38 protein-coding genes and 1 tRNA gene (2 of these 39 running past the window's edge) are annotated in these 57,671 nt (G+C 68.0%); 23 read left to right on the top strand and 16 right to left on the bottom strand.

Translation table 11 applies throughout. From position 1 onward, the window contains the following. Positions 1-890, bottom strand: the 5' portion of a protein-coding gene (locus FK527_RS03145) for an aromatic ring-hydroxylating oxygenase subunit alpha (RefSeq protein WP_186298369.1). Its footprint begins 397 nt before the window's first position; only the first 890 of its 1,287 coding nucleotides appear in the window; the start codon lies at positions 888-890; its stop codon lies beyond the left edge, outside the window. Between the two features lie 339 nt (positions 891-1,229). Here FK527_RS03145 and FK527_RS03150 point away from each other — a divergent pair, with 339 nt between their 5' ends. Continuing rightward, positions 1,230-2,213 carry a quinone oxidoreductase family protein gene (locus FK527_RS03150; RefSeq protein ID WP_144729620.1) on the top strand — a complete coding sequence of 328 codons (984 nt, stop codon included), beginning with the start codon at positions 1,230-1,232 and terminating at the stop codon, positions 2,211-2,213. 30 nt (positions 2,214-2,243) lie between these two features. Here FK527_RS03150 and FK527_RS03155 read toward each other — a convergent pair whose 3' ends face one another. Beyond that, complete coding sequence (locus tag FK527_RS03155) at positions 2,244-3,146, bottom strand: creatininase family protein (protein WP_144729622.1); 903 nt, start codon at positions 3,144-3,146, stop codon at positions 2,244-2,246. Positions 3,147-3,190: 44 nt separating this feature from the next. Then, positions 3,191-3,457, bottom strand: coding sequence for a CCDC90 family protein (locus FK527_RS03160; RefSeq protein WP_144729624.1), 267 nt, complete (start codon positions 3,455-3,457; stop codon positions 3,191-3,193). A gap of 103 nt (positions 3,458-3,560) precedes the next feature. Between FK527_RS03160 and FK527_RS17325 the strand changes: the two genes are divergently transcribed. Together FK527_RS17325 and FK527_RS03165 are read left to right on the top strand one after the other, a co-directional pair. Then, positions 3,561-3,707 carry a hypothetical protein gene (locus tag FK527_RS17325; protein WP_222116125.1) on the top strand — a complete coding sequence of 49 codons (147 nt, stop codon included), beginning with the start codon at positions 3,561-3,563 and terminating at the stop codon, positions 3,705-3,707. A gap of 11 nt (positions 3,708-3,718) precedes the next feature. Further along, positions 3,719-7,867, top strand: coding sequence for a DUF748 domain-containing protein (locus FK527_RS03165; protein WP_144729626.1), 4,149 nt, complete (start codon positions 3,719-3,721; stop codon positions 7,865-7,867). A 580-nt stretch (positions 7,868-8,447) separates the two neighbouring features. Here FK527_RS03165 and FK527_RS03170 read toward each other — a convergent pair. From FK527_RS03170 to serS, 3 genes are all read right to left on the bottom strand, one after another. Beyond that, positions 8,448-8,537: transfer RNA gene (locus FK527_RS03170), tRNA-Ser, on the bottom strand. An 89-nt stretch (positions 8,538-8,626) separates the two neighbouring features. Next, positions 8,627-10,027, bottom strand: a complete 1,401-nt coding sequence (locus FK527_RS03175; RefSeq protein ID WP_144729628.1) for an esterase-like activity of phytase family protein — start codon at positions 10,025-10,027, stop codon at positions 8,627-8,629. 290 nt (positions 10,028-10,317) lie between these two features. Continuing rightward, positions 10,318-11,631: a serine--tRNA ligase gene (gene serS / locus FK527_RS03180; protein ID WP_144729630.1), complete on the bottom strand. Its 1,314-nt coding sequence runs from the start codon at positions 11,629-11,631 to the stop codon at positions 10,318-10,320. Positions 11,632-11,826: 195 nt separating this feature from the next. Here serS and FK527_RS03185 point away from each other — a divergent pair, with 195 nt between their 5' ends. Next, on the top strand, positions 11,827-13,107 hold the full coding sequence (locus tag FK527_RS03185) for a urate hydroxylase PuuD (protein WP_144729632.1): 1,281 nt from the start codon (positions 11,827-11,829) through the stop codon (positions 13,105-13,107). Here FK527_RS03185 and FK527_RS03190 read toward each other — a convergent pair. After that, positions 13,088-13,768 carry a TetR family transcriptional regulator gene (locus tag FK527_RS03190; protein WP_144729634.1) on the bottom strand — a complete coding sequence of 227 codons (681 nt, stop codon included), beginning with the start codon at positions 13,766-13,768 and terminating at the stop codon, positions 13,088-13,090. The genes FK527_RS03185 and FK527_RS03190 overlap by 20 nt on opposite strands. A 219-nt stretch (positions 13,769-13,987) precedes the next feature. On the opposite strand from FK527_RS03190, the gene FK527_RS03195 reads away from it, so the two are divergent. From FK527_RS03195 to FK527_RS03205, 3 genes are read left to right on the top strand one after another with little or no spacing between them, the layout of a single operon-like run. After that, on the top strand, positions 13,988-15,313 hold the full coding sequence (locus FK527_RS03195) for an efflux RND transporter periplasmic adaptor subunit (RefSeq protein WP_144729636.1): 1,326 nt from the start codon (positions 13,988-13,990) through the stop codon (positions 15,311-15,313). Positions 15,314-15,345: 32 nt separating this feature from the next. Next, complete coding sequence (locus FK527_RS03200; protein WP_144729638.1) at positions 15,346-18,492, top strand: efflux RND transporter permease subunit; 3,147 nt, start codon at positions 15,346-15,348, stop codon at positions 18,490-18,492. Positions 18,493-18,495: 3 nt separating this feature from the next. Further along, on the top strand, positions 18,496-19,926 hold the full coding sequence (locus FK527_RS03205) for an efflux transporter outer membrane subunit (RefSeq protein ID WP_144729640.1): 1,431 nt from the start codon (positions 18,496-18,498) through the stop codon (positions 19,924-19,926). Between the two features lie 26 nt (positions 19,927-19,952). Here FK527_RS03205 and FK527_RS03210 read toward each other — a convergent pair whose 3' ends face one another. Next, the gene (locus FK527_RS03210) at positions 19,953-21,824 is read right to left on the bottom strand and encodes an EAL domain-containing protein (RefSeq protein WP_246072648.1); all 1,872 of its coding nucleotides are present in this window, start codon (positions 21,822-21,824) and stop codon (positions 19,953-19,955) included. 209 nt (positions 21,825-22,033) lie between these two features. Here FK527_RS03210 and FK527_RS03215 point away from each other — a divergent pair, with 209 nt between their 5' ends. Beyond that, the gene (locus FK527_RS03215) at positions 22,034-23,383 is read left to right on the top strand and encodes a glycerate kinase type-2 family protein (RefSeq protein WP_144729642.1); all 1,350 of its coding nucleotides are present in this window, start codon (positions 22,034-22,036) and stop codon (positions 23,381-23,383) included. A gap of 34 nt (positions 23,384-23,417) precedes the next feature. On the opposite strand, the gene FK527_RS03220 is transcribed toward FK527_RS03215, so the two are convergent. After that, the gene (locus tag FK527_RS03220; protein WP_144729644.1) at positions 23,418-24,443 is read right to left on the bottom strand and encodes a porin; all 1,026 of its coding nucleotides are present in this window, start codon (positions 24,441-24,443) and stop codon (positions 23,418-23,420) included. A 238-nt stretch (positions 24,444-24,681) separates the two neighbouring features. On the opposite strand from FK527_RS03220, the gene FK527_RS03225 reads away from it, so the two are divergent. Then, positions 24,682-25,305 carry a Crp/Fnr family transcriptional regulator gene (locus FK527_RS03225; protein WP_114484158.1) on the top strand — a complete coding sequence of 208 codons (624 nt, stop codon included), beginning with the start codon at positions 24,682-24,684 and terminating at the stop codon, positions 25,303-25,305. Between the two features lie 239 nt (positions 25,306-25,544). Beyond that, the gene (locus FK527_RS03230) at positions 25,545-27,902 is read left to right on the top strand and encodes a sensor domain-containing diguanylate cyclase (RefSeq protein ID WP_246072649.1); all 2,358 of its coding nucleotides are present in this window, start codon (positions 25,545-25,547) and stop codon (positions 27,900-27,902) included. Positions 27,903-27,944: 42 nt separating this feature from the next. Here FK527_RS03230 and xdhB read toward each other — a convergent pair whose 3' ends face one another. Together xdhB and FK527_RS03240 are read right to left on the bottom strand one after the other, a co-directional pair. Beyond that, a complete protein-coding gene (gene xdhB, locus FK527_RS03235) occupies positions 27,945-30,350 on the bottom strand; it encodes a xanthine dehydrogenase molybdopterin binding subunit (protein WP_144729646.1) in 2,406 nt (801 codons plus the stop codon). After that, positions 30,347-32,122 carry a xanthine dehydrogenase small subunit gene (locus FK527_RS03240; RefSeq protein ID WP_144729648.1) on the bottom strand — a complete coding sequence of 592 codons (1,776 nt, stop codon included), beginning with the start codon at positions 32,120-32,122 and terminating at the stop codon, positions 30,347-30,349. The genes xdhB and FK527_RS03240 overlap by 4 nt, the downstream gene beginning before the upstream one ends. Positions 32,123-32,363: 241 nt before the next feature. On the opposite strand from FK527_RS03240, the gene FK527_RS03245 reads away from it, so the two are divergent. The 4 genes from FK527_RS03245 to FK527_RS03260 are packed head-to-tail and all read left to right on the top strand — an operon-like array spanning position 32,364 to position 37,275. After that, positions 32,364-34,064: an ABC transporter ATP-binding protein gene (locus FK527_RS03245; protein WP_144729650.1), complete on the top strand. Its 1,701-nt coding sequence runs from the start codon at positions 32,364-32,366 to the stop codon at positions 34,062-34,064. Beyond that, on the top strand, positions 34,051-35,130 hold the full coding sequence (locus FK527_RS03250; protein WP_144729652.1) for an ABC transporter permease: 1,080 nt from the start codon (positions 34,051-34,053) through the stop codon (positions 35,128-35,130). The genes FK527_RS03245 and FK527_RS03250 overlap by 14 nt, the downstream gene beginning before the upstream one ends. A 3-nt stretch (positions 35,131-35,133) precedes the next feature. Beyond that, positions 35,134-36,051 (top strand): ABC transporter permease, encoded by a 918-nt coding sequence (locus FK527_RS03255; protein WP_144729654.1) that lies wholly within the window; start codon positions 35,134-35,136, stop codon positions 36,049-36,051. Between the two features lie 57 nt (positions 36,052-36,108). Further along, complete coding sequence (locus FK527_RS03260; RefSeq protein ID WP_144729656.1) at positions 36,109-37,275, top strand: BMP family ABC transporter substrate-binding protein; 1,167 nt, start codon at positions 36,109-36,111, stop codon at positions 37,273-37,275. 17 nt (positions 37,276-37,292) lie between these two features. On the opposite strand, the gene FK527_RS03265 is transcribed toward FK527_RS03260, so the two are convergent. Both FK527_RS03265 and FK527_RS03270 read right to left on the bottom strand, forming a co-directional pair. Further along, positions 37,293-37,850, bottom strand: coding sequence for a hypothetical protein (locus FK527_RS03265; protein ID WP_144729658.1), 558 nt, complete (start codon positions 37,848-37,850; stop codon positions 37,293-37,295). A 54-nt stretch (positions 37,851-37,904) separates the two neighbouring features. Then, positions 37,905-38,324 carry a hypothetical protein gene (locus FK527_RS03270; protein WP_144729660.1) on the bottom strand — a complete coding sequence of 140 codons (420 nt, stop codon included), beginning with the start codon at positions 38,322-38,324 and terminating at the stop codon, positions 37,905-37,907. Positions 38,325-38,444: 120 nt separating this feature from the next. Here FK527_RS03270 and FK527_RS03275 point away from each other — a divergent pair, with 120 nt between their 5' ends. The 7 genes from FK527_RS03275 (at position 38,445) to FK527_RS03305 (ending at position 46,374) form a co-directional block, all read left to right on the top strand. Then, entirely contained in the window at positions 38,445-39,509 is a 1,065-nt protein-coding gene (locus tag FK527_RS03275; RefSeq protein WP_281287815.1) for an adenosine deaminase, read from the top strand. A gap of 166 nt (positions 39,510-39,675) precedes the next feature. Continuing rightward, on the top strand, positions 39,676-40,947 hold the full coding sequence (locus FK527_RS03280) for a YbfB/YjiJ family MFS transporter (protein ID WP_144729662.1): 1,272 nt from the start codon (positions 39,676-39,678) through the stop codon (positions 40,945-40,947). A 248-nt stretch (positions 40,948-41,195) separates the two neighbouring features. Further along, the gene (locus tag FK527_RS03285; protein WP_144730033.1) at positions 41,196-41,951 is read left to right on the top strand and encodes a TetR/AcrR family transcriptional regulator; all 756 of its coding nucleotides are present in this window, start codon (positions 41,196-41,198) and stop codon (positions 41,949-41,951) included. Between the two features lie 5 nt (positions 41,952-41,956). Further along, positions 41,957-43,759 (top strand): acyl-CoA dehydrogenase C-terminal domain-containing protein, encoded by a 1,803-nt coding sequence (locus tag FK527_RS03290; protein ID WP_144729664.1) that lies wholly within the window; start codon positions 41,957-41,959, stop codon positions 43,757-43,759. 187 nt (positions 43,760-43,946) lie between these two features. Further along, positions 43,947-44,777: an acyl-CoA thioesterase gene (locus tag FK527_RS03295; RefSeq protein WP_144730037.1), complete on the top strand. Its 831-nt coding sequence runs from the start codon at positions 43,947-43,949 to the stop codon at positions 44,775-44,777. 54 nt (positions 44,778-44,831) lie between these two features. Continuing rightward, positions 44,832-45,608 (top strand): enoyl-CoA hydratase, encoded by a 777-nt coding sequence (locus FK527_RS03300; RefSeq protein WP_144729666.1) that lies wholly within the window; start codon positions 44,832-44,834, stop codon positions 45,606-45,608. Positions 45,609-45,828: 220 nt separating this feature from the next. Further along, entirely contained in the window at positions 45,829-46,374 is a 546-nt protein-coding gene (locus tag FK527_RS03305) for a bactofilin family protein (RefSeq protein WP_144729668.1), read from the top strand. Positions 46,375-46,651: 277 nt separating this feature from the next. On the opposite strand, the gene FK527_RS03310 is transcribed toward FK527_RS03305, so the two are convergent. Together FK527_RS03310 and glnE are read right to left on the bottom strand one after the other, a co-directional pair. Further along, positions 46,652-47,860 (bottom strand): HD-GYP domain-containing protein, encoded by a 1,209-nt coding sequence (locus FK527_RS03310; protein ID WP_144729670.1) that lies wholly within the window; start codon positions 47,858-47,860, stop codon positions 46,652-46,654. Between the two features lie 200 nt (positions 47,861-48,060). Beyond that, positions 48,061-50,841: a bifunctional [glutamate--ammonia ligase]-adenylyl-L-tyrosine phosphorylase/[glutamate--ammonia-ligase] adenylyltransferase gene (gene glnE / locus FK527_RS03315; RefSeq protein ID WP_144729672.1), complete on the bottom strand. Its 2,781-nt coding sequence runs from the start codon at positions 50,839-50,841 to the stop codon at positions 48,061-48,063. Between the two features lie 146 nt (positions 50,842-50,987). On the opposite strand from glnE, the gene FK527_RS03320 reads away from it, so the two are divergent. Then, a complete protein-coding gene (locus FK527_RS03320; RefSeq protein ID WP_144729673.1) occupies positions 50,988-55,313 on the top strand; it encodes a YhdP family protein in 4,326 nt (1,441 codons plus the stop codon). Beyond that, entirely contained in the window at positions 55,310-56,125 is an 816-nt protein-coding gene (locus FK527_RS03325; protein ID WP_144729675.1) for a carbon-nitrogen hydrolase family protein, read from the top strand. Before FK527_RS03320 ends, FK527_RS03325 begins: the two co-directional genes overlap by 4 nt. A 54-nt stretch (positions 56,126-56,179) precedes the next feature. Here the strand turns inward: FK527_RS03325 and FK527_RS03330 are convergent, their stop codons facing one another. Then, on the bottom strand, positions 56,180-57,671 hold the 3' portion of the coding sequence (locus FK527_RS03330; RefSeq protein WP_144729677.1) for an RNA polymerase factor sigma-54. Its footprint extends 92 nt past the window's final position; the window shows 1,492 of its 1,584 coding nt (coding positions 93-1,584); its start codon lies beyond the right edge, outside the window; the stop codon is at positions 56,180-56,182.

The following is a 57,671-nucleotide window of genomic DNA, read 5'->3' on the forward strand; positions in this document are numbered from 1 at the left end:
AACGCGATGCGCTGCGCGCGTTCGGCGCCAAAGCGTTCCGTGAGGCGCGCGATGATCTTGTCGATGTCGGCCTTGCCCTGCTCGCCCCAGGCCGGAATCCACTGCCCGATCGGGCGGCCCCAGGGCGCGGAGTATTCGATCACGCCGTGGCCGTTGCCCAGGTCGCGCCCCGCGCCTTCGATGCCGACGGCGGCGAGCGCACCTGCCGTGCCCTTGAGGTAGTCGAGGTAGGTGGCGTGCGTGGTGGCGGCGTGGTAGCCGTCTATGCTGTTTTCGACCAGCAGCTTCCAGTTCGCACGCATGCTGTATTCCTGCGTGCCGCCGACGATGGTCATGCCCGCTTCAGACTGGTCGGCCACGAGGTCTATGTATTCGCGCGCCTGGCCCAGGTAGGTGGGCAGATCGACGATGTCCTTGTCGAACGAGACGAAGTGAAAGCCGCGGTACTCCTCGTGGCGCGGCGCGGGCGTCAGGTCGGCGCCGCCTTGCGCGTTGAAGTCCGGCGCATACGAGGCCTGGCCCGGCTGCTCGCGCAGCTTGCCCGTGGAGTGGAACACCCAGCCGTGGTAGAAGCACAAAAAGTTCTTGGCCACACCCGAGCGCTCGCGGCACACCGTGGCGCCGCGGTGCGGGCAGGTGTTCATGAGCGCGTTGATGCGCCCGTCGGTGTCGCGGTTGAAAATCAGGCGCCGGCCCGCCACGGTGCGCGTGACGAACTGCCCAGGTTTGGCAATCTCGGAGGCGTGGCCCAAGTAGAGCCAGCAGCGGTCGAAAATCGCCTGGCGCTCGGCCGCCACGACGTCCGGATCGACGAACGAGGCGCGCGGCACCTTGAAGAGCTGGCGTGCGGGGTCCACCAGCAGCTTGATGCTTTGCGAGAGGTCTTTCATTGGTCTCCTCATTTCTTTTGTGAATGCCCTTGCCCATCCTGAGGATGCAAGCAAGCATCGACTGCGCGCACAAAACAAACAGAACTGACTGTTTTTTGCGCGCAAGCAGGCTTTGGTGAAAGGGCAACCGCAGCGATGCTGTGGTTGCCGGCATTTTTGCAAAATATCGACAGACGGCGCATTAAGGATAACCCTAGGTTTTCTTGAGATTTTCACTGGATGTTTATCGCTGCGCTGCGCACGTCTATGGGCAAACGGCCGCAGCACGCGCAGCCATGCGCCATTTCATGGCACCATGCTGCCCCTGTTTTGCGCCGTTTTTCATAGGAGACACCTGCCATGAGCCTTGCCGTCCAGATCCGCCAGCCCGGCGGTCCCGAAGAACTGCAGATCGTCGATGTGCCCGTGGGCGAGCCCGGGCCCGGCGAAGTGCGCATCCGCCACCACGCCGTGGGGCTGAACTTCATCGACGTTTATCACCGCACCGGCCTGTACCCGCTGCCGCTGCCCGCCACCATAGGCATGGAAGGTGCGGGCGTGGTCGAGGCCGTGGGGCCGGGTGTGACGCACCTCGCCGTGGGCGAGCGCGTGGCCTACGCCGGCCAGCCGCCCGGCAGCTACTGCGAGCGCCGCGTGATGCCGGCGCAGTGCGTGTGCAAGCTGCCCGACGGCATCAGCTTCGAGACCGGCGCGGCCATGATGCTCAAGGGCCTGACGGCGCAATATCTGCTCAAAAAAGTGCGCCCCGTCGAAGGGCTCGCGCCTGGCGACCATGTGTTGTTTCACGCGGCCGCGGGCGGCGTGGGCCTGATCGCGTGCCAGTGGGCCAGGCACCTGGGCCTGCAGCTGATAGGCACGGCGGGCACAGACGCCAAATGCCAGCTCGCGCTCGCCAACGGCGCGGCGCACGCGGTCAACTACAACACCGAGGACTTTGCCGCGCGCGTGCGCGAGATCACCGGCGGCAAGGGTGTGAAGGTGGTGTACGACTCGGTGGGCAAGGACACCTGGGACAAGTCGCTCGACTGCCTGCGCCCTTTCGGCCTGATGGCCAGCTTTGGCAACGCCTCGGGCCCGGTGCCGCCGTTTTCGCCGGCCATTTTGGGCGCCAAAGGCTCGCTTTACGTCACGCGCCAGACGCTGTTCACGCACATCGCCACGCGCGAGAGCACGCAGGCCATGGCCGATGACTTGTTTGCCGTGGTGCAAAGCGGCGCCGTGAAGATCCACATCGAGCAGCGCTACCCGCTCGCCCAAGTGCAGCAGGCGCACCGCGACCTCGAAGCGCGCAAGACCACGGGGTGCACGATTTTGACGCTGTGATTTCCATAGCGTTCCTGGGCGGGCACTGCGCTACGCACCCGCCCCGAAATCCGGCCCCGGCGCCAGCGTGCTGAGCGGCAGCGTATGCAATTCCTGTAGCAGCAAGGCAAGCTGCTGCGCCGCGGCTTCGACTACGGCGCGGCCCTTGGCGGCGCTCGCAGCGGCGGCGTTGCCCACGGCGCCGGCGCGGTGGTAGTCCTGCATCTGCCAGCCGAGCTTGGCGCTTTTGCCGTTACCCAAAATGGCGTAGCGCGCTGCGCGGTCTTGCGCGCTCGAGTGGAAGTGGCGCGCCTCGTGCAGGGCCACGCGCGCGGGCGCGAGGTGCAGCATCATCGAGGTTTCGATCTCGCCCGCGTGGATGCCAAAGCGGTGCTCGGCGGCGCTGAACAGGCCCAGCACTTCGTCCGGCAGCGGCAGGCTGAACCAGCTCGCGCCATACACCAGCAAGTCGCACTGCGCACGCAGCTCGCGCGCGACGATGTCCATCACGCTGACCTGCCCGCCGTGGCCGTTGAAGAGCAGCAGCTTTTTGACGCCCGCGCGTGCCACGCAGTGGCCGATTTCGGTCCACAGCGCGAGCACCGTGGCGGGCGAGAGCGTGAGCGTGCCGGCAAAGCGGCTGTGCTCGGTGCTCAGCCCCAGGTTTTGCGGCGGCAGAAAGAGCACGGGCAAGTCGGCTGGCAGCAGCGGCAGCGCGGCGTCTATCACGCCTTGCAGCAAGGTGGCATCGACCGAGAGCGGCAGGTGCGGCCCGTGCTGCTCGATCGCGGCCACGGGCAGCACGGCCACGGTCTGCGCCGCCAGGCCAGACGCCTGGCGTGCGGCAAACTCGCGCGCGCTCAGCTCGGCCCAAAAGCGCACGGGGGTGGCGGGCGAAGCGGTGGATGGCGAAGCCGAGGCGGGCGAGCCGGGCGGGGGTGCAGCAGCGTTCATGCCCGCGATGGTAGCGGCCGATGCACCACCGGTGGTTGCAGCGTTCAGAGCAACTTGACCAGCGTTGCCACGACCGCGGCCTGCGCGACCAGCATGCCCGCGACCCACTTGATGAGATCGGTCTTGGCGTCCGCGAGGTCGGCCTTGGTGGCCATGCGCCATTCGACCAGATTGGTCTTGGTGGCCAATGGGGTCTGTTCCGTGAGCGCATCCGCCAACGCCTCGGCCTGCTCTTCGGCCAGGCGCGGCTCCATTCCGGCGGCCTTGAGCCGGTTGGCGTATTTGAGGGTATCGAAGGTGATCGCGCTCATGGCGCGCAGTGTAGTAATTCCAGGCACGACAAATCGCAACACCCCCTGCCCAGCATGCGCTACGCTAGGAGTCTGTCGGACTTTGGGCGTCGATAGCGAGAATGTGCCCCAGCGAGACCAGTTTTTGCCGGATTTGCCGTCCCATAGTGGTGCTATGGGGCAAGAAGACGGTAAAAAATGGGCCGCTGCGGCGCATTCGCAGTCGACGATTCCAAAGTCCGACAGGCTCCTAGCTGTGTTTCATCGCTGATTCATAAAACCATGCCCCAAGCCCCCTTGCCTGCCCTCGCGTCCGCCTGGCGCCGCTACCGCTGGCTGCGCGCCGCGGCCTGGGCGCTGTTGGCGCTGGGGCTGTGGTGGCTGCTGGGCTGGATGGTATTGCCGAGCCTGCTGCACCGGCCGCTGGAGCGGATAGCGAGCGCGCAGCTGGGCCGGCAGGTGACGGTCGGCGCGATCGCGTTCAAGCCCTGGACGCTCGAGCTCACGCTGCGCGACCTGAACGTGGCCGGCGCCAGTGCCTCCGGTGCGCCGGGCGCGCCGGCCACGCCGCCGCAGTTGCATATTGCCAGCATTTACGTCGATGCCGAGCTGCAGTCGCTGCTGCGCCTGGGGCCGGTGCTGGACGCGCTGCGCATAGACGCGCCCACGCTGCGCATCACACACCAGGGGCAGGGGCGCTATGACGTGGACGACATCATCGCCAAGCTCACGGCGCCGTCCGAAAAACCGTCTGCGAGTGCTGGCCCGCTGCGCATGGCGCTCCACAATCTGGAGCTGACGCGCGGCAGCATAGACTTTGCCGATCTGCCCGCAGGCACGACGCACCGCGTGCGCGCGCTGCACCTGGGGCTGCCGTTTTTGAGCACCCTGCCCGCGCAACGCACGACCTACGTGACGCCGCAGCTTTCGTTCACCGTCAACGGCAGTCCGTTCGACCTCAAGGCGCAGGCGCAGCCTTTTACGCCCGAGCGTGCCGGCAAGGCCGCGCTGCACTGGAAGGGTGTCGATCTGGCTCCCTATCTGCCCTACCTGCCCGCGAGCCTGCCGGTACGGCTGCAGGGCGCGGTGCTGGACGTGGATTTGCAGCTGAATTTTGCGCGGGCGCCGCGCCCCAGCGTGCAGCTCTCGGGGCAGGTGCGGGCGCGCCAACTGCGCCTGGCTGACCGGCAGGCACAGCCGCTGCTGGCGCTCGAGCAGCTGCGCGTGGACCTGGCCGACGTGCGTCCGCTCGAGCGCGTGGTGAAGCTCGCGCTGGTCGAGCTGAAGGCCCCGCAGGTCTATGCTGCGCGCCGTGCCGATGGGGCATTGAATTGGGCCCAACTTGGCGCCCAGACTGCACATGCAGCTACTGATTCAGATGACGAAGCGAGCCCCAAAAAGGTGGCCCGAACCGGCGCGCAGAACGAAACGAGCAACGAAGCGGCCGTCCGTGGAGCAGCCACTGCCACCACCAAGGCCGCCGTGCAGGGTGCCGACGCTCCCAGCGTCCTAGCGAGCGTCCCAAAGAGCGCCCCCGCAAGCACCTTTGCCGCCACGCCGCCCGCCCCGGCCGACGCGGGCTGGAGCGTCGAGGTGGCGCGCGCCGCCGTACAGGGCGGGCGCGTGCAGTGGCGCGACGAGAGCACGCGCCCTGCGGCGGCGCTCGAAGCGCATAACATCAGTCTCGAAGCAACGGGTTTTGCACTGCCTTGGCGCAAGCCCATGCCGCTGCACGGCGCACTCGAGCTGCCCGCACAGGGCACGCTCGCGTTCGAAGGCGAGGCGGATGCGAACCATGCCAGGCTGCAGCTCACGGCCAAGGACGTGGCGCTGCAGCTCGCGGCACCGTACCTGGCGCAGGTGCTCGAGCCCACACTGAGCGGCTGGCTCAGCGGCACGCTGGGCCTGCAGTGGCAGGCGCCCGGCGCGGGTACGGGTGCTGCTGTCGCAGACGCCGCGCACTCCGCGGGCCTGCGGCTGAGCGCACAGCCGCTGGTGCTGCAAAAGCTGGCCCTGCGGCAGGGCAAGGACACGCTCGCCAGCGTGGGCAGGATAGAACTGCAAGGCGCCGAGGCCAACCTGGCGCAGCGCCAGATCACGCTGCAGCGCCTGGCCATTGCCGAGCCGCAGCTGACCGTGGCGCGCGACGCCCAAGGCCATTGGATGTTCGAGCGCTGGCTGCGCGGCGGCGCTCAGGCGGTGGGCGCTGATGCACAGCCGCCCGCCAAAACCGCTGATCAGGGCGCCGAACCAGCCGCTGAAAAAACCGCTAGGAAGGCAAAGACCGCCCAGGCTACGCCGGCGACCGTCCCCTGGCATGTGCAACTGGGCGAGCTGGCGCTCAGCGGCGGTGCTGTCGATTTCCGCGACGAGGCGCAGGACGCCACCGTGCGGCCCGTGGCGCTGCGCCTGTCGGCGCTGCAAATCCAGGCGCGCGCGCTGAGCACCGAAGCGCGCAAGCCCATTGCGCTGCAGCTTTCGGCCCAGGTGGCCTCGCGCCGCGGCAAGCCGGGCCAGCTGCACTACCAGGGCAGCGTGACGCCCATGCCGCTCGCGCTGCAAGGTCGCATCACGGCGCTGAAGCTGCCGCTGCACGCGCTCGACGGCTACCTGGGCGAGTTCCTGGCGATCCGCCTGCGCCATGCCGACCTGGGTTTTCTGGGCCAGCTCGCATATGCGCAAACGCCGCAGGGGCCCAAGCTGCTGCTGGCAGGCGATGTGGCGCTCGACGCCCTGCGCGCCGACAGCACGGCAGCCTCCACCGCCAAGACGGCGTCGCAGGTGGGGCAGGAACTGCTCGCCTGGCAAGACCTGAGCCTGCGCGGCCTGCGCCTGGCGCTGGCGCCGCGGCAGCCGCTGCGCCTGGACGTGCGTGAGACCAGCCTCAGCGACTTTTACGGCCGCATCGCGCTCAACGAGGAAGGGCGCCTGAACCTCGCCGACATCGTCAAGAGCACGGGCAAAGACGCAGGCAAGGACGCAGGCAAGGACGCGGACGCGGTCGGCGTGGCAGCCGCGGGTGCGCCGGGCAGCGCCAGTGCCTCGCCCCCGGCCGCTGTGCCCGCGCAGGCAGCGGCGCAAACCGTCGCCCAAGCCACGCCGCAAGCCCCCGCATCCGCCTCGCAAACCGCCACGCCCCCTGCACCGGAGCGCGACCCGCTGGCGCCGGTGATCCACTTCGGGCCCATGAGCCTGGTCAACGGCACGGTGCAGTTTTCGGACTTCTTCATCCGCCCCAACTACTCGGCTGATCTGTCGCAGCTCACGGGAAAGCTCAGCGCGTTCTCGTCCGAAGCGTCGAACGGCGTGCCCGAGCTCGCCGAGCTCGAGCTGCGCGGGCGCGTCGAAGGCTCGGCCACGCTCGAAGTTACGGGCAAGCTCAACCCGCTCGTGCGCCCGCTGGTGCTCGACATCCAGGGCAAGGCGCGCGACCTGGACCTGCCGCCGCTGTCGCCCTACGCCATCAAATACGCGGGCCACGGCATCGAAAGCGGCAAGCTCAACATGGACGTGGCCTACAAGGTGCAGCCCGACGGCCAGCTGACCGCGAGCAACAAACTGGTGCTGCGCCAGCTCACTTTTGGCGAGCCCGTCGAAGGCGCGCCAGCCAGCCTGCCCGTGCGCCTGGCCACGGCGCTGCTGGCCGACAGCAATGGCGTGATCGACCTCGACCTGCCCATCAGCGGCTCGCTCAACGACCCGCAGTTCCGCCTCGGGCCGGTGATCCTCAAGATCATAGGCAACATCATCACGCGCGCCGTCACCGCGCCCTTCCGGCTGCTCGCGCACGCTTTTGGCGGCGGCACCGAAGACCTGGGCCAGGTGGTGTTCGCCCCCGGCAGCCCCGAGCTCACGGCCGAGGCGCGCCAACAGCTCGACAAGGTGGTGCAAATGCTCACCGAAAAGCCGGCGCTGCAAGTCAGCGTGACGGGCATGGTGAACCTCGCGCAGGAGCGCGAGGGCCTGCAGCGCGAGCGCCTGCGCCAGCTCGTGCTGGCCGAAAAGCGCCGCGCGGGCCGCGGCAGCGCAGCCAAAGAGCCCGCCACCCCATCTGCCAGCGATGCGGCGAAGGCCCCCGCTGCCGCCGTGCAAGACTTGGCCGCCGATGAGGCGCCCACCTTGTCCGCCGACGAATACGCGAGCCTGCTCAAGCGCGTGTACCGCCGCGCCGACATTCCCAAGCCGCGCAACCTGCTGGGCCTGACCAAAGACCTGCCCGTGCCCGAGATGGAAGCGCTGCTGCTCGCGCACCTGCCCGCAAGCGAAGACCTCGCCCGCGAAGTGGCCACGCACCGTGCCCAAGCCGTCGTGCGCTACCTGAGCGCGCACCAACTGCCCTTGGAGCGCCTGTTCGTCAACGCCCCCAAGGTCAGCACCACGCCCGAAGAAGGCTGGGTGCCACGCGCGAAGCTGGGGCTGGCGATGCATTGAACCCAGATTGTCCATTAGGACGCGGGATGATGGCGAGGCAGCTGGCGTGGCAGTTTGGTCGCGGCTGAGAAGCCCATGGCCGGGGCCATGGGCGCCGAAGCAGCGGCCAAAATGACCGTCAGACGTCCGCCAGCGCCCGCGTAGGTGCGAAGCACCGCCTAATGGACAATCTGGGTTGAACGCCGCGCGGCTGCTTGGCGTTCTCGTACCTCATGTTGAAACGCTGAAATTGCTTGAAAACGCTCTGCCGCCTTCGAGCATGCCCAGCATGGCTGCCCATCAAGTTGCCGCCACCGCCTTGGGACAGCTGACCGCCAGAGGTGAGTTTGTCTATCGGGATGCGATGGCCTCGTTGAGTCCCCCGCAGCGCATGCGCCGATTTTTTGTGGGCCTGGACTTACGCAAACAAGGATGCAGCGAGGTTTTTGCCATGGGGCGAACGCCTTGCCTAACCCCGATTTGCGTAAGTCGTGTGGGCTTAAGGCCCGGCAAGCCCCGTCACGGGCTAAGACCAAAAGTAAGACCTGGCGCAGCGGGAAAATAAAAACCCCAAGTAAATCAATTACTTGGGGTTTGCAACTGGCGGAGAGGGTGGGATTCGAACCCACGGTACGCTTGCACGTACGCCTGATTTCGAGTCAGGTACATTCGACCACTCTGCCACCTCTCCTGTGTGTCGAAACGCTCAATTATAGCAAGATTCGGATAACGGATTTCTTCTGCTTCAGCCGCATAACTTTTGCAGCGGGCACCCATCGGTCAATACAGCGGCGCTGCCAGCTTCACCACGTACAGGGTGTTCGCGTCCTCCTTGCCGTTGCCCAGCACCTTCTGGCGCACGCCGCCGGTGCCGTTAGGCTCGATGGCAAAGTCGTCGTCGTTGATGATGCCCACGCGGTTGGCGTCGATGACCCACAGGCCTTCCATCTTGTCGTGCGGGTAGGCCATCTCCTTGACGGCGTCGTACACCAGTGTCTTGGCTGCGGGCTGGATGCCCACGTCGGCCAGGGCCGTCCAACCGGCCGCGTAGTTGTTGTCGGTGCCGCCGTCCTTGGCCACCAGTTCCAGCGTCTTGCCGTTGACCAGGAGGCCGGTGGCCGTGTCGCGGGTAATGGCGGGGTGGTTCAGCGTGCTGCTGCTGGCGTCCACGTTGGTGGCTTTGGAGATATCGATCTTGTAGAGGTTCTTGCGCACGGTGCCGGTGTCGCGGCCAAAGAACTTGGTGTCGCGCTCGATCACCAGAAAGCTGGTGGCCGACAGGGCCACGATGTCGGAGTTGGCGAGCCCGGCTGCGTCCTGCTTGTAAAGGTACTGGGCGCGCGCGCCGGTGTCCAGCTGCACGGTGACGATGCGCGTGAGATTGATGCTGCCCACGGCAGAAGTGGGGTTGTATAGGTTGGACTGCATGATGCCTACCAGCGTCTTGCCGTCCGGGGTGATGGCCAGCCCCTCCATGCCGCGGTTGGGCCAGCGTTTGGCAAGCTCTGGTGGCAACACGCGGCCTGCGCGGTTGCGCGGGTCGGCAGCAAACGGGTTGATACGCTCAATTTCTTTGCCGCCGGCATCAAAGTGCACCATGTGCGGGCCGTATTCGTCGCTCAGCCAGAAGCTGCCGTCCGGCATGGCCACCAGGCCTTCAGGGTCCAGGCCGCTTTCATCAAAGCCCTGCACACCGTCGTCGTCCGGGTCCAGCGTGACTTTGCTGCCGTCCAGGTTATAGGCGACTTCACCGGTGGAGCCAAAAGCCGAGTTGGGCAGGCCGGTGATGGAGCGACCCTTAGGGTCCTTCAGCGCCACGGTGCGCACCAGCGTGACCTGGCCCTTGTCGTCCAGCTTGAACAGGCCGATGTGTGGTGTGAACGTGGGCACAAGAAAAAACTTGCCGCCCGGGATGGCACCCGGCAGCGGGTCGGCGTTGGGTCCGCGGTCCGTCAGTGCGTAAAAGTGCCCGGCCAGCGTGGGGTGCGGTGCCATGGCAGACCCAAAACCGCCGTTGCGGATGGCGGTCTTGTCGGCGTTGTTCAGGGTCTGCAGCGTGGTGAACGGCAGCGCCGCACCATCCTTGCCCGGGTAGATATAACCGTCGCCATCATTGCCGCCGCCACACGCGGCGAGCAGCAGGCTGGTAACAAAAAGGCCACAAGCAAAACGGAGTTTCATGGTACATGATGAATGTGAGTGAAAGAACCGCGCGATGGTGCGACCCGCATGTGACAGGCCAATGAACAAAAACGATGACAGGGCGGCCCGCCACATGCCCAGGCAAGGTAGACCGCCCACGATGGATGAAAATATGATGAAAACAGGCTCTAGCGCTTACTGGTAAAGCTGCTAGCAGCTATCATTTTTACATTTCAATCCCCAGCACGGACGCTGCAAAAAAGCAAAGGGCCCGAGGGCCCATTGCTTTGTGTCGGTGCCAGATTGAGTCAAGCTGGCGGGGTTTGCGACTACGCCGCTGCCAGCACTGCCACGCCACCCATGTAAGGCCGCAGCACTTCAGGAATCGTCACGCTGCCGTCGGCTTGCTGGTAGTTTTCGAGCACGGCGACGAGTGTGCGGCCCACGGCGAGGCCCGAGCCGTTGAGCGTGTGCACCAGTTCGTTTTTACCTTGCGCATTTTTGAAGCGGGCCTGCAGCCGGCGCGCTTGAAAGGCTTCGCAATTGCTCACCGAGCTGATTTCGCGGAAGGTGTTCTGGCCGGGCAGCCAGACTTCGAGGTCGTAGGTCTTGGCGGCGCCAAAGCCCAGGTCGCCGGTGCATAGGCTCATGACGCGGTAGTGCAGGCCCAGGCGCTGCAGCACGGCCTCGGCGTGGCGTGTCATGGCTTCGAGCGCTTCATCGCTTTTTTCGGGGTGCACGATCTGCACGAGCTCGACTTTGTCGAACTGGTGCTGGCGGATCATGCCGCGCGTGTCGCGGCCGTGGCTGCCGGCTTCGGAGCGAAAGCAGGGGGTGTGCGCGGTGAGTTTGCGCGGCAGCTCGCTCTCAAGGAGCACGGTGTCGCGCACGAAGTTGGTGAGTGGTACTTCGCTTGTGGGAATGAGGTAGAGCGCGGCCTGCTCGGGCGTGGGATCGGCATCCTGCCCGCCTTTTTGCGCGGCAAAAAGGTCACCTGCGAACTTGGGCAATTGGCCAGTGCCCAAGAGCGAGTCGGCGTTGACGATGTACGGTACGTAGCACTCGGTGTAGCCATGCTCGCCGGTTTGCAGGTCGAGCATGAACTGGGCGAGCGCGCGGTGCAGGCGCGCGAGCGGGCCTTTCATGACAGAAAAGCGTGCGCCCGAGAGTTTGGCGCCGGTTTCGAAGTCCAGCCCCAGCGGCGTGCCGACATCGACGTGGTCTTTGGGCGTGAAGTCGAACTGCGGCGGGGTGCCCCAGCGGCGCACTTCGACGTTGGCACTCTCGTCCGCCCCCACGGGCACGCTTGCGTGCGGCAGGTTGGGCACGGCGAGCAGCAGCGCGTGCAGCTCAGTCTGGATGTGCTCAAGGCGCGTGGCGGAGCGCTCGAGTTCGTCCTTGAGCTGCGCGACCTCGGCCATGAGCGTGTCGGCGTTCTCGCCCCGTGCCTTTTGCTGGCCGATCTGTTTGGAAAGGCTGTTGCGCCGCGCCTGCAGCTCTTCGGTGCGCGTTTGCAGCGTTTTGCGCTCGGCTTCGAGCGCCTGGAAGGCGGCCACGTCGAGGAAGGGTTGGGGTTTTTTGCGCGTTTCGAGCCGGGCGATGGCGCTGGGCAGGTCTTTGCGGAGGAGGAGGAGGTCGAGCATGCGCGGGATTTTAGGGCTTGGCTGCAGCCGCACCGTGGCGTGCGCCGTTGCGGGAACGCTTCGTGCATACACTCGCAGGCGCGGTCGCAGCGGTGCCTGAATCGTTCAGTGTCTCAAGATTCAGAAAGCGCGGCCGTTTTTCGAGTGCTGCTCAGAGCGCCCGCGGTGGTGAGCAGGTTCTAAGGTGTGCCGCACATGGAAAGTTACCTGCTCGACTGGGCCAATTTGCTGCTGCGTTGGCTGCACGTGGTCACGGCGATCGCCTGGATAGGGTCGTCGTTTTATTTCGTCTTTCTCGACAGCAGCCTCACGCCGCCGCAGGACGAGGAACTGCGCCGCCAGGGCGTGAGCGGTGAGTTGTGGGCCGTGCACGGCGGGGGCTTTTACCACCCGGTGAAGTTCAGCGTCGCGCCGCCGCAGCTGCCCGCGCACCTGCATTGGTTTTTCTGGGAAAGTTACAGCACCTGGCTCAGCGGCTTTGCGCTCTTTACGGTGTCGTATCTGTGGAATGCGGGCACCTATCTGATCGACAAGTCGCGCATGGACTGGCCGCCGGCGCAGGCCGTGGCGCTGGCGCTGGGCTTTCTGGTGGTGTTTTGGTTGCTGTACGACGCCATCTGTCGCATCTGGGGGCAGCGCCCGCGCGGCGACGCCATCGTCGGCGCGCTGGTGCTCGTGCTCGTCGCGGCGGCGGCCTGGCTGGCCTGCCATTGGTTTGCCGGGCGCGCGGCCTTTTTGCTCGTGGGCGCGATGCTCGCCACGGGCATGAGCGCGAACGTGTTTTTCTGGATCATTCCGGGCCAGCGCAAGATGGTGGCGGCGCTGCGCGCGGGGCAGCCGGTCGATCCGCTGCACGGCTTGCGCGGCAAGCAGCGCAGCGTGCACAACACGTATTTCACGCTGCCGGTGGTGTTCGCGATGCTCAGCGGGCATTACAGCTTCCTGTGGAGCCACCCGCAGAACTGGCTGGTGCTCGTGCTCATGATGTTCGCGGGCGCGAGCATCCGCCAGTTTTTCGTGCTGCGCCACGGCTACAAGCTCGGGCGCAATCGCCATCCGCTGCCGTATGCGCTCGTGGGCGTGGCCGTGCTTGCGGCCCTGGTGTGGTGGCTGCGGCCGCAGGCTTCGGATGATCCTGTTTTGATAGCTGCTAGTGCAAGCGCATCAAGCACTGGAGGCCAAAATGATGCTGAAAAAGTGGAGGCCATCGTGCAGCAGCGCTGCGTGTCTTGCCATGGCGCGCAGGTGCAGATGAAGGGTTTGCGTTTGGACCTGCCGGGCAGCTTGCGCCAGCACGCGCAGGCGATCTACCAGCAGGTGGTGGTGGAAAAACGCATGCCCATGAACAATGCCACGCAGATGACCGAGGCCGAACGCGCGCTCATCGCGCGGTGGTACACGGCGGGCGCGGCGAGCAAGACGGGCGCGGCGGACGGCGCGGCAGGCAGCGATGCAGCTACGCGCGTGCATCCTTGAGCGCATGCATGGCTGGCGCTGGCGCTGTGGCTGGCGTGGGCTTGCGCGGCAGGCCCAGGCCCGCGAGGTACACGTCGAGCGTGGCGCTGCCGGCCTGCACAAGGTCGAAGCCCGCAGGGTCGAGCAGCCACTGGTTGACCAGCCCTTCGAGCAGCACCTGCAGCCCGAGCACGGCGGTGTCGAGCGGCACGGGGGGGGTGACGGCGCGCACTGCGAAGGCTTTTGCCAGCGTCTGGCGGTTGCGCTGCAGGCACTCGGCGTGCACGCGCAGGTGGCGCGACTGCACGGCGCCGAGTTCATCGACGTATTCGACCTTGTGCGTGGCGATCTGCAGCACGCGCCGCGTTTGTGCGTCGGTGGCGATCAGGTGCAGCACCTCGAGCATCGCGGCGTGCAGTTCGGCCACCGGGTCTTGCGCCTGCACGAGCTGTTCGTGCGCGAGCATTTGTTCGAGTGGCAGGCTCACGCGCTCCATCATGGCGTTGACGAGGTCGGCCTTGTCCTTGAAGTGCCAGTAGATCGCGCCGCGCGTGGCGTGTGCGGCCACGGCGATGTCGTTGAGCGAGGTGCGCGAAACGCCACGCGCCTGAAACAGTTGTTCGGCAGCATCGAGCAAGCTCTCCCGCGTGGCCTGCGCGTCGGCCTTGGTGCGTCTTGCCATCAAAAAACCCTCCACAGTGCGTGCCGATCGGGCGAATATACATACATTCGCGGATGTATATATACTGCGCCGCTTCATGCCGCGACCAGGCTGATGGACAGGCGCTCGCTTGGCACGCGGGATGCATGGCCTGGGACTGCAACATTTTTCCCCTTTTGAGTCGTGCTCGCCGGGTTTTCTGGCGGGGCGAACGTCTGATTTTTTTATCGAAGGAACACCATGCCTGCCTTGCGACATGCCCAGACTGTTCTACCGTTTTTCTCCGCGGCGCCAGTGTGGCGTTTGCGCGCCGGGCTCGTGGCGATGGCGGTGTGTGCCACCGTGCTGTTGAGTGCCTGCGGCAAGCCCGAGGCGCCTGCCGGCGCCGGTGCCCAGCGCCCGCCGCCTGAAGTGGGCGTGGTCACGGTGCAGCCCGGCGAAGTCGGCTTGGTGACCGAACTGCCCGGCCGCGTGGAGGCTTTCCGCATCGCACAGGTGCGCGCGCGCGTGGCGGGCATCGTGCAAAAGCGGCTGTTCCGTGAAGGCAGCGACGTCAAGGCGGGCGAGCTGCTCTACGCGATCGACCCCGCACCCTACCAGGCCGCGCTGCAAAGTGCCGAGGCCACGCTGGCACGCTCGCAGGCCAATTTGCTGCAGGCCACGGCGCTGGCCGAGCGCTACAAGCCGCTCGTGGCCGTGAACGCCGTGAGCAAGCAGGATTACGACAACGCCGCGGCGGCGCAAAAGCAGGCCGAGGCTGACGTGGCCGCGGGCAAGGCCGCCGTGCAGACCGCGCGCATCAACCTGGGCTACGCGAGCGTCACGGCGCCGATTGCGGGCCGCATCGGGCGCGCGCTCGTGACGGAAGGCGCGCTCGTGGGGCAGGGGGAGGCCACGCAACTGGCCGTGATCCAGCAGATCAACCCCGTGTACGTCAACTTCACGCAATCGGCCACCGAAGTCATGCAGCTGCGCAACGCCATGGCGGCGGGGCAGCTGCAGCGCGTGGGCAATGAAAACGCGGCGCGTGTGCGCATCGTGCTCGAAGACGGCAGCGAATACGCCCAGCCCGGCAAACTGCTGTTTTCGGACCTGACGGTGGACCAGGCCACGGGCCAGATCACCCTGCGCGCCGAGGTGCCCAACCCCAAGGGTGAGCTGCTGCCAGGCCTGTACGTGCGCGTGCGCGTCGAGCAGGCGCAGTTGCCCAACGGCATCACGGTGCCGCAGCAGGCCGTCACGCGCACGCAGCAGGGCGACACGGTCACGGTGGTCAGCCCCGACGGCAAGCTCAGCCCACGCAAGGTCAAAGTCGGTGCGGCGCGCGGCAACCAGTGGGTGGTGCTAGACGGCCTCAAGGCGGGCGAGCAGGTCATGGTGGACGGCTTCCAGAAGTTGATGATGCTGCCGCCGGGCACCCCCGTGAAGGCCGTGCCCTGGCAAGCCGCCGCGGCGGGTGGCGCCGGGGCCAGCGCGGTCGCAGCCTCCGGCGCGCCGGCAGCGCCAAGCTCCTCCCCGGCCAGTGCGGCCAGTGCGGCCAGCGCTCCCGCTGCGGCGCGCCAGTGAGCGCCAGTCGCTAACCAAGAGGAGCGCTCTTCATGCCCAAGTTCTTCATTGACCGCCCGATTTTTGCCTGGGTGGTTGCCATTTTCATCATGGTGCTGGGTGGCGTGTCGATCACGCAGCTGCCCGTGGCGCAGTACCCCACGGTGGCGCCACCGAGCATCGTGGTGTCATTTACCTACCCCGGTGCGTCCGCGCAGACGCTCGAAGACAGCGTGATCGCCGTGGTCGAGCGCGAGATGAACGGCGCCACCGGCCTCGCCTACATGGAGGCCGTGAGCCAGGCCGACGGCACGGGCACGCTGACGCTGAGTTTCGAGCCCGGCATCAACCCCGACATGGCGCAGGTGGACGTGCAAAACCGCCTCTCGCGCGCCACGCCGCGCCTGCCTGCGGCGGTGACCCAGCAGGGCGTGAAGGTGGACAAGTCGCGCTCGAACTTCCTGCAGTTCGCAATGCTTTCGTCCGATTCGCCGGACGTCACGCTTTATGACCTGACCGACTATGCGGCGCGCAACGTGGTGCCCGAGCTGCAGCGCGTGCCCGGCATCGGGCAGGTGCAGCTGTTCGGCGCGGAGCGCTCCATGCGCGTGTGGATAGACCCGGCAAAGATGCAGGGCTACAACGTCTCAACCGCCGACATCGCCGCCGCCATTCAGGCGCAGAACGCGCAGGTGTCTTCGGGCAGTCTGGGCAACATGCCCAATCTGAAAGAGCAAACCATCACCGCCACCGTGGTAGTGCCAGGGCAGCTCAGCACGGTGGAGCAGTTCGGCAAGATCGTGCTGCGCGCCAACCCCGACGGCTCCGCGGTGCGGCTCAAGGACGTGGCGCGCATCGAGCTCGGCGTCGAGGCCTACATGACTTCGGCGCGCCTCAACGGCAAGCCGGCCGCGGGCATTGGCATACAGCTCTCGCCCAGCGGCAACGCGCTCGCGTCGGCCAAGATGGTGCGCGCGCGGCTGCAGGAGCTGGAAAAGTATTTCCCCAAAGGGGTGCGCTGGAGCCTGCCCTACGACAGCTCCAAGTTCGTCTCGATCTCGATCGAGAAGGTGGTGCAAACGCTGTTTGAAGCCATCGTGCTGGTGTTCATCGTGATGTTCGTGTTCCTGCAGAACATCCGTTACACCTTGATTCCGACCATTGTCGTGCCGGTGGCGTTGCTGGGCACTTTCGGCGCCTTGCTGGCCATGGGCTTTTCGATCAACGTGCTGAGCATGTTCGGCATGGTGCTGGTGATCGGCATCGTGGTGGACGACGCCATCGTGGTGGTGGAAAACGTCGAGCGCATCATGAGCGAAGAGGGCCTGCCGCCGCGCGAAGCCACGCGCAAGGCCATGGGGCAGATCTCGGGCGCCGTGGTCGGCATCACCGTGGTGCTGGTGTCGGTGTTTTTGCCGCTGGCGTTCTTTGCGGGCTCTGTCGGCAACATCTACCGCCAGTTTTCGGCGGTGATGGCCGTGTCCATCGCTTTTTCGGCCTTTCTCGCGCTCTCGCTCACGCCGGCTTTGTGCGCCACGCTGTTCAAGCCCGTCGAGGCCGGGCACCACCACGAGAAAAAAGGCTTTTTCGGCTGGTTCAACCGCAGCTTCAACCGCAGCGCCAAGCGCTACGAAGGCTGGGTGGCCAAGCTCCTGCACCGCGGCGGCCGCATGATGGTCGTCTATGTGGCCCTGGTGGCGGCTGTTGGGTTGCTGTATCTGCGCCTGCCCACTTCCTTTTTGCCCAATGAAGACCAGGGCTATGCGCTGGTGAACATCCAGCTGCCGCCGGGCGCGGCCGACAGCCGTACCGGTGTTGTGGTCAAGCAGATCGAGGACTTCATGCTCAAGCAGCCCGAGGTGGACAACATCGTGACCGTGCAAGGCTTCAGCTTCTCGGGGCGTGGGCAAAACGCCGGCATCGCCTTCGTCACGCTCAAGGACTGGGCCGAGCGGCCCGGTGCCGCGCATAGCGTCGAAGCCATCGTAGGGCGCAGCATGGCGGCATTCTCGAAAATTCGTGACGCCTTCATCTTCGTGCTGAGTCCGCCGCCGATTCCCGAACTCGGAAACAGCACGGGCTTCGCATTTCGTTTGCAGGACCGCGGCAGCAATGGCCACGACGCGCTCGTGAATGCGCGCAACCAGCTCCTGGGCATGGCCATGAAGAGCCCCGTGCTCACCGCCGTGCGCCCCGACGGCCTCGAAGACGCGCCGCAGCTGCAGGTGGACATAGACCGCGACAAGGCGAGCGCGCAGGGCGTGAGCTTTGCAGCCATCAACAACGCCATCTCGGTGGCTTTCGGCTCGTCCTACATCAACGATTTTCCGAACGCGGGGCGCATGCAGCGCGTCGTCGTGCAGGCCGATGCCCCTGCGCGCATGCAGCCTGAAGACATCCTCAAGCTCACCGCCATCAACAGCAAGGGTAATCTGGTGCCGTTTTCCACCTTTGCCACGACGCGCTGGGTGACTGGCCCCATGCAGACGGTGCGCTACAACGGCTACCCGTCGATGCGCATCGCGGGCAACGCCGCGCCGGGCTACAGCACGGGGCAGGCCATGGCCGAGATGGAGCGCCTGGCAGCGCAACTGCCCGCGGGCTTCGGCTTCGAGTGGACGGGCCAGTCGCGCGAGGAAAAGATCGCCGGCGCGCAGGCCATCGTGCTCTATGCGTTCGCCATCCTGGCGGTGTTCCTGTGCCTGGCCGCGCTGTACGAGAGCTGGTCGATCCCGTTCTCGGTGATGCTGGTGGTGCCGCTGGGCGTGCTGGGCATGCTGCTCGCGGTGCTCATGCGCAGCATGCCCAATGACGTGTATTTCCAGGTCGGCCTCGTGACCATCATTGGCCTGTCGGCGAAAAACGCGATTCTGATCATCGAATTTGCCAAGGACTTGCAGGCCGAGGGGCGCAGCGTGTTCGACGCCGCGCTGCAGGCGGCACACCTGCGCTTCAGGCCGATCCTGATGACCTCCATGGCCTTCATCCTCGGCGTGGTGCCGCTGGCCATCGCGACCGGAGCGAGTTCGGCCAGCCAGCGCGCGATCGGCACGGGCGTGATCGGCGGCATGATCACCGGCACCTTCTTGGCGATCTTTTTCGTGCCGACCTTCTTCGTCGTGGTGCGCAGCCTGTTCAAGGGTGAGCCGCGCCCTGGGCAGGCCGCCCCGGCCAGCACCGCTGAACACAAGGAAAACTGAACCATGGCTTCGACCGTTTTCGCGCCCCGCTTGCGCTGGACTGCGGCCCTGCTGGCCTTGGGGCTCAGCGCCTGCTCTTTGATTCCGACCTACGAGCGCCCCGCCGCGCCCGTGGCGCCGCAGTGGCCCAGCGTACCCGGCGGCGCTGCAGCGCCCGTGGCCGACGCGGCCAAGCCGCTGGCAGCGGACATCCGCTGGCAGGACTTCGTCAACGATGCGCGCCTGCGCGCCCTCGTGGAATTGGCGCTCGCCAACAACCGCGACCTGCGCGTCGCCGCGCTCACGATAGAGCAAGCGCGGGCGCAATACCAGATCAACCGCGCGAACCAATTGCCCACCGTCAGCGCGGGCCTGACGGGCAGCTACCAGCCCGGCGCCAACGGCAACATGGCGCACGCCTACACCGTGGGCCTGACCATGGCGAGCTGGGAGATCGACCTGTTCGGGCGCCTGCAAAGCCTCAAGGAGGCGGCGCTCGCGCAGTTCTTTGCCACGCAAGAGGCGCGCAATGCCGTGCAGACCAGCCTGGTCGCCTCGGTCGTGAGCACCTGGCTGAGCCTGCAGACCGACGACGAGCTGCTCGCGTTGACCGAGCGCACGCTGGCCACGCGCGAAGAATCGCTCAAGCTCATCCGCATGCGCTTCGAGCAGGGCGTGGCGTCCGAGCTCGACCTGCGCCAGGCCGAATCGCTCGCCGCCACGGCGCGCGCCACGCTGGCGCAGCAAAGGCGTCAGCGTGCGCTCGACTACAACGTGCTCACCCTGCTCGTGGGCCAAAGCGTGCCCGAGCAGCTGCTCGACACGCAGCAAGGCGTGCAATTCGTCGATGTGCCTGCGGGCATGCCGTCCGACCTGCTCACGCGCCGCCCGGACATCCGCCAGGCCGAGCAGCAGCTGATCGCGGCCAACGCCAACATCGGCGCGGCGCGCGCGGCCTTCTTCCCGCGCATTGCGCTCACGGCCTCCACGGGCAATGCGAGCAACCAGCTCTCCGACCTGTTCAGCGGCGGCACCTGGGTGTGGACGCAGGCCAACCAGACTCTGCTGACCATCTTCGACGCCGGGCGCAACCAGGCCGGGCTCGATTCCGCCCGCGCGGGCCGCGAGATCGCGGTGGCGCAGTACGAAAAAGCCATACAAACGGCGTTCCGCGAAGTCTCCGACGCGCTCGCGGGCCGCGCCACGCTGGGCGACCAGGTGCGCGCGCTGCAGCAGCAGGTCGATGCTGCGCTGGCCAGTTACCGCCTGTCCGACCAGCGCTACCGCAGCGGCGTGGCCAGCCACCTCGAACTGCTAGACGCGCAGCGCACGCTGTTCGCGGCGCAGCAGGCGCTCGCGCAAACACAGCTTGCGCAGCGGCAAAACCAGGTGCTGCTCTACAAGGCGCTGGGCGGCGGCTGGAGCGAAGCGGATACGCCCGTGGCGAAAAACTGAGCGGGGTGCCCCGCGCGCTCAGCCTCTCAGGCTGCGCGCGCCAGCTCCGGGTCGGTTTGCGCTGCCGCTGTGGGGCCAGCGCGCACGGCGATGCCGCTGGCTGCCAGCTTGGCATCGTGCTTGGACATAGCGGCCAGGTTGGCCACGTCTTCGGCGCGGCGCAGCGCGCCCGGCGCGATGCGCACCACACCAATCGACAAGGTGGTGCAAGGGAAGAAGCGGCGCACGCCGTCACGGTCCTCGGCGTAGATGCCCCCGGCCTGGCGCGCGGCCTCGTCGAACAGCAAGAGGGCCTCGCGCGCGAACTCCGCCACGAGGTTCTCGCAGCGCTGCAGCCAGTCGCCGCTCTGGAACAGCAGCACGAAGTCGTCGCCCCCCACATGCCCGACGAAGTCGCGGCGCGGGTCGCAGTGCGCCGTGGCCAGCCGGGCCAGCAGGCGGATCATCTGGTCGCCGCGCCAGTAGCCGTAGTAGTCGTTGAAGGGCTTGAAGTGGTTCAGGTCGGCGTAGCAGGCCGTGAATTCGGTGCCGTTGTCGAGCAGGCGCTGTATGTGCAGGCTTATGGGGATGTTGCCGGGCAGGAAGGTCAGGGGATTGGCGTGGCGCGCGGCCTCAATGCGCGTTTCCGTGACGGCGCGCACCAGCTGGGCGCCCGTGCCCAGGCCCAGATAGCGGCCATTGTCGGTCACGATGTAGCCATCGTTGAGGTAGCGCTGATCCTGCGCGGTGAGGATGCCCATGAGCTGCTCCACGTCACAGTCGAGCTCGACCACGCGCGGTGATGGATTGGCGAATGCCAGGCAGGGTTTGCGGCCATGGACCTCGCGGAAGTAGAGCGTGGCGTAGCGGTTCATGAACTGCAGGCGGTTGACCAGTGCGATGGGGTGCGTGCCTTCGATCACGGGCAAGGCGTGCAGGGTCGGGTGCGCGTGGAACAGCGCGGCGACGGCGTCGTTGCTCGTGTCGGGGCTGACAGCCGGCGCCTGCACCAGGGGGAGGCTGCGCAGAATGCCGGGGCGGGCCGTCTGTCCCAAATGGGGCAGCACGGCTACGTGCCGGTCTTTCAGCACGGCCAGCGCCTCATCATCCAGGCGCGCGCGCGGCGCTTGCGCCGGGCGGCCCAGCAGCCAGCCTTGGCCGAAAGGGATGTCCAGATCGCGCAGGGCGTGCAGGTCTTCGCGGGTTTCGATGCCTTCGGCGATCAGCTGTGTGCCAAACATCTCGGCGATGCCTTTGATGGCCTGCAGCATCTGCAGCTTTTCGGGGTGCGCGCTGATGGCGTGGATGAAATGCTTGTCGATTTTCACGAAGTCGGGCTTGACCTCGGACCATAGGCGCAGGCTCGAGCGGCCATCGCCGAAGTCGTCGAGCGCCAGGCGTATGCCGCAGGCGTGCACGGTCTTGACGGCTGCGCGCAGCATGGCCATGTCGGTCACGCGCTCGTGTTCGGTGACTTCGAGCACCAGCATGCGCGCCTTGCTCCCCATGCTGCGCACCGCCTGGGCGAGCTTGGCGCCGAAAATGGACACGCCCAGCACCAGCGCGTCGGCGCTGATGTTGACGAACAGGCGCCCCGGCGCGGTGCCGGGCGGGTGCGTGGCCGCCCAGTCGCGCAGCGCCGTGAAGATGCAAAACAGCTCGAAGTCGGCCAGCACGTGCTCGCGCTGTGCCTGCTCCAGCAGCGCTATGGGCGTGTGCCAGGCCGTATCCCGCGGGCCGCGAATCAAGGCCTCGTGGGCATACACCCCGCCCGCGCGCAAGTCGCCCAAGGGCTGGAACACGCAGTGCAGCGCGCTCGCGCGCACCAGACGCGCCAGCACCCCCGTGCCGTGGCGCAGCGCAGGGGAGAGCAGGGTCAGCATGGCCGCATGCCGGGCGGACGGTGGTATCTGGGTCATGAGAGCGGGGCAGGGGCAGGGACGAAACCATAATCTCCGTCGATGACGGGAATATGGCGGTCCGCCAGATGCTATTGTTTTTGATGATTTTTTCATAAAGAAAAACGGCATTTATGCTTTTATATAAAGCGTAGGCAGCTATCATTTCGATTGTGAACCCCCCTCTTTTTGGGCAGACTTCAACGTGTTTGCCAGCCACGAGGCGTGCCATGCCAGACCAAAGCGCCCCTCTTTCCCCGCCGCTGCCTGATCCGCACACCCGTCCGCATGCCTTTTTGCAGGCCTTGTTCGAGGCCGCGGTGCGCAGCGCCCAGCCCTTGCACGGGCTCGCGGCTGCCTTGCCGGCGCCGCCGCGCGGGCGCACGCTGGTACTCGGCGCGGGCAAGGCGGCGGGTGCGATGGCGCAGGCGCTCGAAGCGCTGTGGCCTGCGGATGCGCCGCTGTCGGGCCTGGTCGTGACGCGCTACGGCCACATTCCGCCGCGGCCCGCGGGTGTGCCGCAGCGCATCGAAGTGATCGAGGCCGCGCATCCCGTGCCCGATGCCGCGAGCGAGGTGGCCGCGCAGCGCATGCTGGCGCTCGTGCAGCAAAGCCGCCTCACGGACGATGACCTCGTGCTGTTCCTCGTCTCGGGCGGCGGCTCGGCGCTGCTTGCGCTGCCTGTGGAGGGGCTGACGCTGCAGGACAAGCAGCGCATCAACCGCGAGTTGCTTGCGAGCGGCGCGAACATTGCCGAGATGAACTGCGTGCGCAAGCACCTTTCGCGCATCAAGGGCGGGCGCTTGGCGCTCGCATGTGCGCCGGCGCCGGTGTGCACGCTCGCGATCAGCGACGTGCCCGGCGACGACCCCGCCGTGATCGCGAGCGGCCCCACCGTGCCCGATGCGAGCACCTGCGCCGAGGCGCTCGAAATCGTGCGGCGTTACGCCATCGCGCTGCCGCAGGCGGTGCGCCAAGGGCTGGAAAGCGGCGCGCTCGAAACCCCAAAGCCCGGCGCTGCGGCCTTTGCCAAAAACACCGTGCGCCTCGTCGCCACGCCCTGGCAGGCGCTGCAGGCCGCGGCGCAGGCGGCGCGCAGCGCGGGGATCGCCGCGCATGTGCTGTCAGATGAAGTCCAAGGCGAGTCGCATGAAGTGGCCAAGGTGCACGCGGCGCTGGCGCGCACGGTGGCGCAGCGCGGCGCGCCGTTTGCCGCGCCTTGCGTGCTCTTGTCGGGCGGCGAAACGACGGTGACGGTGCACCCGCGCCCCGCGGGCGCCTTGCCGGGGCGCGGCGGGCGCGCGGGCGAGTTTTGCCTCGCGCTCGCGCAGGCGCTGCAGGGCGCGCCGAACATCTGGGCGCTCGCGGCCGACACCGACGGCATGGACGGCAGCGAGAACAACGCGGGCGCCTGGGTGGCGCCGGACACGCTCGACCGCGCCGCACGCGCCGGTCTGCGCGTGGCCGAGCACCTTGCGCGCAACGATTCCTGGGGATTCTTTTCAGTCCTGGACGATCTGCTCGTGACCGGCCCGACCTACACCAACGTGAACGACTTTCGCGCGATTTTGGTGCGCTGAGCGCAAATACGCGCTGGAAGCGGGCCTGTGGGCGTCAGAAGCTGTGGCGCATGCCGATGCCGAAGCTGTTGCCGGTGTCCTGGTCCGTGATGCGGTCGTTCATGAACATGGCATACACGTCGGTGCGCTTGGACAGGTTGTAGTCGTAGCCGATCGTGAAGGTCTTGCGCTTGAGGTCCACGTCCGTGAGCTTGGTCTGCGCCCACGAGGCCAGCACCTTGCCCGGCCCGCCGAGCGGAATCGAGGCGCCGACCTGCGTGGTCTTGGCCTTGATGGGGCTGTCGTCGGACTTGGCCTCGCCATACGTGAGGTAAGCCTTGACGATGCTGAAGTCGTACGCGCCGCCGAGCATCCAGTCCTTCTTGGTCGTGCCGAAGTAGGTGGTGGGGGCGGGGTTGCTGATTTGGTCGTGCTCGTAAAACGCCGTGAGCGTGAGCGGGCCGTTGAAATACAGCGCGTTGACGCCGACGTTCTTCTTGCCGTTGCTGCCTGCCACTTCGCCGAACTGGTAGTGCAGATTGGCTTTCAGGCCCGAGAAGTCGGGCGTGGTGTAGATGATCTCGTTCGACCAGCCGGTGTCAGAAGGTGTGGTGGCTTGCCAGTGCGAGGCGTTGAACAGCGGCACGTTCATGTGCAGGATCAGCGGCGCGAAGGTGAACGAGTCGCCCAAGGGGTTGGCGATCACCGAGGGCAGGAAGTTGGGCGCCAGGCCGCGTCCCAGCGTCACCGCGCCAAAACTGCCCGAGAGCCCCACATTGGCATCGCGCGAAAAGAAGGGGTCGTTCGGGAAGCGACCGGCCTCGCCCGTGTCCATGCGCATGTAGCCCGTCAGGGCGAAGTTGGCCTTGAGCCCGCCGCCCAGGTCTTCGCTGCCCTTGAAGCCGAACCACGAGGTCGTCAAGCCGCCGCTGCCCACGGTGCTGGTGCGCTCGGCGTCGCCCGCGTAGCGCATGGAGCCCACGTAGGCATCGAGCAGGCCCGTGACTTGCACGGAGCTTTGGGCCTGGGCGGCAGCGGCGCACAGCAGCGCGGCGGCCAGGGTGACGAGATTCTTTTTCATGGATAACCCTCCTGGAAAAAATGAACACCGGCATGGTTGGTGTGACACCGGCGCACGAGCCATGGCCGCCTCCCGGCAATGCACCGGACACAAAAAGCGGCCCTGCGGATTAGAGCAATTCTCATGCCGCTGCAAGCTGGTGCATGCCATTGGCGCCGCAAGTGCGGGCGGCCGGATAGGCGGCACCATTTGATTTTGCTCAACACGGGCGGTGGCGCGGCGCGGCACAGTCGGCACCATGCTGTCATCCACCCTGTTCCCCCTTCCTTCGGAAGCCGAAACGGCGGCTGCGGGCGACATGCTGCGCCAACGCCACGAGCACCTGGATTCGGTGCTGCACCTCGATAGCGGCCGCGTGGTGCTCGGCGTGTGCGAACAAGGCGAGTTGCGCCATCGTCTGGGGCTGGTCGAAGGGCCGTGCTGGCTGGACGCGGCCGATGCCTTGCTTGGCAAGCACTGCGCGGTCGATATGGTGGCCGAAACTGCGGTGCAGGTGCGCCGCTTGCCTTTGGATGCGTTCCAGCAAGGTTGCGCCGCGCTGCCGGAGCCTGCGCGCGCCTTGCTGCACGACATGGCCGCCGCCTGCCGTCGGCAGACGGACTTGGCCGTGAGCCGCCTGGCGCAGGACGCCGAGGCGCGCTGCGCGCAATGGCTGCTGCAGCACGCGCAGCCCGAACCCAACGGCACCCTGCGCGTGACCCTGCAAGAGCGCAAGCGCATCATCGCCGCGCAATTGGGCATCGCGCCCGAGACTTTTTCGCGCATCCTGCGCCACCTGCGCGAGCATGGGCTGATTGCCGGCACGGGCAACGTGCTCAACCTGCCGCAGCCGCACGCCCTGCAATCGGTCGCGGGCGGCTGAGCGGCCCGCAGGGCGGGGTTCGGGTTCTACCCAGGTTACACGCGCGCTGCGGCTGCGTATGCTGGTATCCATGCGCCCGCGGTTCGAGGCGCGTGGATGCCCCAAATGTTTGATTTTCCCTTCGTTCGGGCGTTTGCGGACACGGTTTTTGCGCCGAAGGTGGCCTGATGCCCCTTGCTGCGCAATCAATCTCCGTGCCGCCGTCCGCCGTCCGCGCGGGCGGTGGCCCCGCTTGGAGCATGCCCGGCACCCTGGTGCTGCGCCTGATCGGCGTGGCGCTGGTGCTGCTCGTGCTCGCGGGTGCCGCCAGTGCCTGGCTCGTGGCGCGGTACGTGCAACAAGATGCCCTGCAGCAGCTCGCGCGCCAGCAAAGCGACGAGGTCGATCTGCTGGCACGGCTTTTCGCGGGCAAGATCGAGCAGGTGCAAAAGCAGCTGCGCGGCGCAGCCACGCGCATCACGCCGCAATTGCTCGCGCAGCCCGCGGCGCTGCAGCGCGCGCTGCAGCAGGAACTCGCGGCCGCGCCCTGGTTCAGCACCATGACGGTGGCGCGCCCGGACGGCACCGTGCTCCTGCACTTGCAAGCGCCCCAGGCCGGCACGGTGCGCGACAGCGGTGCGGCGCCCCAAGGCGAGGACGAGCTCGGTCCAGACGAAGCCAGCGCCGCTGAGCGCGCGCTCTTGCAACGCGCAGTGCGCGAGGCCAGGGCGCAGATCGGCGAGGTGCTTGCCAGCGGGCCGGCAGCGGCGCGCATGGCATTCAGCCTGCCGCTGCTGGGGGCGAACGGGCAGGTGCTGGGCGCGCTGGGCGCCAGCGTGCCGCTGCAATCGCAGGCCTTGTTCGCGCCCGCTGTGGCCGCAGTGTCCCAGCAAGGGCAGGCGCGGCTGTTGGTGTTCACGCGCGCGGGCCGCATTCTTTTCCACACCAATGCGGCCCGCGTGCTCGGCAGCGTGCGCGACGAGGCGGGCTTTGCGCCCGCTGCCGCGTGCGCGCCGGCAGCGCTTGGGGGGCATGCGCATGCGCAGGTGCAGGCTGGGTACCTGGCGAGTTGTGCGGACATGCCGCTGCCGCAGTGGAGCCTGGCGCGCGTGCGCGCCGTGCCCGATCTGCTCAGCGCGGGGGCGATCCTGCGCCGCGGCGCAGGGCAGGCTGCAGTGGCCATGCTGGGCTTGTGTGGCTTGCTGCTGGTGGGGCTGATGGCCTGGCTTGCGCAGCCACTCGCGCGCCTGGGGTGCGCGGCGCAGCGCGTGCTGCGGCACCTCGATGGTCTGCCTGAAGCGGCTGCGCCGGGCGCGGTTTTCCTGCAGCCCGGGCCTGCTGCGCAGGCAGCGCAGCCAGGAGCCTGTCGGACTTTGGGCGTCGAAAGCGAGAATGCGCCCCGGCGAGGCCAGTTTTTGCCGGATTCGCCGCCTCATAGTGGTGCTATGGGGCAAGAAGACGGTAAAAAATGGGCCGCTGCGGCGCATTCGCAGCCGACGATTCCAAAGTCCGACAGGCTCCTAGGGAGTGGCACCGGTGCTGCGGCCGCAGCGGATGAGGTGGACGCGCTGGCGGCCTGGCTGCAGCGCTTGCAGCAAGAGGGTTTGCGCCAGTGGCAGCGCGGCGATGCGCTCGCGGCGCAGCTGCAGGCCATTTTGGCGCATGCCCCCGTGGGCATCGCGGTCTCGCGCCAGGGCGTTTTGCAGCTGCTCGGGCGCCAGGCGTGCCAGTTGCTCGGCTACGGCGTGCACGAGTTGCAGGGCCGCTCGGTACGCCGCCTGCATGCGAGCGATGCCGACTATGCGCACTGGCGCGCGCGTGTGCAGACCGAGTTTGCCGCCCACGGCGTGCTCGACGGCGAGGCGCGTTTCCTGCGCAAGGACGGCAGCCTGATGTGGGCGCGCGTGCAGGCGCGGCCCATACAGGCAGGCGATGCCGAGGCAGGCATCCTGTGGCTGTTCGAGGACATCACCGCCTTGCGCGAGGTGCGCCACCAGCAGGAGTGGGAGCGCACGCACGACGCGCTCACGCAGCTGTGCAACCGCGCGAGCTTCGAGCAGCGCCTGGGCCTGCTGCTGGCAGAGCGCGGCCAGGCGGCCCAGGTCGCGGCACGGTCAGGCAATGTGGCCGTGGTGCACGCGGGCTTCGATCCGGCCGAGGCGGGCGTGCTGCTGTTTCTGGACCTGGACCACCTCACGCTGGTCAATGAAGTCGCGGGCCACGGCGCGGGCGACGACGTGCTGCGCCATGTCGCGCGGCTCATCGACAGCCAGGTGCGCCACAGCGGTTGGGCTGCGCGTCTGGGCGGCGACAAGTTCGGCGTGGTGCTGCCGCGCTGCTCGCTCGCGCGTGGCCAGGCCGTGGCCGAGCAGCTGCGCGCCGCGGTGCAGGGGCTCGAAGCCGCCTACCACGGGCACGGCTTCACGCTCAGCGTGAGCATAGGGCTGGTGCCGCTGGCCGAGGCGCACTGGCACGACCTGCGCACCGTGCTGCACGCCGCCGACATGGCCTGCTACGAGGCCAAGCGCGCCGGGCGCAACTGCGTGCGCACTCAGCCGGTGCTGCAAGATCGCGGCGACGCGGCTCTGACGCGCGGCCTGCGGGCGCGGCAAGCTTGACCCAGGTCGTCCATTGAACAATCGGGGCTTAACCCAGCTGCTTCAGTCCGATGCCAAAGCCCCGAGCGCGCGCAGGATGTGCTCGGGCGTGGCCGGGGCGTCGAGGCGCAGCGGCTGTGCGGCGAAGGGGCTGGCCGCCGCACCCGCAATACCCTCTGCGCCCGCTGCGCCCGCTGCACCTGGAGCGGCGGCGATGGCATTGCGCAGCGCCTCATAGACGCTGAGCGCGAGCATGAAGGGCGGCTCGCCCACGGCCTTGCTGCCGCCCACGTTGTCCTCGCGGTTGGGCTCTGGCCACAAGTCCACGTGGAATTGCGCGGGCACGTCGCCCGCGGCGGGGATTTTGTAGGTGCTGGGCGCGCAGGTGCTCAGGGCGCCGGCGTCGTTCCACACGAGCTGCTCGGTCGTGAGCCAACCCATGCCCTGCACGAAGCCGCCCTCGATCTGGCCGCGGTCTATGGCCGGGTTGATGCTGCGGCCCACGTCGTGCAGGATGTCCACGCGCAGCACGCGGCTCTCGCCCGTGAGCGTGTCTATGGCCACCTCGGTGCAGGCCGCGCCGTAGGCGAAGTAGTAAAACGGCCGGCCCGTGAGCGTGTGCTTGTCGTAGTGGATCTTGGGCGTGCGGTAAAAGCCGTCGCTCCACAGCTGCAAGCGCTGCGCGTAGGCGAGCTGCACCAGCGCCGTGAAGCTGCGTTGCTGCGTGGGCGAGTGCACCTGGCCGTCGGCAAAGCGCACCTGCTCGGGGTGGCAGCCGTCGAGCTGCGCCACCAGCGCCGCCAGGCGCGTGCGCACCTGGCGTGCGGCGTCCTGCGCGGCGCGGCCGTTGAGGTCGGTGCCGCTCGACGCGGCCGTGGCGCTCGCGTTGGGCACCTTGGCGGTGTCGCTGGCCGTCACCTGCACGCGGCCAAGCGGCACGCCCAGCGCGTCGGCGACGATCTGCGCCACCTTGGTGTGCAGCCCTTGCCCCATCTCGGTGCCGCCGTGGTTGACCTGCACGCTGCCGTCGGTATAGACATGCACCAGCGCGCCCGCCTGGTTGAACTGCGTGGCCGTGAAGCTGATGCCGAATTTGACCGGCGTGAGCGCGAGCCCACGGCGCAGCACGGGCTGCGTGCGATTCCAGGCCAAAATGGCCTCTTGCCGGCGTCGGTACTGCGCAGACAGCTCCAGTTGTGAGAGCAATTGCGGCAGGATGTTGTCTTCCACCGCCATTTGGTAGGGCGTGGTGTGGCGCCCCGCGGTCGGGTCGGGGTCGTAGAGGTTGCGCCGGCGCACGTCGAGCGCGTCACGCCCCAGCGCGCGCGCGATGTCCCCGAGGATGGCCTCGATCGCGAGCATGCCCTGCGGCCCGCCAAAGCCGCGGAAGGCCGTGTGGCTTTGCGTGTGCGTCTTGCAGCGCAGCGAGGTGATTTCCACGTCGCTCAGGTAGTAGGCGTTGTCGCAGTGGAACACCGCGCGGTCGGCCACCGGGCCCGAGAGGTCGGCCGAAAAGCCGCAGTTGGCCGCCATTTGCAGCCGCAGGCCCTGGATGCGCCCGGTGTCGTCGAAGCCCACCTCGTATTCGTAGGCGAAAGGGTGGCGCTTGCCGGTGATGAGAAAGTCCTCGCGCCGCGCGAGCCGCAGCTTCACGGGGCGGCCGAACTTGTGCGCGGCCAGCGCCGCCCACACGGCGATCTGGCCGGCCTGCGTCTCCTTGCCGCCAAAGCCGCCGCCCATGCGCCGGCACTCCACGCGCACCGCGTGCTGCGCGAGCCCCAGTGCGTGCGCGACCCAGTGCTGCACTTCGGCGGGGTGCTGCGTGCTCGAATGCACGAGCCACTGGCCTTGCTCGAGCGGCAGCGCGTAGGCGATCTGCCCTTCGAGGTAAAAGTGCTCCTGCCCGCCGACCTCGAAGCGCCCGCGCAGGCGATGCGGGGCCGCCGCCAGCGCCGCCGCCGCATCGCCGCGGCGCAGCGTGACGGGCGGCAGCACGTAGCTTTGCGCCTGCAGCGCCTGCTCCAGTGTGAGGATCGCGGGCAGCGGCGCAATGTCTGGCTGCACCGCACGCGCCGCGCGCCGCGCCTGCGCCGGGCTGTCCGCCACCACCAGCCCCAGCACCTGGCCCAGGTACTGCACGCGCTCGTGCGCAAAAATGGGCTCATCGCGCGCGGGCGTGGGCAGCCACAGGTCGCCGGGCAGGTCGCCCGCGAGCACCACGCCGTGCACGCCGGCCAGCGCGAGCGCGGGTGCCGCGTCGATGCCGCGCAGCAGCCCGTGCGCACACGGCGAGACGATGGGCGCGGCGTAGAGCGTGCCCTTGGTCTCGGGCAGGTCATCGACATAGGGCGCCGCGCCGCAGACCTGGGCACGCGCGCTTTCGTGCGGCCAGGGCTGGCCCAGCGCGGGGCTGAGGGACATCGGCAAGGATGCGGCAGAAGCCGCGGCAGGCAGCGTAGCGGGCTTCATCGCGCGACCTCCTGCAACAGCGGCGGCAGGTAGTGATGCTCCAGACTTGGTAGCTGCTGATGGAGATGGGGCGGGCACTGGGGCCCATTTTCGTCTTGATGTTCGGGTTGGCTTTCCAGCCAAAAGCGCTGCAGCAAGCGCCCAAGCACGGCGCGGCGGTAGCTGCTGCTCGCGCGCAGGTCGGACAAGGGCGTGAACTCTGTTTGCAGGGCGTGCGCGGCGGTGTCTAGGGTGGCCTGCGTCCAGGGCTGGCCGAGCAGCGCGGCCTCGGTGGCCCGCGCCCGTGCGGGCGTGGCCGCGACGCCGCCCGCGCCTATGCGCACGCGCTGCACCACGCCCTCTGCGACTTCGACCTGCAGCGCGAGGCACACGGCCGAGATGTCGTCCTCCCAGCGCTTGGAGACCTTGTAGGCGCGCAGAAGCTGCGCCGTGTCCGGCGCTGCACCGGGCGCACCGGGAGCACCGGGAGCATCCTGCGCACCGGGCGCACCGTGCGAGTTGTGAGCACCCGGCGCGGACGACGCGGCGGGTGGCCGCGGCACCAGGATGCGCACCAACAATTCGTCGGGCGCGAGCTGGGTGCGCCGGTAGCCGGTGTAAAAGTCTTCGATGGCGAGCAGGCGCTCGCCGCGCGTGCTCGCGAGCACGAGCTGCGCGCCCAGCGCGATCAAGAGCGGCATCGAATCGCCGATCGGCGAGCCGTTCGCCACGTTGCCACCCAGCGTGCCCGCGTTGCGCACCGGTAGCCCCGCAAAGCGCGCGCCAAAATCGTGCAGCTGCGGCCACTGCTGCGCCAGCGCGGCAAACGCATCGGTGAGCGTCACCGCCGCGCCGATGGCGATCAGGTCGGCGTGCCAGTCTATGCGGCGCAATGCGGGCACGCGCGTGACATCGAGCACCTGCGCAAAGCGCCGCTGCTGCTGCGTCACCCACAGGCCCACGTCGGTGCAGCCGGCCACCACCTGCGCTTCGGGCCGCGCCGCGCGCGCCGCTAGCAGGGCCGGCAGGGTGCGCGGCGTTTCATAAGCAAAATTGCCTTCCAGCCCTTTATCCTCCTGCGCAAGCAGCTCCAATAGACGTAGCAATTCGGCTTCGTCGAAAGCCACGGCGGGCAGCGTGCCCATGCGCTGCGCGGCCTGCAAAATGGGGCGGTAGCCGGTGCAGCGGCACAGGTTGCCCGAGAGCGCCTCGAGCGCCTGTTCCGGCGTGACTGCTGCCCCCCCGCGCTCCGCAGGGCTGGCAGCGATCTGGTTTTGGTAGAGCCCGAACAGGCTCATCACGAAACCCGGCGTGCAAAAGCCGCACTGCGAGCCGTGGCATTCGAGCATCGCCTGCTGCACGGGGTGCAGATCGGCGCTGGACGCCGCGCCTACAGCGCCCTGGGCGCCAGGCGCAGCGGCTGCCGCAATCGGGTGCGCAGGGTGCTCGGGGCTGCAGGCATCGCCCCGCGCCTCGGTTTGGGGATCGGCAGCGGCGCACGCACGGCGCAGCAGCGGGTCGCGCGTCAGGTCTTCCACCGTCCACAGCGCCAGGCCGTCGATCGAATGCGCAAGCCGAATGCAGCTGTTCACGGCGCGGTAGCGCAGCCGCCCCTCGTGCAGCTCGGCCAGCACCACGGTGCAGGCGCCGCAGTCGCCCTCGCCGCAGCCCTCTTTGGTGCCGGTCTGCCCCAGGTCTTCGCGCAGCAAGTCGAGCAAGGTGCGCTCGGGCGGCACATGCGCCAGCCTGACCAACTGGCCACGGCGCACGAAGCGTAAGGGGCGGGTGTTCATGGGGAGTGAATCTAGACAACGAAAGGGAAAAGCGGTCTATGCTCTGCGCCATTGTGCGGCGGCGGACGGACGTCGATGAAATAGCATGTTCTATGCCGGATCGGGGCCGCCAGAATCCGTCGTTCCTGAGCGTAGTGCGCTGCCAAAAAAAGAGCTTCCCGCGCATGCTGCGTGCGCTGAGGCATCGAAATTGCTTCAACATTGCTCCAATAAAATTGGGATAGCCAAGCAAGTGCACCGCATGAACGCATCGTCCTCTTTGATTGCCGCGGGAAGCGACCCAGATCGCGGCTCCGCCCCGCCGCGTCTGCAGCTCGCCGGCATCCGCAAAAGCTACCCCGGCGTGGTGGCCAACGATGATGTGTCGCTCATGGTGCAGCCGGGCGAGATCCATGCCGTGCTGGGCGAAAACGGTGCGGGCAAGTCCACGCTCATGAAGATCATCTACGGCGCGGTGCAGCCCGACGCTGGCGCGGTGTGGTTCAACGGCCAGCCCGTGCAGGTGCGCAACCCGCAGGAGGCGCGCGCGCTGGGCATTGCGATGGTGTTCCAGCATTTCAGCCTGTTCGACACGCTCACCGTGGCCGAGAACGTGTGGCTGGGGCTGGACAAGGGGCTGGCGCTCGCCGAGGTCACGCGCCGCATCAGCGCCAAGGCGGCCGAATACGGGCTCGATGTCGATCCGTTGCGCCCGGTGCACACGCTGAGCGTGGGCGAGATGCAGCGCGTGGAGATCATCCGCGCGCTGCTCGGCGCGCCGCAGCTGTTGATCCTCGACGAGCCGACCTCGGTGCTCACGCCGCAGGCAGTCGAAAAACTCTTCGTCGTGCTGCGCCGCCTCGCCAGCGAGGGCTGCAGCATCCTCTACATCAGCCACAAGCTGCACGAGATTCGCGCGTTGTGCACGGCTTGCACGGTGCTGCGCGGCGGCAAGGTCACGGGCGTGTGCAATCCGGCGCTCGAATCGAACGCCTCGCTCTCGCGCCTAATGATTGGCGCCGAGCCGCCCGCGCTGCAGCACCGCGCGGCGCCGCCGGGTGCGCCCGTGCTGCGCGTGCAGGGCTTGTCGCTGCGGCGCGCCGATCCGTTTGGCGTCGATCTGGTCGATGTGCGGCTGGAGGTGCGTGCGGGCGAGGTCGTGGGTATTGCGGGCGTGTCGGGCAACGGGCAAAAAGAGCTGCTCGCTGCGCTCTCGGGCGAGGACACGCGCGCCGCACCCGGCAGCATCGAGATCGTGGGACCGGGTGCGGGCCGGCAGGGGCAGGACGTGAGTCGGCAGGTGCAGGACGTGAGCCGGCAAGGGCCGGGGGCCCGCCGTGCGCTGGGCCTGCACTTCGTGCCCGAGGAGCGCCTGGGCCGCGGCGCCGTGCCCAGCATGGACTTGGCGCACAACCTGCTGCTCACGCGCGCGGAGGCCGTGGCTGCGGGCGGCTGGATTCGGCTCGCGGCGCTGCAGGCGCAGGCGTGCGGCATCATCGAGCGCTTTCGCGTGCGCGCCGCGGGGCCGCAGGCGCCGGCGCAGTCGCTGTCGGGCGGCAATCTGCAAAAATTCATCGTCGGGCGCGAGATCGACGCCCAGCCGCGCCTGCTCATCCTGGCGCAGCCGACCTGGGGCGTGGACGTGGGCGCAGCGGCGCAGATCCGCACCGAAATCCTGGCGCTGCGCGACGCGGGCTGCGCGGTGCTCGTGCTCAGCGAGGAGCTCGACGAGCTGTTCGAGCTCAGCGACCGGCTGCATGTGCTCGCCAAAGGGCGGCTGTCGCCCGCGGTGCCGCGCGCCGAGGCCACGGTGGCGCAGATCGGCGCCTGGATGAGCGGTCTGTGGCACGCCGAGGTGCAGGCGCGCCTGGCGCAAATGGCTGAAACACAAGTCGAAATTCCGCCCGAAAACCCCGGCGCAGCCGCGTCCAGCAGCGACGGAGCCGCGCATGCTGCGGCTTGAGCCCCGCCCCATGCCCTCGCGCGGCTGGACCTATGCCTCGCCGCTGCTCGCGCTCGCGCTCACGGTGCTGATCGGTGTGGCGCTGTTCGCGCTGCTGGGCAAAGACCCGCTGCGCGGTCTGCAGGTGTTTTTCTGGGAGCCCGTCAAGTCGGCTTACGCGCTCGGCGAGCTGCTCGTCAAGGCCACGCCGCTGCTGCTCATCGCGCTCGGGCTCGCGGTGTGCTTTCGCTCCAACGTGTGGAACATCGGCGCCGAGGGGCAATACATCCTCGGCGCGATCAGCGCGGGCGGCGTGGCGCTGCTCGCGACGCCCGAGACGGGGCGCTGGATCGTGCCTGCGCTGCTGCTCGCGGGGGTGCTGGGCGGCATGGCCTGGGCCGCGCTCACGGCGCTGCTGCGCGAGCGCTTTCACGCGAACGAAATCCTCGTGAGCCTGATGCTGGTTTATGTGGCTTCGCTCTTGCTCAGCTACCTGGTGTTCGGGCCGTGGAAAGACCCGCAGGGCTACAACTTTCCGCAGACGCGCATGTTCGAGCGCGTGACGCAGATTCCGCGCCTGTGGCCGGGCACGCGCGTGCACGTCGGGCTGCTGCTCGCGCTCGTTGGCGCTGCGGGGCTGTGGGTGTTTTTGTTTCGCACGCGCGCGGGCTTTGCGCAGCAGGTGGGCGGGCTCGCGCCTGCGGCGGCGCGCTACGCGGGCTTTTCTTCGCGGCGTGCGCTGTGGCTCGCGCTGCTGCTGTCGGGCGGGCTCGCGGGGTTGGCCGGGGCGCTCGAAGTCGCGGGGCCGATCGGGCAGCTCACGCCCTACGTGCCCGCGGGCTACGGCTTTGCCGCGATCATCGTCGCCTTCGTCGGGCGGCTGCATCCGCTGGGCATGGTGCTGTCGGCGGTGCTCATGAGCATGTTCTACATCGGCGGCGAGCTCGCGCAGTCGCGCCTGGGCCTGCCCAAGTCGATCACGGGCGTGTTCCAGGGCCTGCTGCTGTTCACGCTGCTGGCCTGCGACACGCTGATCGTGTACCGCGTGCGCTGGGGCCGCGGCGGTGCGCGCAAGGCAGGGGGTTGAGGCATGGAATCCTACGCATTGCTCATCGCCGCCACGCTCAACGCAGGCACGGTGCTCGCGCTCGCGGCGCTGGGCTTGCTCATCAACGAAAAGGCCGGCATCGTCAACCTCGGTGCCGAGGGCCTGATGCTGTGCGCCGCGATCGCGGGCTTTGCCACCGTGGTGCACACGGGTAATACCTGGCTGGGCTTTGCCGCGGGCATGGGCGCGGGCGCGCTGCTCGCAGGCGCATTCGGCGTGCTCGTGATCTGGCTGCACACCAACCAGTACGCGACGGGGCTCGCGCTGAGCTTGTTCGGCAGCGGCTTTTCGGCCTTCGTGGGCATAGGCTACGTGCAGGCCAAACTGCCCGAGCTGCCGCGCTACGCGATTCCCTTGCTGGGTGACGTGCCGCTGCTCGGGCCGGCGCTGTTTCGCCAGCACCCGCTCGTGTACCTGACCATGCTGCTCACGGCGGCGCTCGCGTGGTTTTTGTACCGCGCGCGCGCCGGGCTGGTGCTGCGCGCGGTGGGCGAGTCGCCCGCGGCGGCGCACGCGCTCGGCTACCCGGTGCGGCGCATCCGCTTTGCGGCCGTGCTCGCGGGCGGCGCGCTGTGCGGCCTCTCGGGGGCTTACCTTTCGACGGTTTATACGCCGCTGTGGGTCGAGGGCATGGTCGCGGGGCGCGGCTGGATCGCGCTCGCGCTCACCACCTTTGCCACCTGGCGCCCGGCACGTGTCTTGCTTGGCGCGTACCTGTTCGGCGGCGTGACCATGCTGCAGTTCCACCTGCAGGCCACGGGCGTGGAACTGCCCAGCCAGTGGCTGAGCATGCTGCCCTACGTGGCCACCATCGTGGTGCTCGCGCTGATTTCGCGCAACCCGGTCTGGATTCGTGTCAACATGCCGGCCTCGCTCGGCAAGCCGTTCCATCCGGGGTGATGCTGGCGCCGCATCGGTTTTTCGTCCCTGCAAGCCTTCTGTTCTGAAAGGACTCCCATGACTGACCTGCACAAACGCTCCTTGCTCAAGCTCGCCACGTTCTCGGCCCTGGCAGCGGCCGCGCTCGCCGGCTGCGGCAAGAAGGAAGAGCCCGCCCCCGCGCCCGCTGCCGCGCCGGCTTCGGCCGCGCAGGCGCCTGCGCCCAAGCCCGAGCCGCTCAAGATCGCCTTTGCCTACGTGGGCCCGGTGGGCGACGGCGGCTGGTCTTACGCGCACGACTTGGGGCGCAAGGCGGTCGAGAAGGAGTTTGGCGACAAGGTGCAGACGAGCTACGTCGAGAGCGTGCCCGAAGGCGCCGACGCCGAGCGCGTGTTCCGCGACATGGTCGGCCAGGGCAACAAGCTCGTGTTTGGCACTTCGTTCGGCTACATGGAGAGCATGGCCAAGGTCGCCCCCGACCATCCCGAGGTCAAGTTCGAGCACGCCACGGGCTACAAGACCGCAGACAACCTGCGCACCTACGACAGCCGCACTTACGAGGGCGCCTACCTCGCGGGCATCATCGCGGGCGGCATGACCAAGAGCAACACGCTGGGCGTGGTGGGCTCGGTGCCCATCCCCGAGGTGGTGCGCAACATCAACAGCTTCACGCTCGGCGCGCAAAGCGTGAACCCCAAGATCAAGACCAAGGTCGTTTGGGTGAACGAGTGGTTCAACCCGCCCAAGGAGACCGAGGCGGCAACCTCGCTGATCAACGGCGGCGCCGACGTGCTGTTCCAAAACACCGATTCACCCGCCGTGCTCAAAACCGCCGAAGACAAGGGCAAGCGCGCCTTTGGCTGGGACAGCGACATGAAGGCCTACGGCCCCAAGGCGCACCTCGCGTCTTCCATCATCAACTGGGGGCCGTACTACATCCAGAGCGTCAAGGAGGTGCTCGACGGCACCTGGAAGACCGGGCGCAGCTGGTGGGGCGTGAAAGAGGGCGCGATCGACATCGTCTCGATCGCCGATGACGTGCCCGCCGAGCTCAAGGCCAAGGTCGATGCGGCCAAGAGCGGCCTCAAGGACGGCAGCCTGGTGATCTGGAAAGGTCCCATCGTGGACAACACCGGCAAGCACGTGCTCGACAAGGACGCCGTGGCCGACGATCAGTTCCTGGGTGGCATCAACTTCTACGTCAAGGGCGTGGAAGGCAAGGTGCCGGGCGGGGAGAAGAAGTAAGGGCAAGAGTAAGCCGCTCAACGCGGAGGTCTGGGCCCTGCGGGTGCGATCTGCACGCTTTCGGTCCAAGCCGTCGGGCGCGCCAGTGCAATCTGTTGGCGCGCCTGCGCTGCCGAAGCGATCCACGCCTTTTCTGCGGCGTATTCCAGGAACGCCTGCGTACTCAGCAGCACGCAGGTTTTGGGCAGAGCCACGGCGTTGCGTAAAAACCAGGCATCTTCGAACAAGACCAGGGGGCGCGCCGCCGGTGCCTGAAGCTGCAAGTCGATGAGCAGGCTTTGGATAGAGAGCTCACCCAGGTTGGGCGGAGTCTGGTAGTTCGGCTCCTGCGCGCGCAGCCTGGCCAGGGATGCACCCACCTGCGTGGTGAAGGTTTCGATGTGCTCTGCATGGGTGTTGTAGAACGCCAGCAGGTTGCGCGCCTCGATGGAGGCGTTGGCGGCCAGACCGCGGTGCACCGTATCGGCGCAGACGACATCGGTCAGCCCCAGGCGGAACTTCAGCAACAAGTGCAGCAGATCGCCCGCAGCCAGGGAAAACAGCGGCCCCGCGTCGGGGATGAGCAGGCGGCTCATTGCGCGGGCCATCTGGTTGCGGCGTGCAGCTTCACTGCCGAATAAGGGGGAGGCTCAGTGTGCCGCAGCCGTGGAGTTTTTGCGGCCGCCGCGGCGTTTGGGGGCAGTGGGCGCGGCTTCGATCAGGCATTCGTCGAGGGCGCTGCGTGCGGCCTCGAGTTGCCGGGAGACGAAGTCTTGCGGCAGGCGCGGCAGGGGCAGGTTTTTTTCTGCCAGCAGGTGGAGCACGTAGTCCGCATCGGGCAGGTCAAGCTGCTGCGCCGCTTCCATGAGAGAAATTTTGCCCATGCTCGTTGCCAGCAGGGTTTTGACCGTGGGGTCCAGAGCCATGGGCTCTGCGGGATCGTCACGCCCCAGCGAGGCGAACAAGGCCGACACCAGTTTGTTGAGTGAGCCCCCATGTCTGGCAACATAGGCCTTGGCCTTGGCCAGATCGTCTTCATCGACTTCGAAACCGATTTTTGCTTTGCCCATGGTGCACCTGCGCGGATGTTTTCCCCAATGATTATGGGGCATTTTGACGCGCTGCATTTTGTTCTGTCAACCCGGCGTTGCCCCGTGCGGCGCCAGGGTGTTTGTTTTTGGAGCCCGCCCGTGCCCACCACCGATCTTCCCGCCCTGTTCGCGCGCATTGCCCCCGCGCGCCTGCCCGAGCTGCTCGCCGCGATGCCCAAGGCCGAGCTGCACATCCACATCGAAGGCTCGCTCGAGCCCGAACTGATCTTTGCGCTCGCGCAGCGCAACGGCGTGGCGCTGCCGTATGCGAGCGTGGCGCAGCTGCGCAGCGCCTACGCTTTCACCAACCTGCAGAGCTTTCTGGACATTTACTACGCCGGCGCCAGCGTCTTGCTGCACGAGCAGGATTTTTACGACATGGCGCGCGCCTATCTTGCGCGCGCTGCTTCTGAAAACGTAGTGCACGCGGAGATTTTCTTCGACCCGCAGACGCACACGGCGCGCGGCGTGCCTATGGAGGCGGTCATCCACGGTCTGCACCGCGCCTGCGTGGATGCGCGCGCCGAGTGGGGCATTTCGGCGGCGCTGATCCTGTGCTTTTTGCGTCACCTGAGCGAGGAAGACGCCTTTGCCACGCTGCAGCAGGCCCTGCCGCTGCGCGATCGTTTCATCGGCGTGGGGCTGGATTCGAGCGAGCTCGGGCATCCGCCGGAAAAGTTTGCGCGCGTGTTCGCACGTTGCCGCGAACTGGGCCTGCACGTGGTCGCGCACGCGGGCGAGGAAGGGCCGCCAGCCTACATCTGGAGCGCGCTCGACGTGCTCCACGCCGAGCGCATAGACCACGGCGTGCAGGCGTTGCATGATGCCGCGCTGCTCGCGCGCCTGGCGCGCGAACGCACGCCGCTCACCGTGTGCCCGCTGTCCAACCTCAAGCTCTGCGTCTTTCCGAGCCTGGCGCAGCACAACCTGCCGCAACTGCTCGCCGCGGGCTTGTGCGTGACGGTCAACTCGGACGATCCGGCCTACTTCGGCGGCTACATCAACGACAACTTCACGCAGTTGTTCGCCGCCACGGACCTCACGGCGCAGCACGCCTACGCGCTCGCGCGCAACAGCTTCGAAGCCAGTTTCGTCGATGCGGACACCCGGCGCGCCTGGCAGGCGCGGCTCGACGCGGTATTCGAGCGCTTTGCGCAGGAGTAGGCAGGAGTAGGCGCCCTCCTCGGCGTCTGCGGTGCGGACGTTGATCGTTTGGCCGGGGCAGGCTGGCGCGCGCGGGCGCTTGCGCTGCGGGCGAAGCTGGGACAATGCACGCACAACAAGCCCCGGAGACAGCACCATGCGAAGCGCCCCAAGCCCGGCTCCAAACATGCCCCCCACTGCGCCCCCCGCCGAATCCGCCGCGCAGCGCCCGATGGCGATCGCGCTCGCGGGCATGGTGGCGCTGGCCGTGGCCATGGGCATAGGGCGTTTTGCGTTCACGCCGCTGCTGCCCATGATGCTGCACGACGGCCTGCTCGACCTGCCCGGCGCGAGCTGGCTCGCGAGCGCGAATTATTTCGGCTACCTGGTCGGTGCTGTGCTGTGCACGCTGCAGCCCTGGCTGTGGGCGCGGCTGCGCGTGCTGCCTTTGTTTGCCTTCGTCACGCTGGTGCGCGGTGGACTCGTGGCGACGGGGCTGCTCACGCTCGCGATGGCCTGGCCCGCGCCTGCGGCCTGGCCTGTGCTGCGCTTTGCCGCAGGCGTGACGAGCGCCGTGGTGTTCGTCTATACCTCGGGCTGGTGCATGGCGCGGCTCGCGCGGCTGGGCGTGCCTGCGCTCAGCGGCATGATCTACATGGGGCCGGGCGCGGGCATCGTGCTCAGCGGCCTTGCGGCCAGCGCCATGACGGCCTGGCACTGGCGCGCCGCGGCGGGCTGGGTGCTGTTCGGCCTGCTCGCCTGGGTGCTAGCGGCCTCGGTCTGGCGCACCCTGCGCGGCAGCGACGAGCGTCTGCACGCGGGCGCGCCGGCGGGGCAGGCAGCAGGGCCGACAGGGAGCGGCGCGAGCGCACCGCCGCAGGGCCGCGCCGAGATGGCCTGGCTCGCGCTGGCTTACGGCTTGGCGGGCTTTGGCTACATCATCACCGCGACCTTCCTTCCCGTGATCGCGCGCACGGCCCTGCCGGGCTCGGCCTGGCTGGACATGTTCTGGCCCATTTTCGGCCTGGGCGTGATGGCCGGCGCGCTGCTCGTCTCGCGCCTGCCGCACGGCGGCGACTTTCGCCTGCGCCTGATCGTGTGCTATGTGCTGCAGGCCGCGGGCGTGGCGGCGAGCCTCTACCGCCCGAGTCTGGCGGGCTTCGTGCTGGGCAGCGTGCTGCTGGGCCTGCCTTTTACCGCGATCACCTTCTTTGCGATGCACGAGGTGCGCCGCCTGCGTCCGGCCCAGGCGGCGAGCTTCATCGGCTTGCTTACGGCCATGTATGGCGTGGGCCAGATCCTCGGCCCGGCGCTGGTCGCGCTGTTGCTGCGCCGCCTGCCGGACGCCGCGACGGGTTTTGCGCTGTCGCTCGAGGTTGCCGCGGCGGCGCTTTTTGTGGGCGCGCTGATCTACGCGGGCATGGTGTGGGCGTATCCCGTGCGCGCGGCCAAGCACTAGCGGCACTGCAGATTTTCGGGACTGTGTCATGGCCGCGCGCTGCGCGTGGAAGTCCGGCGCAGGACACCTGCCCGTTTCGGGCAAAATAGCACGGTCGTTCTATTTTGCCGCGCATGTCCAAGCCCTCGAACTCCCCGCCAGCGCCTGTGCCTCCGGCGCTAGGAGCCTGTCGGACTTTGGGCGTCGAAAGCGAGAATGCGCCCCAGCGAGACCAGTTTTTGCCGGATTCGCAGCCCCATAGTGGTGCTATGGGGCAAGAAGACGGTAAAAAATGGGCCGCTGCGGCGCATTCGCAGCCGACGATTCCAAAGTCCGACAGGCTCCTAGGGCGCGCAGCGTCCGGCGCTGCGGCGCGCGCGGGCCGCGCCCTGCAAAAAGGCCGGCAGACCAGGGCCGCGATCGTCGATGCAGCGCTCGGGCTGGCGACGCACATCGGGCTCGAAGGGCTCTCCATGGGCGCATTGGCCGAGCTCATGGGCATGAGCAAGTCGGGCGTGTTCGCGCACTTCGGCTCGCGCGAGGAATTGCAGATCTCGGTGATCCGCGAATACCACGCGCGCTTCGAGCAAGAGGTGTTCTACCCCGCCTTGCAGGCGCCGCGCGGCGTGGCGCGCCTGCGGGCGCTGTTCGAGCGCTGGATGGCGCGCACCTCGGTCGAGATCGACTCGGGGTGTCTCTACATCAGCGGCGCGGTCGAATTCGACGACCGCCCCGGCCCGGTGCGCGACGCGCTCGCCTCGTCGGTGCGCACCTGGCACGCGGCCTTGAAGCGCGCGATCGTGCTGTGCAAGGAGTGCGGCGAGCTGCGCGCCGACCTGGACGAGGAGCAAATGCTGTTCGAAGTCCACGGCCTGATCCTCGCGCTGCACTACGAGGCGCGCTTTTTACAGGCGCCCGGCTCGCTCGCGCGCGCGCTCGCGGGCTTTGACCACATCCTGCAGCGTTATGGCGCAAAAGTGCCGCCAGCGCAGGTTATACCTTCACCCTCCACTCTCAAGGAATGAGCACCATGCCCCGCTACACCCCGCCCCTGCGCGACATCGAATTCGTCCTGCACGAAGTGTTCGGCCTGAGCGACGAGCTCAAAGCCATGCCGCCGTATGCCGAGCTCGACGCCGCCACGCTGCGCGCCGTGCTCGAAGAAGGCGGCAAGTTCGCCGCCGAGGTGATTTTCCCGCTTAACCTGAGCGGCGACACCGAGGGCTGCACACTCGACGCCACGACGCACGCGGTGCGCACGCCGACCGGCTTCAAGGAGGCGTATGCGCAGTTCGTAGCCGGCGGCTGGCCCGCGCTGTCGTGCGATCCGGCCTACGGCGGGCAGGGGCTGCCCATGGTCATCAACCAGTGCTTCTATGAAATGCTCAACGCCGCGAACCAGGCCTGGACCATGTACCCCGGCCTTTCGCACGGCGCCTACGAATGCCTGCACACGCACGGCACGCCCGAGCAAAAACAGCTGTACCTGCCGCGGCTCACGAGCGGGCACTGGACGGCCACCATGTGCCTGACCGAGCCGCACTGCGGCACCGACCTGGGCCTGCTCAAGACGCGCGCCGAGCCGCAGCCCGACGGCAGCTACAAGCTCACGGGCACCAAGATTTTCATCAGCGCGGGCGAGCACGACCTTGCGGAAAACATCGTGCACCTGGTGCTCGCGCGCCTGCCCGATGCGCCTGCGGGCAGCAAGGGCATCAGCTTGTTCGTGGTGCCCAAATTTTTGCCGCAGGCGGACGGCAACCTGGGCGCGCGCAATGCGATCTACTGCGGCGGCCTCGAACACAAAATGGGCATACGCGCGAGCGCCACCTGCCAGATGGTGCTCGACGGCGCCACGGGCAGCCTGGTGGGCGAGCCGCACAAGGGGCTGGCTGCGATGTTCGTGATGATGAACGCCGCGCGCCTGGGCGTGGGCGTGCAGTCGCTGGGCCTGACCGAGGTGGCCTACCAGAACGCGCTGGCCTACGCCAAGGAGCGCCTGCAGATGCGCAGCCTTTCGGGCCCCAAGGCAAAAGACCAGCCCGCCGACCCCATCATCGTGCACCCCGACGTGCGCCGCATGCTGCTCACGGCCAAAGCCTGGGCCGAGGGCGGACGCGCGCTTGCGATCTACTGCGCGCTGCTCGTGGACAAGGAGCTGCACCACCCCGACGAAAAAGTGCGCGCCGAGAGCGCCGAGCTCGTCGCGCTGCTCACGCCCATCGCCAAAGCCTTCCTCACCGACAACGGCTACCAGGCCGTCACGCTGTGCCAGCAGGTCTTCGGCGGCCACGGCTACATCAAGGAGTGGGGCATGGAGCAGTTCGTGCGCGACGCGCGCATCAACATGATCTACGAGGGCACGAACGGCGTCCAGGCGCTAGACCTGCTCGGGCGCAAGGTGCTCGCCAACCAGGGCGCGACGCTGCGCAAGTTCGGCAAACTTGTGGCCGCGCTGGCGCAGCAGGAAGCCGCGAACCCGCAAATGGCTGAATTCATCCAGCCGCTGGCCGGCCTGGGCGAAAAAATGACCCAGTTCACGACCGAAATCGGCATGAAAGCCATGCAAAACCCCGAAGAAGTGGGTGCCGCAGCGACCGACTACCTGCGCGTGGCCGGGCATCTGGTATTCGGCTACCTGTTCGCGCGCATGGCGCAGGTTGCGCTGCGCCAGATCGCCGCGGGCCATGCCGAGCCGTTTTACCGCGCCAAGCTGCAAACGGCGCGCTTTTACTTCGCGCGCCTCTTTCCCGAAACCGCCGCGCTCATGCGCAGCGCGCGCTCGGGCAGCCAGGTGCTGATGGACACCGAGGCGGCGCTGGCTGGAGATTGAGAATCATTTTGGGCCTCAGCCCTTTACCAGCAAGCGCTAGCAGCTATTTTTTAGTGAGCTCCTGGCCGACGCTGCATGTGGGCCGCGCGCATTGCGCGGATACTCGGCCCATACCCATTCCACCACGTCAAGGAGACCCGTTTTGACGACCCCCAACCCTGGTACACCCCACCCTTTCGACGAAGCCATGGCCTTCACGCCCTGCGACGCACCCGCAGGCTGGCCTGGCCATGCCACCACGCGCTACTGGCAAGGCCGCACGCACCCCGGCTACGCAAACATGGTCGGGCCTTTTGGCGGCATCACGGCGGCGCAGGCGCTCAACGCCGTGATGCTGCACCCCGAGCGCCTGGGCGAACCGCTCGCCCTCACCGTGAACTATGCCGGCCCGCTGGCCGACGGCCCGTTCATCGCCGCGGCCACGCCGCTGCGCACCAACCGCTCCACACAGCACTGGAGCGTGGCGCTGCTGCAGACCGACGCGAGCGGCGCACTCGCCGTCACCACCACGGCCACGGCCGTGACTGCGGCGCGGCGCGAAACCTGGAGCGTGAGCGACACGCCCGCACCCACCGTGCCGCGCCCGCACGAGGTGCTGGCCGAAGCGCGCGGCGGCGTGCCCATGGAGTGGCGCCAGCGCTACGAAATGCGCGCGATCGTCGGCGACTTTCCACGCGAGTGGGACGACAGCCACGGCCACAGCAGCCTCACCCAGCTATGGATGCGCGACGCGCCGCCGCGGCCGCTCGACTTCTGCGCGCTCGCGTCGCTGTGCGACCTGTTCTTTCCGCGCCTGTTTTTGCGCCGCGCGCGCCGCGTGCCCGTAGGCACGGTGTCCATGACGGTGTATTTCCACGCCGGCAGCACCGAGCTTGCGGCCACCGGCGCCGGCTACCTGCTCGGTCAGGCGCAGGCGCAGGAGTTTCGCAACGGCTTTTTTGACCAGACCGGGCAGGTGTGGAACGAAGCCGGCACCATGCTCGCGACCACGCACCAGGTGGTCTATTACAAAGAATAAGGCCCGAATGAAGGCCCGGATCGCACGCACTTTCCCCATCCTTTGAGAACCACTATGAACCCCAGCACCCAGGACATCCTCGTGCACACCGAAGCCGGCGTGTGCACCATCACCTTCCACCGCGTGGACAAGAAAAACTCCTTCACCGCGGCCATGTACGCCACGCTGGCTGCCGCGCTCGCTGCGGCCGAAGCCGACCCGCAGGTGCGCGTGCTCGTGTTCCAGGGCGACGCGACGGTGTTCAGCGCGGGCAACGACATCACCGACTTTCTCGAACGCCCGCCCCTGGATCAGAATGCGCCGGTTTTTCAGGTGCTGCGCGGCCTCGCGAGCTTCCCCAAGCCCATGATTGCCGCCGTCTGCGGCCCCGCCGTGGGCCTGGGCACGACCATGCTCTTTCATTGCGACCTCGTCTATGCGGGCGACAACGCGGTGTTTTCCATGCCTTTCGTGAACCTGGGCCTGTGCCCCGAGGCCGGCTCCAGCCTGCTCGCGCCGCAAATCCTCGGCTACCACCGCGCAGCCGAGGCGCTGCTGTTCGGCGAGCCCTTCCTGGCCGAGGCCGCGCTCGAAGCCGGCCTGGTGAACCGCGTGGTGCCGCCCACCGAATGCAACGCGCTGGCCCAGGTGCAAGCGAAAAAGCTCGCGGCCAAGCCCTTGAGCTCCCTCATCGAAACCAAGCGCCTGCTCAAAAAGGGCCAAACCCCCGCCGTGCTCGAGCGCATCGCCGAAGAGGCCGAAACCTTCAGCCGCCTGCTCACCGCCCCCGCCGCGCGCGAAGCCTTCACTGCGTTCCTCGAAAAGCGCCGCCCGGATTTCAGCAAAGTTTGATGCCGTCTTGCGCCCGCGGCAGCCCAAGGGGCGGTGAAGAGACAAGCGCTGCCACGCTCCGCCACGCGCAAAGGCGCACTGTGTGTGCGGCCGCAAGGCTTGAAAGGGCATGCAACGGTCATGAACAGGTTCTGAGCGTTTTGCTTACTGCTTTTGCGCATTGCCGCAGGCTTGCAAGGGGGAGGCTCCTACGATGGCGGTTCTTTTTCAAGGAGAACCGATGGCCGTGCAATCCCCCTTTTTCGGCAAACGTGAACCCGATGCGTTTGCTTCGCGCCACAGCGCGCACACCGCTGCGGGCCTGAGTGCCACCGCTGCCGCGCCAACACCTGCAGCTGCCAGCGTCCAAGCCACCAAACCCGCTCCCGACAGCCAAGGCAGCAAGCTCATCGTCGGGCCGAACATCAAGCTCAAAGGGGTCGAAATCACCGATTGCGACACCCTGGTGGTCGAGGGCATGGTCGAAGCCACCATGGACTCGCGCGTGATCCATATCGCTGCCGAGGGCGCTTTCCGCGGCTCGGCAGAAATCGACATCGCAGAGATTTTTGGCGAATTCGACGGCACCCTGACGGTGCGCCAAAAGCTCGTGATTCACCAGTCCGGCAAGGTGCGCGGCAAGATCCGCTACGGCAAGCTGGTGGTCGAAGAGGGCGGACAGCTTTCGGGCGAGATCGCCGTCGGCGTAGGAACCACGCAAAACGCGGCGAAGAAGGGCGTCGAGGAAGTCGCGGCTTCTGCGCCGACCGTGCCGCTCGCGGCCTAGCAGCCTGTCGGACTTTGGAATCGTCGGCTGCGAATGTGCCGCAGCGGCCCATTTTTTACCGGCTTCTTGCCCCATAGCACCCCCGTTCAACCCAGATTGTTCATTAGGACGCGGGATGATGGCGAGGCGACTGGCGAGGCGACTGGCGAGGCAGTTTGGTCGCGGCTGAGGAGTGCATGGCCAGTGCCATGGACGACGAAGCAGCGGCCAAAATGACCGTCAGCCGTCCGCCAGCGCCCGCGTAGGCCCGAAGGGCCGCCTAATGGACAATCTGGGTTCAACGCCTAACCAGCGCCAGCAAGGTCGCCAGCGGCTGTTTGGCGCGCACGGATTCTTGCGGCACGGATACGATGATTTTCCATTCAGGTTGGGCGCTGTCGCGTGGGATCGGCTCGCCCGGGGGCAAGCCGTCGCGCTTGAGCACCACGGCCACGGGCGGGGTGTTGGCGCTGGCGCCGCGGCGCAGCACCACGGCGATTTCTCCGCGCGCCAGGCGCACGAAAGTGCCGGGCGGATAAATGCCCAGCGCTTTGACGATGGCTGCGCCGAGCGCATCGGGCTGGCGCGTGTCGTCGAAGTAGCTCGCGCGCATGGCGGCCGCCACGTCCATGGGCGCGCGGGTCGCGCGTGGCGCGATGCGCGCGGCGAACTGGTCGGCACGCCGGATCAGGCGCGCGAGCTGCTGTGCCTCGGGGGCTGGTTCCAGCGGCCCCTCGAAGTGCTGGTGGTGGCAGCGCACGGCCTCGAGCCAGACCGGGTCGGCCACGCCCAGCTGGCGCAGCAAGGCTGCGGAGCGCTCGGGGTGCTCGGCGATGGCGGCGATCTGCGCGGCGCTGAGTGGCTCGGTCTGCTGCGCCAATTGGTCTTGCAGCGCCGTCATCGCGATGTTCATCGTCAGCGCCGCGCGGCCCACTTGCAGCGTGCGCACGTCTGGCCAGCGCAGCACCTCATGCGCCACGATCATGCAGGTACAGGCCACCAGCATCGCATGCGTGGCGCTGTACGCCGCCGTTTCTTGCGCAGACAGGTAGATCAGCGCGAACAGCGTGGCGTCCGGCGCCTGGATGCAATTGCGTACCAGTGTGTCGTGCAGGTGCTTGAAGCGCTCACCAAAATCCGCCGCAAGGGGTGTGGTCAGCAGCCGCGTGGCGCGCAGTTGCAACTCGGGCCAATCGGGTCGGTCGTCCTCCGCGCGCGCAGGGCTGGCAAAGACCTCGGCGCCGACCGGCGCCGCCGTGAGGGCTCCGAGCGCATGGCCGGACAGCAGTAGTTTGTTTAGGTGTCCAAGGTAGGCCTGGCGCGTTTCCCTGGATTCGTCCACGTCCAGCCAGAGGTTCGGGCTGAGGGCAAGAACGCGCCGTAGCTCCTCCTGGTGGGCGATCACGTAGCCCTTTTGCGCGAGCAAAACGCCACCGTCTCCGCGCAGCGCAAAAGGCAATGGCCGGCCGAGGGGGATCGCTTCAGGAGAGAGGGCAACGAGTTTCATCGTTGTGGATTATTTCGCACGGCCGTCGGATGCAAGGGTGGCAAAGGGCGGTGGGACGCTGGCTATTGCACGGACTTCTCGACCGCACGGCGAGGTCCATGCCTCCATTCACGCAGCGCATGCAGTCTGTTTTTCATAGTGCCTTATGCTTATAGGATAAGCGTAAAAGGCCAATTTGACTCCAAATTGTTGGGTGCACCTCAAGCGCTCCCCTCGCCAGCTCCGAACACTGCATGCCACAGCGCGAGGATGGCGTCGCGCTGCGCCTGCATGGCGGCGGGGGCGCACTGTGCCGGGGCTTCGTCGAGCCGCGCGCGGTGCTGCAGGCGGCGCAGGTCGCGGTAGGCGTCGGCAGCGGCGCGCCCGACGCCGTCGGGCAGCAAACCGGCCTGTTCGGCGCGCTGTAGCAAGGCGATGTTGCCGACGTTGTCTATCAGTTCGGGATGGGCCGCGGCGTGCGCGAGCACGAGGTATTGCACGGCGAATTCGGCATCCAGCATGCCGCCGGGGCTGTGCTTGACGTCGAATGTGTCCGCAGGCACGCGCTGCGCGGCGCGCACGCGCGCACGCATGGCGACGATCTCCTGGCGCAGCGCCTGCACGTCGCGCGGGGCGGTGAGCACGGCGCGGCGCACGGCGTCGAAGTGCGCGCGCAGGTCTTCGCTGCCGAGCACGAAGCGCGCGCGCGTCATGGCCTGGTGCTCCCAGGTCCAGGCAGTGTTGCTGCCGCGCTGCTGCTGGTAGTCGGCGTAGGCTTTGAAGCTCGTGACGAGCAGGCCCGAGTTGCCGTTGGGGCGCAGGGCGGTGTCGATTTCGAACAAGTCGCCTTCGCCGGTCTTGACGGTGAGCCAGTTGATGAGCTTGCGCACGAAGGCGGTATAGACCTCGGGCGCGCGCTCGTCCTCGTCGTCGAACACGAACACGATGTCCAGATCGCTGCCGTAGCCCAGCTCTTTGCCGCCAAGCTTGCCGTAGCCGATGATGCCGAACTGCGGCACCTCGCGGTGGCGGTTTTTGAGGCGGCTCCAGCACCACTCCGAGGTGACGCGCAGCACGCTGTCGGCGAGCGCGCTGAGGTCGTCGGCCACCTGCTCCACGGTGATGCGGCCCTCCACGTCGCGCGCGAGGATGCGGAAGGTCTCGGCGTGGTGCGCGCGGCGCAGCAGGTTGAGCAGGGCCTCGTCGTCGTCCTCGCCCGTGGACTGCAGCGCGGCGCGGCGCAGCGCGAGTTCGCGCTCGAAGTCGGCGGGCACGAAGCGCTCGGCGAGCAGCGCTTCAGAGGCGAGCTCGTCGATCACGCCCGGGTGCTGCTGCAGATAGCGCGCGAGCCAGCGCGCCGCGCCCAGCAGGTGTAGCAGCTGCTCGTGCACCGAGGGGCGCTCGAGCAGCAGCGCGAGGTAGCTCTCGCGGCGCAGCAGCGGTTCGAGCCAATCGATCATGCGCACGGCGGCCTGGGCGCTGGTGCGGCCCTCGTTGAGCCATTGCGCGGTGCGCAGCACGAGGCGGAACAGGCGCGTGCGCGCCTCGTCGCGCAAGGCCGCGATGCGCGGCAGCGTGCGCCACTGCGCGACGCGCTCGCGCAGCGCGGCGGGCAGCTGTTCGAGCAGGCCCTCGAGGTCGGGCGGCACTTTGCCGTTGCCAGCACCGCAGCTGCCGCCGTTGCAGGCGCGCTTGCCAGCGGTCTCCGCGTCGCCACCGAGAAGGTGGTCAAACTCCTGCGCGACGAGTTCCCGGTGCGCGTCGAGCGCGTGCAAAAAAGCGCAGCAATCGCCGTAGCCCATGGTCTGCGCGATCCAGGCCAGGTCGTCGTCGCGCGTGGGCAGCAGGTGCGTCTGCTGGTCGTCGAGGTACTGGATGCGGTGTTCGACGCGGCGCAGGAACACGTAGGCCTGCGCAAGCGCCTCGGCCGTGGCCTGGGGCATCAGCCCGGCCTGGGCCAGGCGCGGCAGGGCTTCGAGCGTGGCGCGCCGGCGCAGTTCGGGGAACTGCCCGCCGCGCACCACCTGCAGCAATTGCACGATGAACTCGATCTCGCGGATGCCGCCGCGCGAGAGCTTCACGTCGTTGGCGCGCTCGGGGCGGCCGGCGCTGCGCCGCGTGGCGTGGTCGCGGATCTGGCGGTGCAGCGTGCGCAGGGATTCGAACACGTTGTAGTCCAGGTAGCGCCGGAACACGAAGGGCAGCACGATGTTGCGCAACTCGCGCACCTGCGGGTGGGCCAGGCTGGTGCGCGGCGCCACGACGCGGCTTTTGAGCCAGGCAAAGCGCTCCCATTCGCGCCCCTGCACCTGCAGGTATTCTTCGAGCGCGGCGAGCGAGACTGCGGGCGGGCCGGAGTTGCCGTTGGGGCGCAAGGCCAGATCGACGCGGAACACAAAGCCGTGCTCGGTGGGCTCGCCGACCAGCTGGTAGATCGCCTTGACCGCGCGCGCGAAATACTCGTGGTTCGAGGTGCGGTTGCGCCCTTCGGCGTTGCCCGCGGTTTCGCCGTCCTGCGCATAGACGTAGATCAGGTCGATGTCGCTCGAGACGTTGAGCTCGCGCGCGCCGAGCTTGCCCATGCCGACGATCCATAGCGGAACTGCGGCGGCTTCGGGTCCGTCATCGGTGCCCAGCGGCCGGCCATAGCGCTCGTCGAGTTCTGCGCAGGCATGCTGGCAGGCGCGGTCGAGGGCGAACTCGGCGAGTTCCGTGGTGGCACGCGTGACGACGGACAGCGGCGCCTGGGCCTCGCAGTCGAGGCGGATCAGCCGCTCCATGACCAGCTGGCGCAGCACGCGCAAGGCCGTGCCCACGTCGTAGCCGCGCGCTTGCAGCGCCGCGAAGGCGGGTGCCAGCGTTGCGTGGCACGGCGCGCCGGGGGGCAGCAGCGCCAAGTCCTGTGCATAGCGCCGCTGCAGACGCTGGAAAAAACGCGAGTGCTGCGCCAAGCCAGCAGTGGGCGCGGCGATGTCAGGGCTGAGCGAGGAGGACGTGGACATGGCGAACGCGGCGTTCGAGAGGGAGAGGGGAAAGAGCGGGCACAAAGACGGTTTGCCAGCGAAACAAAAACACACGAGGCGAAGGTTTCGCACCAAGGAGCACGCCGGTCCTGCGGGTCATAATTTCGGCCACTTTACGCCCGCCAATGACCGCCGCCGCCGCACGCCCCACGCGCCTTATTCGCATCGTCGCCGCCAGCGCGCGCTGGACGCTGGGCCTGTTGCTGGCGTTCTGGCTGTTGCTGGCCATCGTGTGGGCGGGTTTGCATGGCTGGATTGTGCCGCGCATCGGGGACTTTCGCGCGTCCCTGGAGGCGCAGGCCACGCGCATCGTGGGGGTGCCTGTGCGCATTGGTGCGATCACGGGGCGCTCGACGGGGCTGGTTCCTTCCTTCGAGCTGAGCGAGGTGGCGCTGCTCGACGCGCAAGGCCGGCCTGCGCTGCAGCTGCCGCGTGTGGTGTTGGCATTGTCGCCGCGCGCCTTGCTCACGCGCGGCTTCGAGCAGCTCTACCTCGAGCGCCCGCAGCTCGACCTGCGCCGCACGGCGGACGGCCGCATCCTGATCGGTGGCATCGCGCTGGCGCAAGGCGGTGGCGACAGCCCCTTTGCCGACTGGTTTTTCGCCCAGGCCGAGGTGCTCATCCGCGGCGGCACCGTGCGCTGGTTCGACGAGCAGCACGCGGCGCCCGCGCCGCTGGAGCTGCGCCAGGTTGACGTGCTGTTGCGCAACCACGGCTGGCAGCACAACCTGCGCGTGGACGCCACGCCGCCGCCGGCCTGGGGCTCGCGCTTCACGCTCATGGCGCGCATGCGCGCCCCGCTGCTGCACCCGCGCGACGGGCAGTGGCGGCATTGGAGCGGGCAGTTGTTCGCCGATTTTGCGCACGTCGATCTGGCGCAGCTGCGCGCGCAGGTGCTTTCCGATGCTCCTGTAGAAGTAGCTAAAGGGGCTGGAAGCATGAGGGTATGGGCCGACATCGATCGTGCCAGCCTGGTGGGCGGCGTGGCCGACCTGGCCTTGACCGAGGTGCACACCACGCTCGCGCCCGAGCTGCAGCCGCTGGCCTTTGTCTCGCTGGGCGGGCGCATAGGCGGGCAGCGCCTTGCGGGTGGCTACACCCTGTTCACCGAAGGGCTGCGCTTTCGCACGGGCGACGGCCTCGCCTGGCCCGGCGGCAACCTGCGCCTGCAGCGTACCGCGGCCACGGACCGTGTGCCCGAGCACACACAGCTGCAGGCCGAGCGGCTGGACCTCGCGGCGCTCGCGCAGATCGGCACGCGCCTGCCGCTCGACGCCGGCGCGCGCGCAGCGCTGCAAAGCTACCAGCCGCAAGGCCTGGTGGAAAGCCTGCAGGCGAGCTGGCGCGGGCCGCTGGCCGCGCCCACGCAGTACCAGCTGCGCGGCAAGGTGCAGGGGCTGGCGTTCGCCGCCGGCGGTGACCCAGGCAGCGCCGCGCCGGGCGCGCAGGCTGGCGTGCCCGGCGTGCGCGGCGCAGCGGTGGAGCTGGACCTGAACCAGGACGGCGGCAAGGCCGCGCTGGCGATCCGCGGCGGGGCGCTGGTATTGCCCGGCATCTTCGAAGAGCCGCAGGTGCCGCTCGACTACCTGGACGCCGAAGTGCAATGGCAAGTCCAGCCAGTGCCGGCAAAAGGGCAAAAGCCCGCAGCGGCGCAGGCACCGCGCATCGCCGTACAGGCGCGCAAGCTGCGCTTTGCCAATGCCGACCTGCAGGGCGAGGCGCAGGCCAGCTGGCATACGCGCGAAGCAGCGCCTGGGCTTGCGGCGCAGGCCGGGGAAGGGCGTTTTCCGGGCGTGCTCGACCTCACGGGCAGCCTGGCCCGCGCCGACGGCGCGCGCGTGTGGCGCTACCTGCCCCTGGGCCTGCCCGAAGAGACGCGCCACTACGTGCGCGACGCCGTGCGCGCGGGCCAGGTCAGCCGGGTGCAGTTCCGCGTGCGCGGCGACCTGCGCCAGCTGCCCTTCAGCGACCCGCGGCAGGGCGACTTTCGCGTCACTGCGCACGTGACGAACGCCACCTACGCCTACGTGCCGGCCACGCCGCCCGCCAGCTTGCCCTGGCCGGCGCTGACCGATCTGAGCGGCGAGCTGGTGTTCGACCGCGCCAGCATGAGCGTGCGCAGCGCGAGCGCGAGCTTTGCGGGCCTGCCCGGCCTGCGCCTGTCCAAGGTCGAGGCGCGCATCCCCGACCTGGACCACACCGTGGTCAGCGTAAGTGCCGACGCGCAGGGGCCGCTGCCGCAGCTGCTGCAGCTCGTGCGCAGCTCGCCGCTGGCGCGCCTGACGGGCAACGCGCTCGACCAGGCCAGCGGCACGGGCAATGCCGGCCTGCAGCTGCATCTGCAATTGCCCATCAGCCGCATCGAACAGTCCAAGGTGCAGGGCAGCCTGGCGTTTGCGGGCAATGAGCTGCGCATCACGCCCGACACGCCCCTGCTTGCGCGCACCCAGGGCAAGGTGCAGTTCAGCGAAACCGGCTTTAGCCTGGCGGGCGTGCAGGCGCGCGCCCTGGGGGGCGATGTGCGCCTCGAAGGCGGCATGCGCCCCGCGCCGAATGCTGCAGGCGAATCCCCCATCCAATTGCGCGCACAGGGCACGGCCACGGCGCTGGGCCTGCAGCAGGCGCGCGAGCTCGGCTGGGTGGCGCAGCTCGCGCGCCACGCGAGCGGCAGCGCCGCCTATAGCCTGAACCTGAACGTGCGCCGCGGTGTGCCCGAACTGCTGCTGAGCAGCAACTTGCAAGGCCTGGCCCTGGCGCTGCCCGCGCCGCTGGCCAAAGCCGCGCAGACCAGCCTGCCGCTGCGCTACGAAAACCGCTTGCTGCGCGAAGCCGAGGCAACGCCCGCTGGCGGGGTGGCACCGGTGCTGCGCGACCAGCTCACGGTAGAGCTGGGCAGCGTGGGCACGGCCACCTGGCAGCGCGAACTGCGCGCCGGGCGCACGCGCGTGCTGCGCGGCGCCATCGCGCTCGGGCTCGCGGCTGGCGAGAGCCTGCCCTTGCCGGCCGATGGAGTGCAGGCCCTGGTGCAAGCCGACAGGCTGGATATCGACGCCTGGGCCGCGGTGCTGGAGCCGCTGGGTGCGAGCGCTGCCGGCACGCCCCCCGACAGCCAAGCCAGCCCGGGCAGTCCGGGCACCGGTTTGCCGGCCGCAGACACCCCGGCCGACTATTTACCCACGCGGTTTGCGCTGCGCACGCGGGAACTCAGTGCGCAGGGGCGCACGCTGCACCAGGCGTTGCTCGCCGGCACGCGCGAAGGCGGCGTCTGGCGCGCCAACGCGAGCGCTGACGAGCTCGAGGGCTACGCCGAATACCGTCCTGCCAGTGCACGCGAGGGCGCACGCGATGGCGGCACCGGTCAGCTCTACGCCCGGCTTGCGCGCATGCGGCTGCCGCCTAGCCAGGCCGCGCAGATCGAAGAGCTGTTCGCCGAGCAGCCCAGCAGCCTGCCCGCGCTCGACGTGGTCGTCGAAGACTTCGAGCTGCGCGGGCGCAAGCTAGGCCGCGTGGAGGTCGAGGCCCACAACCGTGGCGGCGATGGCGCCGCGCGCGAGTGGCGCCTGGCCAAGTTCAACATCACCGCCCCCGAGGCCAGCCTCACGGCCAGCGGTAACTGGGCGCTGTTGGGGGGCGCCAGCGCGGGCAGTTCCGACAGTTCCAGCGCCGCTGCCAGTGCTAGCCGGCAGCGGCGCACGGCGCTTGACTTTCGCCTCGACATCCGCAACGCCGGCGCGCTGCTCGCGCGTTTTGGCATGGAGGACGTGGTGCGGCGCGGCAAGGGGGTGATGGAAGGCCAGGTTGCCTGGACGGGCGCGCCCATGAACCCCGACTACCGCAGCATGAGCGGCCAGCTGCATCTGGATGTGCAGTCCGGCCAGTTTCTGCAGGCCGACCCGGGGCTGGCCAAGCTGCTCGGCGTGCTGAGCCTGCAGGCCCTGCCGCGGCGCCTGACGCTGGACTTTCGCGACGTGTTCAGCGAGGGTTTTGCGTTCGACTTCGTGCGTGGCGACGTGCGCATAGAGCGCGGCGTGGCCAGCACCAACAACCTGCAGATGAAAGGCGTGAACGCCGCCGTGCTCATGGAAGGCAGCGCCGACATGAACCACGAAACACAGGACTTGCACGTGGTCGTGGTGCCCGAGCTCAACGCCATGACGGCCTCGCTCGTGGCCACGGCCATCAACCCTGTGGTCGGCCTGGGCAGCTTCCTCGCGCAGATGGTGCTGCGCGGCCCCTTGACGGAAAGAACCACGCGCGAATTCCACATCGATGGGCCCTGGGCCGATCCACATGTGGAGCGTGTTGCCACCACCGTGCGTGACAAGCCCCTGCCAGAACCCGCGCGCACTGTCCCGGCGGGGGACGCGCCCGCGCAACCTGCCGCTGCAGGTGCGCCTGCGGCGCCGACACCAGCTTCCCAGCCACATTCCGCGAAAGGAGAGCCCTCATGAAAATCGCCGCCATCCAGATGGTTTCGGGCATGGACACCCAGGGCAACCTGGCCACCGCGCGCAGTCTGCTCGAACGGGCCGCCGCGCAAGGCGCCGAGCTCGCCGTGCTGCCCGAATATTTTTGTTCCATGGGCCGGCGCGACAGCGACAAGCTGCTGCTGCGCGAAACACCCGGCGCCGGCCCGATACAGGACTTTCTCGCGCGCTGCGCACACGAGTTGCAGCTGTGGATCGTGGGCGGCACGCTGCCGCTTTTTGCGAGCGACGCCGAGCACGTGCGCAACAGTTCGCTGGTCTATGACCCGGCGGGGCATTGCGTGGCGCGCTACGACAAGATCCACCTCTTTCGCTTCGCCAACGGCCGCGAGCACTATGACGAAAGCCGCACCATAGAAGCCGGCACCGAGCCGGTGCAGTTCGAGCTCACGGCGCGCTCGGGCGCGCGCTGGCGCGTGGGCCTGAGCGTGTGCTATGACCTGCGCTTTCCTGAGTTGTACCGCGCGCATGCGCGCGCCGGCGCCGATCTGCTGCTCGTGCCCAGCGCCTTCACCTACACCACGGGCGAGGCGCACTGGGAGATTTTGCTGCGCGCCCGCGCGATCGAGAACCTGGCCTATGTGCTCGCGCCCGCGCAGGGCGGACAGCACGAAAACGGTCGCCGCACCTGGGGCCACAGCATGCTCATAGACCCATGGGGCAGCGTGCTCGCATCGCTCGCGCAGGGGCCCGGCGTGGTGCTGGGCGAGCTCAGCGCGCAGCGCCTGCAGGAGGTGCGCACGCAGCTGCCGGCGCTGGAGCACCGCGTGCTTTGAGTCTCAGCATGGGGGCGGTGCCGCGCAGCGACCCGCCGCGCGGCAAAACCCGGCTCACAGCGCCTTGCGCAGGTTGGTCGGGGCGATTTTGAGGGACTCGCGGTATTTGGCCACGGTGCGGCGCGCGCACTCTATGCCTTGCTCCTTGAGCATGTCGGCGATCTGGCTGTCGGACAGGGGTTTGGCGGGGTCTTCGGCGGCGACGAACTGTTTGATCAGCGCCCGCACCGCGGTGCTCGAGGCGTTGCCGCCGGTTTCGGTGCCCAGGCCGGAGCCGAAGAAGTATTTGAGCTCGAACGTGCCCTGCGGGGTGGCCATGTATTTGGCCGTGGTCACGCGGCTGATGGTGGACTCGTGCAGGCCCAGTTCGTCGGCGATGTCGCGCAGCACGAGCGGGCGCATGGCGATTTCGCCGTGCACGAAAAACGCTCTTTGCCGCTCCACGATGGCACGTGAGACGCGCAGGATGGTGTCGAAACGCTGCTGGATGTTTTTGATGAACCAGCGCGCCTCCTGCAGGCGCTGCTGCAGGCCCTGGTGGTTTTCGTCGCCCTTGTGCGTGCGCAGGGCGCCGGCGTAGAGCTCGTGCACGCGCAGGCGCGGCATCACGTCGGGATTGAGCTGCACGCTGAACTGCGCGCCGCCGTCGTGGCCGCGGCCCGCAATTTTGCGCACGATCACGTCCGGGATGACCAGGTTGCGCTCCACGTTGGCAAAGCGCCGGCCCGGTCGCGGCTCGAGCCGCGCGATCAGGGCCATGGCGGCGCGGGTGGATTCCTCGCTGCTGGCGCAGGCTTGCGCCAAGCGGCGCACGTCGCGCTTGGCCAGCAGTTCCAGGGGCTGCGCGCAGATGCCCAGCGCGGTGTGCACGGTGTCCGCATCCGCAGCGCCTTCCTGCTGCAAGGCCTTGAGTTGCAGCGTGAGCGCCTCGGCCAGGTTGCGCGCGCCCACGCCCACGGGCTCCAGGCTTTGCAGCAGCCGCAAGGCCAGGTTGAAGCGCTGCACCAGCTCCTCGATGTCTTCGACGGCATCCGCGCCGGCCAGGGCGGCCGCGAGCTCTTCTAGCGAATCCTCCAGGTAGCCGTCGTCGTTGAGGGACTCGATGAGGAAATACAGCGCCGCCTGGTCGAGCTCGGACAGGCGCAGCGCGCGCGCCTGGCGGTGCAAAAAGTCGGTCAGGGATTCCTGCGCGCGGGCCAGGTCGATGGCGTCGGTTTCGTCGCCATCGTTGTTTTGCTTGCGCGCGGGTGCGTCACCGCCCCAGTCCGCGTCGCTGGAGGCAGATTCGGCGCCATCGGAATCTTCGCCCTGCCAATCGAGCGCTCCGGCTTCGCCCGATATTTCCGCATCATTTTGCCCATCAGACGCCGTGAAATCATCGCTTTTAGCTTCTGAAAACGAAGCATCTTCAAAGGGCGCGTCGAACTCGGGCGCGGGTGCCTCGGGCGGCTGCTCGCCGGCGTCCGCGGCGGGCGCGTCGTCTTCCACGAGGCGTTCGAGGAAGGGGTTTTCGTCGAGCATCTGCTCGACTTCCTGCGCGAGCTCC

It is taken from the genome of Extensimonas perlucida, assembly GCF_007655255.1.
Lineage (GTDB): Bacteria > Pseudomonadota > Gammaproteobacteria > Burkholderiales > Burkholderiaceae_C > Extensimonas > Extensimonas perlucida.

Excerpts from the sequence above, each read along its gene's own strand:
- FK527_RS03150 (WP_144729620.1), top strand. The coding sequence starts at position 1,230 with ATGAGCCTTGCCGTCCAGATCCGCCAGCCCGGCGGTCCCGAAGAACTG.
- FK527_RS03155 (WP_144729622.1), bottom strand. The coding sequence starts at position 3,146 with ATGAACGCTGCTGCACCCCCGCCCGGCTCGCCCGCCTCGGCTTCGCCA.
- FK527_RS03160 (WP_144729624.1), bottom strand. The coding sequence starts at position 3,457 with ATGAGCGCGATCACCTTCGATACCCTCAAATACGCCAACCGGCTCAAG.
- FK527_RS03165 (WP_144729626.1), top strand. The coding sequence starts at position 3,719 with ATGCCCCAAGCCCCCTTGCCTGCCCTCGCGTCCGCCTGGCGCCGCTAC.
- FK527_RS03175 (WP_144729628.1), bottom strand. The coding sequence starts at position 10,027 with ATGAAACTCCGTTTTGCTTGTGGCCTTTTTGTTACCAGCCTGCTGCTC.
- serS (WP_144729630.1), bottom strand. The coding sequence starts at position 11,631 with ATGCTCGACCTCCTCCTCCTCCGCAAAGACCTGCCCAGCGCCATCGCC.
- FK527_RS03185 (WP_144729632.1), top strand. The coding sequence starts at position 11,827 with ATGGAAAGTTACCTGCTCGACTGGGCCAATTTGCTGCTGCGTTGGCTG.
- FK527_RS03190 (WP_144729634.1), bottom strand. The coding sequence starts at position 13,768 with ATGGCAAGACGCACCAAGGCCGACGCGCAGGCCACGCGGGAGAGCTTG.
- FK527_RS03195 (WP_144729636.1), top strand. The coding sequence starts at position 13,988 with ATGCCTGCCTTGCGACATGCCCAGACTGTTCTACCGTTTTTCTCCGCG.
- FK527_RS03200 (WP_144729638.1), top strand. The coding sequence starts at position 15,346 with ATGCCCAAGTTCTTCATTGACCGCCCGATTTTTGCCTGGGTGGTTGCC.
- FK527_RS03205 (WP_144729640.1), top strand. The coding sequence starts at position 18,496 with ATGGCTTCGACCGTTTTCGCGCCCCGCTTGCGCTGGACTGCGGCCCTG.
- FK527_RS03210 (WP_246072648.1), bottom strand. The coding sequence starts at position 21,824 with ATGACCCAGATACCACCGTCCGCCCGGCATGCGGCCATGCTGACCCTG.
- FK527_RS03215 (WP_144729642.1), top strand. The coding sequence starts at position 22,034 with ATGCCAGACCAAAGCGCCCCTCTTTCCCCGCCGCTGCCTGATCCGCAC.
- FK527_RS03220 (WP_144729644.1), bottom strand. The coding sequence starts at position 24,443 with ATGAAAAAGAATCTCGTCACCCTGGCCGCCGCGCTGCTGTGCGCCGCT.
- FK527_RS03225 (WP_114484158.1), top strand. The coding sequence starts at position 24,682 with ATGCTGTCATCCACCCTGTTCCCCCTTCCTTCGGAAGCCGAAACGGCG.
- FK527_RS03230 (WP_246072649.1), top strand. The coding sequence starts at position 25,545 with ATGCCCGGCACCCTGGTGCTGCGCCTGATCGGCGTGGCGCTGGTGCTG.
- xdhB (WP_144729646.1), bottom strand. The coding sequence starts at position 30,350 with ATGAAGCCCGCTACGCTGCCTGCCGCGGCTTCTGCCGCATCCTTGCCG.
- FK527_RS03240 (WP_144729648.1), bottom strand. The coding sequence starts at position 32,122 with ATGAACACCCGCCCCTTACGCTTCGTGCGCCGTGGCCAGTTGGTCAGG.
- FK527_RS03245 (WP_144729650.1), top strand. The coding sequence starts at position 32,364 with ATGAACGCATCGTCCTCTTTGATTGCCGCGGGAAGCGACCCAGATCGC.
- FK527_RS03250 (WP_144729652.1), top strand. The coding sequence starts at position 34,051 with ATGCTGCGGCTTGAGCCCCGCCCCATGCCCTCGCGCGGCTGGACCTAT.
- FK527_RS03255 (WP_144729654.1), top strand. The coding sequence starts at position 35,134 with ATGGAATCCTACGCATTGCTCATCGCCGCCACGCTCAACGCAGGCACG.
- FK527_RS03260 (WP_144729656.1), top strand. The coding sequence starts at position 36,109 with ATGACTGACCTGCACAAACGCTCCTTGCTCAAGCTCGCCACGTTCTCG.
- FK527_RS03265 (WP_144729658.1), bottom strand. The coding sequence starts at position 37,850 with ATGAGCCGCCTGCTCATCCCCGACGCGGGGCCGCTGTTTTCCCTGGCT.
- FK527_RS03270 (WP_144729660.1), bottom strand. The coding sequence starts at position 38,324 with ATGGGCAAAGCAAAAATCGGTTTCGAAGTCGATGAAGACGATCTGGCC.
- FK527_RS03280 (WP_144729662.1), top strand. The coding sequence starts at position 39,676 with ATGCCCCCCACTGCGCCCCCCGCCGAATCCGCCGCGCAGCGCCCGATG.
- FK527_RS03285 (WP_144730033.1), top strand. The coding sequence starts at position 41,196 with ATGGGGCAAGAAGACGGTAAAAAATGGGCCGCTGCGGCGCATTCGCAG.
- FK527_RS03290 (WP_144729664.1), top strand. The coding sequence starts at position 41,957 with ATGCCCCGCTACACCCCGCCCCTGCGCGACATCGAATTCGTCCTGCAC.
- FK527_RS03295 (WP_144730037.1), top strand. The coding sequence starts at position 43,947 with ATGGCCTTCACGCCCTGCGACGCACCCGCAGGCTGGCCTGGCCATGCC.
- FK527_RS03300 (WP_144729666.1), top strand. The coding sequence starts at position 44,832 with ATGAACCCCAGCACCCAGGACATCCTCGTGCACACCGAAGCCGGCGTG.
- FK527_RS03305 (WP_144729668.1), top strand. The coding sequence starts at position 45,829 with ATGGCCGTGCAATCCCCCTTTTTCGGCAAACGTGAACCCGATGCGTTT.
- FK527_RS03310 (WP_144729670.1), bottom strand. The coding sequence starts at position 47,860 with ATGAAACTCGTTGCCCTCTCTCCTGAAGCGATCCCCCTCGGCCGGCCA.
- glnE (WP_144729672.1), bottom strand. The coding sequence starts at position 50,841 with ATGTCCACGTCCTCCTCGCTCAGCCCTGACATCGCCGCGCCCACTGCT.
- FK527_RS03320 (WP_144729673.1), top strand. The coding sequence starts at position 50,988 with ATGACCGCCGCCGCCGCACGCCCCACGCGCCTTATTCGCATCGTCGCC.
- FK527_RS03325 (WP_144729675.1), top strand. The coding sequence starts at position 55,310 with ATGAAAATCGCCGCCATCCAGATGGTTTCGGGCATGGACACCCAGGGC.